Here is a 52,952-nt window from a genome sequence, read left to right as displayed (position 1 = left end):
CTCGCTCAGGGGGCTCAGTAACAGCGTCGACAGGCGCACCTCGCGCGCGCGCAGCTTGTCGCGCAGCGCGATGAGTGGATGCGCGGCGCCCACTTCGTTGTCGCGGTACGCGCCGATGAACAGCAGGCAGCACTTGTCGCAGGAGAGCATGAGCAGTTCGATCATCCGCAGCGTGGCCGTATCGGCCCATTGCAGGTCGTCCAGGAACAGTACCAGCGGATGCCCGGCGCAGGCGAAGACTTCGACGAAGCGGGGGAAAAGCCGGTCCAGGCGGCGCTGGGCCTGTACCGGCGACGACGCGGGCATCGCCTCGGTGGGGCCGACGATCAAGGCCAGTTGGGGAATCAGTTCGACCAGCACGCCGATGCCGCTGCCCAGGGCGGCGTGCAGTTTTCCGGACCACCGCCGCAGCGTTTCTTCGGGCTGGCCCAGCAACTGCTGCACCAGCCCCTGGAAGGCCTGGATCAGCGAGGCATAGGGTATGTCGCGCTGGAGCAGGTCAAACTTGCCAGACAGGAAACAGCCGCGCCGGGCAATGATCGGCTTCTGTACCTCGTTGACGACCGCCGACTTGCCGATGCCCGAGTGGCCGGCCACCAGCAGCATTTCGCAGGTGCCGGTCGCACTGCGCTCAAACGCCGCCAGCAGCACGGCGATGGCATCCTCTCGCCCATGCAGCGTTTGTGGCACAAGGAAGCGGCCGTTGTGGTCGGACAGCTTGAGCGCCTGCGCCGGCTTTTTCGCGCGGCAGGCTTCGAGGTCGCTGCGCAAGCCTTGCAGGCTCTGATAGCGCTGATCGGCATTTTTTTCCAGCAGGCGCTGGATGATAGCCAGCAGCTGGCCAGGCAAGCCTGCGAGCGCCGGATGCGACCAGTCGGGACTGCGGGCAATGTGGCAATGCACGAGTTCCATCTCGTCGCCCGCCTCGAATGGCGCCTGGCCGGCCAGCAGTTCGTACAGGGTGGCGCCGAGCGCATAGAAATCGGCGCGCCAGTCGACCCGCCGATTCATGCGCCCGGTCTGTTCCGGCGCCATGTAGCGTAGCGTACCTTCCAGTGACTGGAGATTGACGATGCCATGGCTTTCGTATGGCAGTTCACAGGCAATGCCGAAATCGATCAGCTGCAGCACACGCCGGTCGGCATTCCACACCAGATTGGAGGGATTGATATCCTTGTGGATCACGCCATGACGATGGACTTCCTCCAGCGCCGCACACAGCTGCAGCGCGATGTCGAAAAAATCGTCCAACGCCAACGCGGGCTGCGCCGGCGTGCTGCGCGCCGCCACCTGCGCGCGCACAATCTGGTCGAGCGCCTGGCCACCGGTATCTTCCTGGAGCATCGTCCAGCGCCCGCCGTGCAGCTGCAGTGCAAGCGGATGCACCACGCCAGGATGGCGGCAGCGGCGCGCGATCGCATACTCGCGCTTGAATTGTGCCAGTTGCTGAAAGGAAGGGAACTGCTGATTAGGCTTCTTGACGATCAGTGCGGTGCCATCGGCAGCCCTGGCGCGATACACCTGCGAGCGGCCACCGCTGTGCAGCTGTTTGATGATCTCGTGGTCGAAAAGGGAGCTCATGGGCTAGGCTAGCGGTACACAGACGGTTGCGGGAGCCTTGAGGCGCACATTTCGAAGTCTTACTTCATTGTAAGTATTATATCAGTAGGAAGTCGCGGCGAAGCGAGAGGCGCGATGGGTGTTGTTGCAAAAATGTCGGCGGTGCCGGGCACGGAGGGGGAGCGATGAGTGGATGCGGCAATGGCGCAACCTGGAAACGCGATAACGAGCATAACGGCGCACTAGGTACGCCATCCCCCGGTATCTGAAGCCTATGCAAATCCCTGTGGCCGACCATGCGCGCCAGGTCCAGCACGTTAAATTTTTTTGGCCAATCGCATGATGGCCGCATGCCGCATGCCGCATGCCGCATGCCTGCTGTCGTGGAAGGTCAGTCCCCGCTCGCCACCAACCCGTTTCCTGAGTGACGCCATGCATCTCCCTTGCTGAGGCGTAATCATGACGTCAGTCTGGTGTAATCGTTTCTGGTTTTTGTCGGGTTTATTATGGATTAATAGAAATATCAAGGCGTAAAAAAAGCCATTAACCCGTTGATTATATTGGGTTTAATGGCTTTTCCGATGTTTCTGAATTCTGTGCGCTGGTGCCCGGAGCCGGAATCGAACCGGCACGCCCTTACAAGCGGGAGATTTTAAGTCAGTAGTGAAAGTTATATAAATCAAAGACTTACCCGCACTTTTCGTTCCGCAAAATTATTTACGCACGCCTCTGGAAGCCGCATGAATGCTGGACCTCAATCCTGTTTGCGGAACGATTACGGCATGAATAGGTGGAGGCGCCTCATCTCTCACTACTTTGTTGGTTTTACCAATTTGCCGCGGCGATGGCGCACGTAGTGTGCTGTCATCGTGGATGTCGAATGCCCTAGCTGGGCCTGAGCAGCTTCGATCCCGCGCTCTTGCTCGATGTCCGTGCCTGCCTTGGCGCGTAAGTCGCGAAACTGGAAATTGCGAATGGCGGCCTCGATCTTGGGATGCGCTGCTGCTGCACTCGCCCTTGCGCTTTCGAATGCGTAGCGTAGCATGTAGGGGGTCATTTTCTGACCTTGTTCATTGTTTATGAGCGCCACACCCATTGCCGGGCGCTGGTCGATGCGTGCCATTACGGTGGCAAGCTCGCCGATGATTTCGATACGCAGTTTCTTCTTCGTTTTGTTCTGGCTAATCTCCAGCGCGCCGTCCTTTACGTGCGCGCGGGTCAGTTTCAAGGCGTCAGCCGGCCGCTGGCCAGTTAGATACGCCAAATCCAGGGCATCGCGTAGCCCAGGGCCCGCAGCGGCGTAAACAGCCTCGAAAATCTCATCATCGACGTACACATCACGACCATCTTCCTTGTATCCCATAATGCCGGCGCAGGGGTTTGCCAGGTTTGTCAGGCCGGCGCCTCGGGCAAAATTCCAAATGTGCGACAGCAATGCCTTGTCGCGGTTCGCGGCAACCTGGCCTTCTTTACCGGTCATTTCCTTGACCGGCAAGCCTTCCGCTGCGCGCGCAGCATTCTTTAGCTTTACTTCTTCTACAATGCCAGCGGTCCGCCATTGCAGATATTGGCGCACCATGACCGGGCGTATGGATTCCATAGGCTCCCGAGGGTCATCGAAGAATTTGCGCAAGTTCGCCAGTTCGTTCATATTCTTGCGTTGCGTTTCCTTCCCCTTTTTATGCATGACCTCGCAGATGTAGCGCTGCGCCACCATGCGAAAAGTCGGGCGAGAAACGGATGGTACGGAGCTTGCCGTCAGCTGACCCCATTTGCGCACTGCCTCTACATAATCCTTTCCCAGAGCAAGTTCTCTTCTCGGCTTTTCGCCCGTGTCTAAAAAGTAGTACGTCACCTTTCCGCGATGACGGGCTCGCATGCCTGTAGGCAAGTTCTTATTCTTTGTTGGTACTCTGCCCATCGTCTATTTCTTTCGCAATCCTGGCGGCTGCCAGGCGGGTTTCTCTTGGGGCGCTGCCGCTGCCTTGCCTTCCACCACCGTGCGCGCTACCACTGGGCGGCCTATGGCATTGACAAAAAAGGGAATGCCCATATTACGCAGCGCCTCAACCTGGAGGCGCTTGATCTTCCTGCCCGTGAGCGTCACAACGTCATCAGCTCCCAAGAATGCTGGTAAAGGTTTATGCTTCCTCGATTCCAGCTCCTCGACGAGTCGAACAACCTCCTCAGCATCGCTCATGTTCATGGTGCGCTCCTGGCCGCTACGTCTCCGGCATGCCCGCTGCCGCCGCAAGCAGGGCAATCCAGTTCGCTAGTGCCAGGCTCGGCGCCATCATTCATGAAGACCAGGCCGGCCGGTGTCGCCGTGATGGTTTGGCCAGCGGCGCGCGCGACCGCGATGGCCTGCTGCGTCTCAGGGGAGAGCGGGGCGCGGCGGCGCACGAGCTGGGCTTCCAACTCCGCAATGCGAGCGTTGCGCTCCCGCACCAGGCTTTGGAATGCCGGCGCTTCGCAGTTGCGCGCGCATGGCGCTGGGTGTGCGCCCAGGGCTTGCAGTTCTTGTCGTTGGCGCGGGGCATGCACGCAAGTGCATTCGCCCAGCCATTCACCATCAGCACGATGCACGTCGCCTGTGCCACCGCAGGCGCTGCACAGCGCGCGAATTTCGGCGCAGACGTCCACGTTCTCCATCGCTACTGGCACGGCCACGGGCTGCACCGGGGCGGCGTCGGCCAACGGCAACCAGCCCTGGCCTTTCATCTTCTCAGTCGGTGGACTGGTGCGATACTCCCAAGCATGCTTGGCCATCCTGCGCCACGCCACCGGCTCTTGCCTCTGTACTGGGGCGGCCTGCCTGACCTCGCCAGCCAACAAGCGGTCAAATGATCGATCAAACGCGGCCAGTTCATGCTGCCAATATGCGGCCTGATTGGCATTGCCGGCAACTTGCTCCACATTGATGCATTCGCTGATGGCATCGCGCCAGGCGCTGCGGTGCGTGGTGAAATTCGAAGGGATATACTGCACCAGAACGGCTTCTTGGCTAGCTTGCTCGCGGCCAGCAGCAACCAGTACGCGGAACACGTCGCTGTTGCGCAGCAGCGCGCCTGGCTCATTCAAGCCCCACAGGACAGGCAGCGCCGAGATTTGATCCATCAGCCGCCCGATGATCGGCTGAGGCGCAGCAGCCGGCAGCGGTGAATGTTTCGGCTTTGCCGCTTGCTTGGCGCGGATCGCCTCGACCTTCGTCCAGATCCTGGCCAGTTCCGTCTCGCCAGCGGCGTGCATGTCCAGGCCTTGGGCCAGGCACAGCGCGGCCAGCGTGACCATAACGCCACCGACTTCCTGCGCGCGCTCGCCGACCGGGCGGCCGTACACATAGTCGACCAGTTGGTGCGCTTCGCTGGCCGTGCAGCCGCACGCCTGCACCAGTTCCAGCGATTCCTCCAGGAAGCGGTGATTGCGCTCAGCGCCGTCGGCGGAGATTGCGGCACCGAAGCACTCCATCATCCAAGGCTGCACGCGGCTCTGGAATGAATCGTCGGGAGCCGCCAGCTGCTCTTGTGCTGGAGCCGCCGGCGCTGCCGCCAGCATGGCGCGATATGCCGGCGCCATCGTAGCCAGCATGCCAGCCAACGCATCGACGGTCGTGCCCGGTGCCATGTCCATCTGCATCAAGACGAGCGGCGCAGCCTGGCGTGCCAGGTCGATATCGGCAAGCGTTGCGGTTGGCCAGGATGCGATTGCGGCGCCAGCGATGATCTCAGGCGTCGGTTCAACCGGCACCAGCTTCCAGCCGTCCGGCACGGCCAGATGCTGCGGCGTTACGGCGACCGAAAGGGGGCCACCTTGCTCCAGCGCGTCAATACTAGCGTTGTTGTTCATTCTGCATGCTCCAAAAAGGTTATCTCACTTGGCTCGCGCGGTGTCGCGTCGCCCATCAGGTAAATCACGGACGACACGCCGCCGCCCAGCACCTGGGTGCTCATGCCGTGCAAGTGGTGCTGCTTGCCCTCGAAAAGCACGGGCTGGCAGGTGTGGATCGCGCGCAGCACGGCCCGGTCCAGCTTGTAGGCTGCCTCGGCCGGGGTTTCCGGCGCGGGCGTTGGGCTGCGGCCGCTCATTACGCCGCCGGCATGCGACGGCCCCATACCCAGTACGGGCCATCATCGGAGTCGTGAATAGATAGCGTGAACCAGCCATCACCTGCCGGTTCTTCCGGATGCCAGTTGGAGACGTCCGTTCCAGCCTGGTCGAAGTAAACGATATAGGCCGGATGCTTATCATCCTCGCCGCACAAAGTGGCATAAGCAGTTTCCAGGCCTTGCGCAGCCAGCCAGGCGCGATACTCCGCTTTTTGATCCTCGTTGAACTCTGGCATATCTGGATGCGAGTACCAGCCCTCGGCATCGCGCATGACAGGCGCCCATTCAATAAGCTTGCTCATATTTACCTTTCAGGTTGTCGCGGCCAGGATGCCCGCCAGGGTCGCCGCCACGTAAATCAGGATCAGGGCCGCCGCCACGCGCGCGGCGCCGGGGCTGCGCTCGCTGTTCGGCACTTCGTCGTTGTCGGTCATACTGCCTCCGTGGTGGGCATCTTGATGCCGCGCCAGGCGTAGAAAGCTGGCCTGTCATCAGGCGAGATGCGCATGCAGTCTTCGCCGAACGTAAAGGTGGCGTCGTGCTGCGCCCCTGGAAACCTGAAGTAGAGGAGCGCCTGGGCATGTCCGAGCCTGTCCGGCCCCTGCAGCGGCGCGCGGCTTACCCAGATGCTGCCGATCTTGCAGTCCGGATATGTGACCGCAAAGAACTCGATCAGGGCCGCCTGTGCGGCCTTGCGGGCGCGCTGCTCGACAAACTCCCCCATCACGCAGCTGTAGCTGCAGTAGACGGCATTACCATTCGTGACAACTTCCAGGTGTTCGTGCTCTTCACATTCGTCCTCGGCTTCCTGCTGCATGGTTTCGGTGACGCGCCGGCTGCAGTGGTTGCACTCGAACCACCAGCCATGTTCGATTAGGACCGCGTGCGGCACAGGGCCGGGCGCGTACTGATCGAACTGCGGGCGGCGGTTGCAGGATTCGACTTCGTTGAAGGAGCAGTCCAGCTCATTCCCACCTTCGCGCCGTGCTGTAGCGCTGTTGGTTGCAAAGGTGATGACGCAATGGCCCTCGCCGGGTTCGCGGACTTCATAGGCAAGCAGGCGCTTCATCGCGTAACCCGCTTGAAGGTGATGGCCCAGCACCACGGATTCGAATCCCAGCAGCCGCCGGTCGATTCCCACAGGTCGCGCCAGGCCGAGCGCTCGGTTGCGCGACCGCTGGTGTCAGTCCCTTTGCACACGATGTCGTAGCGATCCTGCGATTCGGCCAGCGCTTCCATATCAATGCCCTCGGCAACAATGTCGGCGTCGCTGATGTCCTGCAGGCGCTCGACGCGCACCGACACGATCTCCAGCAGGATGCGGCTTGTCCAGCGCGGCATGTGGATGCTGGGCGTCCAGCGCGCTGGTTTTCGTGTCGGCTGCCGTTGTGGAAGCTCAGCGCCATCGGCGCGGAAGATCGGCCATTCCTCATGTCCGTTATCGTCCATGCAAAACGTCTCGCGCACCCAAATGCGGTCGCCAGCCTGGCCGTATGGGCATTTTCGGCCCGATTCCGCCAGCAGGGAAAGGAGTGCGGCCGGATCGCCCTGCCACGGCTCGATATGCCTGTCGGTGACCTTTTGCGGCTGCGGCTTGATGACCCGGCGCGTCTGCGTCTTGCTGCCGTCGAGCACGGCGCGCACCATGGCACCGTTCATGAGGATGGGGCGCTCTTTCATGATTTTTCTCCAGCGGCCAGCGTGGCAGCAAACATATCGACGGTTTTCGTATCGCGCACCACCAGCGGCGGCAGCACGTCCAGGAAATCGCCGATGGTCAGCTCATTCCCGCGTGGGCCGTACGGCAGGCAATCGACGGTCCAGTCTTCCGGCAGGTCATCCTCGGAGCGAACTTCATCGTCGACATAGCCGTTGTGCTGGCTGTCTGCGATGATTTCGGCGAAGCCTGCTTGAAACAATTTCTCAGCTTCGCTCACGCTGGGCGCGACAACGACTGCCGTTACGGTGGCGCTTACGGTGTAGAGGCGGTTGATCATGTGGCGCCTCCTGCGCGCTTCCGGCGTTCCCACGCCGCTATTTCGCCCTGCGTCATGTGGTAGTACCCATGCGTGCCGCAGACCGGGCAAACCTTGGCCGTCACGCCTGGGCCGAACTTCTTGCTTTGCACGCTGGTCATCTCGCCCTCGTAGCCGCGCCACTTGCATTTCATCCTGCCGCAACGGATCGGCGCCGTGTTGTAGGCTGGCCGTTCAGCCGACTTTGGTGCCGCCATGTAGCCGCCTGGGCCGATCATGTTGCCGCTCCCATCACGGCCGCCACCGTATAGTTGCCCTGCGTAACCTTGACCACGCTGGCGGCTTCCATCGCCTCGATCAGCCGGGCCGCACGGTTGTAGCCAATGCCCAAATACCGTTGCACTAGGGATATCGATGCGCGCTGCCGGCTGCGCACCAACTCGACGGCCTGGTCGTATAGCGGATCGGTCGCACTGCCGTCGCCGGGCAGCACGGCGCCTGCCGCTTCGCCATTCAGGTGCGGCACCGGTCGCTGCTGGCGGACAGGGGCATCGCCCGCTGCTGGCCGTGGGCTCGGTTCCATGATCTCAACGGCGGCTACCAGCAGCAGGTCGGCGGATTGAGAGCCGCCAGGAAGCTCCTTAGCCAGCGTCAGCGCGGATTTAATCGCGCTCTCGGCGGTTTCCGCCATGTGCTCGCGCACGCGGGCAACGGCCGGCTGCACGGTGCTGTCATACAACTCGTTGAGCACATCGCGGTAACGGGCGCGAAGCTTGTACAGATCGGCAGTCAAGTTCACGGCGCGCTCGATCTTCTGCTGGCCGGCAGCAGCCGGGCCCGGCGCCTGCATCTCCACGTAGGCCTCGCCACCCAGCGCCTCAACCAGATCGGCCAGCATCTTGGCCAGCTCGCCCGACATCAGCGCAAAATCGCTGTCGAAGCGCTCGTCGTCATTGCGCGTGGCGCTTTCCTTGATGATCTCCAGCGCCTTCACCGATTTGATGGCCAGGCTCTCGTCCAGCACGAAGCTGATCTTGTCGCTCCAGGTCATGGCCAGGCGCGTGCACTGCTTGCCGGCGGCGATATGGCGGCGGATATCGTCCGCTTCCAAGGTGTGGCGCTTGTATGCCACTTGGGCCTTGCTCTCGCCCGTGGCGCGCATCGTCGCATCCTGGTCGATGGTGAAGCCGGCCGGCGCATCGTCCGCCTGCAGCCATTCAGTCATTGCCGCCACGGGCGAGCGCTGCACGCGCAGGCTTTCCAGCGGTAGCTTGCTGACGGACTTGAGCAGCAGTTTGACCACTTCGTCTGCTTTGCTCGGGCTGGCCGCATCAATGACAAGCCAGCCGTTGATCGGGTCGATCCATACGGCCGTGGTGCTGGCCAGCGGGAAGGCGCGCGGCAGCAGCTCGTCGGTGACGCGCTCCTTTAGCTCCTTCATGGCCTTTTTGCCGGGCGCGAAGCCTTGGGCTTCTTCCATTTCCGTCGCCCGGGCTTTCGTGAACTGGTTGATGACGCTGGACGGCAGCAATTTCTTCTCGGTTTTCAGCTGCAGCAGGAACTGGCCGGCGACGGCGTGTACGAGGTCGCCATTCGGGCGCGGCGCGGCCCAGCCTTGGCTGACGAGATCCATGCTGGTGGCATCGGTGAATTTCTGCGGCACCAGCGCTGCGGCGAGGGCGTCGGCCGTCATTGCGCAGTTTTTCGGGAGGCGATAAATTTGAAGATTCTTGAACCACATATCTTGTCCTTCAGCGGTCGAACCGCAGTAGTTGCTCAACGACCGCATCCAGGTCGTCGCGTGTGTATTTGGTCAAAACGCGCTGCAAGATGACGTTGATCGTCTCGTTGTAGAGCGCTTCGAACTCGATCTCGTCCATCTGTGCAAACGAAACGCTTTTGGCTTCCAGTCGTACCTCGCCCTTGAGGTTCACCGTCGATTCAAAGAACCCGGCCAGGATCGCCACGTCTTTCCGGAACCGCTCTTTGTTCTTCGCCACTGGCTGGCCCTGGTAGGTCAGGCCGGCACGCGGCTCCCACTGGTCGAAGGCGAAGGACACCAGGGCGAAGTACTTCTTATGAAACTTGTAATTCCGCACCTTCTTGAAATCGGCGTGCATCAGCGCGCCAACCTTCATTTTCTGAATGAAGTCGGCCGCTGCCTCGTCGTGTGGGACGAGGACGTTTGCCGTTTTCATGAGCACGATTTCTGTCAAGGCGGTGCTCCCGCAGCGCCGCGCGCCGTCATGCTTTTGCCGCCTTCAAAGCCGTCACGCGTTCCAGGTCATAGCAGCCGCTGATGCCATCCAGCCAGATGACTGCGGTGTGGCTGCCCATGACCTGCGCTTCGCTATTCGTGACCGTCTCGCGGACCTCGCCACTGTCCAGCTTGACGCTGACGGCGGCGCCGACCGGGTGCGCCGCGTTGAACTTGTCGCATTCCGCCTGCAGCTGTGCGGCAGACTTGCGGGCCGGACGGCCTGTCACGCTGCACCGCCCAAGTCGGCCACGTCGATCACGATGCCGCGGCAGTACGGCTCGCCGTCTTCCACGATTTCAAAGGTGGCGTGCGACACGTCGGTACGGTAAGTCCAGCTGTAGCCGTCCTCCTTAGCCCACAGGGCATCCACGGCGCGCACCTGCGGCGCCCGGGCGAAATAGTCTTTGAGCGCTTCGTCGTCGTGCTCGATATCCTCGCGGAACGGGAGCAGGCCCTTGGCGTCGATCAGCGCAATGGTCGGCGCGCCGCGCTCGTCGTCCACGAAGCCACGGAATTCCATCAGGTCATCGCTGGCGCCGAAGATCACGATCAGGCCGGCCGCTTTGGCCTGCATTTCCTCTTCCTTCAGCATTTCCTTGCCGTATTCGCGGCCCGTCAGCAGGCCGGCCAGCAGCTCCTTGCTCAGCTTGACCGGCGGGGCTTCGGCCAGGCTGGCCGGTTTGACGGCCGGCTGCGGCGCCGCGTGGCTGAACTCCGTCTGGTCGACCTTCGAATATGGGAACTGGTCAGCGCATTTCTTGATGCGCTGGATGAAAAACGAGCCGTGCGACTCGGCGCCCAGGAATTCGGCGAACAGTTCGGCGTTGAAATTTTGGTAGTGGTAAATGCCGCTCTGGCCGGTCGATTTCTTCGGGTGGAACTGGATGGCCAGCAGGTTCAGTTCTGGCGCGTGGCCGATGGCTGCGAACTGACTGGATTCGACCTGGTGCATGACGATTTTAGGGATGGCGCTCATAGTGATCTCCTGGTGGGTGGCAATGGTTTAAGCGGCGTGCTTGGCTTGTACGGCGCTGATATGGCGAGTCAGTGCTGCGCACATCGATGGGAACGAGCTTTCGTGATACAGCTTGGCGGCGCGGTCGGTGGCTGCATGGCCAAATCCCAGTGAAGCCAGAAACTCGGCGGTAAGGGCAAAGCCAAGGCGCTCGCCGATCTGGCCGAGGCGCAACGTGGGCTGGCCTACAGGCGCCGTTTCGCGCACTTCAAGGCGCACTGGCTGGCAGACAGCAGGAGTTGCTGCCGCAGCTACATCGGCCAGATCAGCCAGGCGGCCTTGTTCGGCTACGGCAGCGGCCTGCTGTTCAGCAGCTACGCGGTCACGCTCGGCTTGGTCGGCAGCGGCCTGGCGGTCAGCCGCTGCCTGCGCTTCTGCGGCAACGCGCGCTTGCTCGACGGCGGCACGGTTAGCATCGGCCTGGCGCGCTGCGGCCAGTTCAGCCAGCTGGCGGTCAATCTCTGCTTGGGCAAGACGGTTCTTCTCGGCCTGGGCATCGGCTTCCGCCTTAAGCTGAGCTGCGGCGGCTTCGCGTTCGCGCAGGGCGGCAGCTTCCTGTTCGGCTGCAAGCGCAGCCAGGCGGTTCGCCTCAGCCTTCTGTGCTGCGGCGACGCGCTCGGCCTCTTCCAGTGCCAGACGCTGACGTTCGGCAGCCGCTTCGCGCAACTGGGCCAGCTCGGCGCGCTCGGCAGCGATGCGGGCCGCTTCTTCTTCACTGGCTACAGCAGCAGCGTGCACGCCGGCCAACTTCACCAGCACATCCGCGCGCGCCGTCACGGCCGCATCTTGGAGCTTGCCGAACGATTCGTCGGGCAGGTCAGTTTCCAGCACTGCGATCATCTCGGCGATCGCAGCCGCTGACTTGCCGACGGTCGCCAGTGGCAGTTCGCGAATGTTGATGATGCGCTGGCGCGTCTTCTCCTCGCGCTCGGCCTCGGCTTTTTTCAGGTCATCCTTGCGCTTCTCCTCGGCTTTGATGGCCGCGTCGAACTTGGCTTCGTAAGGAATGACTGCGTTTTTCAAATCGGCGTACTTCGAGTCCAGCAACTTGCCGATGGTCAGGATGGGAGCCTTGCGCTCGACGCGCGCTTTCTCGCCGGCCACTCGCACATCGTCGCGGAACGCGGCGCGGTACTTGATACAGATTTCCATGCCGGCCGTCGTGCTGGCGTCCGGGGTGATCGTGTCGGCTTCAGCCTTCAAGATGGCGAATATATCGTTGTATGGCTTGAAAACCTCGGCGACGTACGCGGCTGGGTCCAGGGTGATCAGTTGGCTGCCGGCAGCCGCCGCGATTGCTTGAGCAGTGGTGGCGCCAACTGCTGCGATTTCGTTAGGTTGGTTGTTCATGCTGCCTCCTTCATCCGTAATAGTTTTTCGTTATGGGAAACCAGTTTTTCAAACTCGGTCAGCTCCTCGACCATCTGATCGATGTATTCGTCGTCGCGCTGGAAGGTACGCATCCACAAGTGCTTGTCGATAATCTCCAGGGCAGGACAGTACAGGCAGAAGTCCCACCACTTGCGCGCCGTGATCCACATGCAGCCCTGCACCTGGTCCATGAACTCGCTGGCGTCGTTCTCGATGTAGATGCGCTGTAGGCGCTCCGGCGAGATCAGGCATTTGTATTCGCTGCCACCGTCGCGACCGATCAGCCCGTCGGCGCTAGCGCCGAACAGTCGGTCGCCGGTCAGCACGAAGCCCGCGCGCTCCACCATATGACCGCTGACGATCTCGTGCTCGCGACGTGCCGCCGGCTCCAACTCGTGACCGCGCCGCATGGCGTACGTCTCGAAGCTCTCGTCCAATGGCTTGCCGCTGATTCGCTCAATGGCCAGGCGGAAGGCATAGGCCTTGGCCGCCTCTGAGAAGTCGCCTACTGGCAGCCCCTCAATAGCACGCTGAACAGATTCAGCTTTTGGCGCCGCGCGGTAGCCGGCCAAGTCGCGCGCATAACCTTCGCTGTAGCCATGACGGATTGCATCGACATAAATTTGCTGCTTCTCGTCCAGGCCGCCGGTACGCGAGCGTGCAACCACGAACATGCTGGCGGTGATCACGCCGGCGCGCGCCTGATGCCATGAATCGCTGCCTTGTTCGCAGTTGAGGACGATCATTGCGCAGCTCCGGCAGCCTCGGCGCGGGCCATCAGCTTGGGATATTCGCCGGCCAGCGCGCCCTGTGTCGCTGGCGATAGGCGGCTCCACACGTCGTTAAAGAATTCGACGCCAGTATCAGCATCCTGCGTGAGGTCAGCCAACAGCGCCTGCATGTCGTCCGACAGCGGCTTGGCGGTGCCTGCGACCGGCCCTGCGTCGATGGTGCGACCCTGATCGGCGGCAGTGGCGTCGGCCTTCCAGCCGTCGTGATAGATGGCCAGCGCCTTGCGATTCGGCGCGCCGGCCTCGCTCCAGAATTTTTGATAAGCGGCGACACCCTTGGCTGCGGCGGCCTTGGCCTGCTGGATCAGTTGAGGCGCTGCTTCCGGTGCTGGCGCGGCGGCTGCAGCCTGTTCGCCGGTCGGCGTGATATCGCGCATTTCGCGGTTCACTTCCTCCAGTTCGTCGGGGGTATAGACGCCCAAGATCACGTCCGGTGCATACAGGCGTGTCCAGCGCTTGACTGCGAGGTAGGCCAGCTGTTGCTTCGGATCGGTCGCCCAAAGCGGCGAATTGCGTACGCTGGCCTGGACTAGCAGGAGATCCAGCACGCGCGGCTCGGTTTCGCCCCGGAGAGTGCACCAGACGCGGACGCCCAAGCCATCCTCGTCGGCCATGCTGTAATCGGGTATCCGATATTCGGAAGCCTTCTTATAGTCCTTATCTCCGTACTTGCCCACTGCAGCCTTTTGCTGCACCTTCGACTTGCCAATGATCTTTTCCCAAGGGCCATACCAGTCGTAGCTGAAGCGGTCCAGCGTGACGCCGCTCGACTGGATCACGGCATTGACCAGCTGCGCCTCGTAGCCGAGCGTGCCGTTCACCAGGTGCGTTTTCTGCGCCACCGCGAACGGGTTCATGCGCCACTGGATGGCCTGCATGATGACGGCAGCGCAGTCGGCCGGGCTGCCGCGCAGGTGCTCCGGGATGGTGGCGCGGCCCTTGGCCATGATGTCGGCCAGGCGCATCATGCTGTCCATGCTCGCGCTGTCGAGGATCAGCGAGGCGCTGCTGGTGGCCACGACGGGCATGTCGCCCTGTTCGTATTGCGTCGCCTGCATGGCGGTGCGGCTTTCTTGCGTAACTGCGTTCATGACGTTTTCCTTGTGATTTTTGTAATTTCTGCCTTCAACAGCGCCAGGCGGACGGCATAGACGATGGCGTGGCCGGAATGCCAGTTGCGCAGGGCCTGGCTGGCCACGTCGATCACGGCTTGGCTGACGACGTCCACTGCGCCTCCCGGTGGGCGCGACCCAGGCGCTGCACGCGCTCGGCGGATGCGTCCAGGTCGATCAGCGCTTCGATCTGGGCGGTGATCAGCTCCTTGCGCATTTCTTCCAGTCCGGCCAGCTCGCGGCGCACGCCGGCCAGGCGCATCTTGTTCATGCGGTGCTGGTGCTGCGCCTGGTAGAAGCGGTGGGCGGCCAACAGGCGGCGGAAGAGGGCGATCACGGCGACACCAGCACGGTGATGCTCATCGGCTCGTCGTCTGGTAGCGCGGCGAGGGTGGCGTCAGGGCTGCCGGTGCCGGCGTACGTGTGCTGGCTGCCGGTGGCCGTGCAAGTGGTGATGATGTAGCTCACGATGCACTCCCTTCACGGTCAGCCAGCAGCACGCGGATACCGTTGCGTGCGGTCGTGGCCTCCTTGCCGTAGCAGGCACCGGCCGGCATATGGTCGGTCGCATCCAGGCAGCCGCTGTTCAGCGCCGATTCGACGCCAGCGTCCTGGTGGGCGAAGGCGAGGGCGGCAGACACGGCCAAGCGGGACTGGCGGCCGGCGGTGACGTTGCGGGCGGCAATCATGCTGCGCCGCCTTGCGCCGCCAGCCACACGCCATCAGAATCAGGGACGAAGGCCAGCGCCACGCGCCAGTCGTAGCCGGTTGTGATGTATTCGTTCTTGTCGTTGCCGATGTGAGCGCATTCCAGTATTTCGCGCACCAGCCAGCCGGTCGGGACGCGAAGGCGCTGCACGAAGCCAGTCTCGGCCAGTACTTTTTCCCACTTCGCACCGATATGCGCGGAGGCGGCCGGCGGCGCGGCGAACTGGATCATGTCGGCAGTGACCTGCTGGACACTGCCGTCGGCGCGCTCGATGATGGCGATCGCGTAATTGCCAGCGCCATTCTCGAACTCTTCATAGGCGGCGCCGAACTGATGGAATGTGGCCATGCCATCCTGGGTGCGGACGTTTTGCAATTTGCCGTCGCCGTCTCTTTCTTGAAGCCACTTGAAAACTTGAACTTGGCGCATGGCCACTCTCCTGGTTATGATCTGGCGCCCCTGCCGAGAATCGAACTCGGCCAGTTCCGGCCCTTGCTGTCCGGCCCTGAGCCACTCCGGGGCATTCGTTCGGCTTTATCCATGTCCGACATGGGCCTATGCGCACTCAGGCTGGCGTGTGGCGGCCGGTGCTGACTTCCTCCGGCATGTTCCAATTCTCGATACGTCAGCTCAAACAAGCGCCCGGGATAATCTCCGCTCGCGCATCAGCCTGCGCATTCACCACACAGAAGCCCCATCCAACGGCCTCCAATCCAAGCGCCTCTGCTTTTCAGCCGGCTTACCTGCGTCTGCGTCAACGGGCAATTGACCAGCGCTTAATTGCATCGAATGGTGCTTCTGTGTGGTTCCTGCGCTCACCTGGCGCAGGTCAGGGGCCGGATCAGTCCAGACCGGTTGCCTTGGGCGCCGTGCGGAAGATTGCGGCGATCTCTTCGAAAGCCTTTGCCATTTCCTCGCGACGATGATCGGATTTCGGCAGCCAGAACGTCACGGCACTGCGGTCATCATCTTCCGGCGGGTGATGCAGCTTTTCGCTGCTGTGCAGGATGAGTTGCGCCGCGTGGTAGACGACTTCGGTATTGCTGGCCTTTTCGACCAGGATCACTTCGGACGTCAATTCTTGGCTGTAAATATTGATGCGCATAATTTCCCCTGTGTGGTTGGCGGTCCTGCGCTTGCCCTTTCGGGTCGCCTGCGCAGGGAGGCGGGGCATGCTGATCCCACAGCCCGGCCGTTCATGCCGGGGAACATAGCCAGGTGGTTGCGGCACCTGGCGACCGCAACCGGCGCAATCACACCTGCAATTTCTCCAGCGCCACGGCCTGCGCGCGGCTCTTGGCCTGGCAGTTCGCCGGATCGTCGCGCGCCAACTTCGCGGCGCCGTCGATTTCTCTTGTGGCGACCGCCAGCGCATCCGAATAAATAGCGTCGGCGACAATTTCCCGCAGCGCGTTGCCAGCGGTGGTCGCGTCACAGGCCAGGGCAGTGCGGGCCAAAACACACATCACGCCGCGCTCGGCCAGCTTGTCGAGCAGCATGTTGGCGATCCCGCTGGCGCCAGAGCCGCCGGTCAGCACGCTGGTGCGAGCGGCTGCATTTTTCTCAGCTGCGAGGCTGGTGATCATTTCCTCGCGCAGTTCGGCAGCGTTGTGGTCGCGGGCGCTCATACCGTCTCCGGGGCGCTTGCCGCCAGTTGGCGCAGCGCCGCTTGCATGGCGACCACGATGCGGGTCAGGTACTTCGTCTGCTTGCGCGTCTTCGGCAACGCCCATTCCAGGTTGCCAGCGATGTAGTCCGGGTCGCAGTCGGCCAAAAATTGCACCAGCGTGCGGTCAGACATCGCGCCCCAGTAGCCGGTGAAGGCCATGGCCCATGCGTTGTGAAAGCAGCAAAGCGTCAGCAAGCCTTTGCCCGGTGCCAGGTCTTCGATCAGGACGCGGATCGGGTCGAGGCCTGTCACGTCGGTGATCAGCAGCTGCTGAACGGTGGAAGCGGTGACCTTCATGGCGATCAGCCGCGCGCTGGGATGACGATTGCCGGGATCACTTCGCCGTGGGCGACGAGGACCGCTTCGAGTGCTGCAAGTTCGGCTGGGGACATGTCGTACTCCTGTGTTTGCTTTCGATGGAGCGAACTATAGCAATTTGCTTTTGGCATAGCAAGAGCAATTTGCTTTTATTTTCCTCTTTTCATGTAAAATGTTTTCGTCGCCAGAGATTCGGGCGACCGGATGCCCGGATAAAATCACGCCGGGCGGCGCGAGTCCAGATAGATGGAGCGGGCGAACGCTACAAAGTACCCAGGGTATTAATGCGAAACGGGCGTAGTGGAAGTGCCGCAAGAAGGACGACGAGCGGCGACGATGGGTGATAGCGGGATGAGAGAGTCGAGTCGGGGGCCGGAGACGGTCAAAGGCCCCCCCTTTTTTATGCGCAGTGGCCGAAGTCGAAGAGGTGCATTCGGCGTTCTCGCGGAGCCAGGCTATATTGCTTGGCTGCTGGGAGAGTGTTGCTCAGGAACCGAGCCTCCAAGGGCATAGACTTCAAAACAGCAGCTTTAGAACTTGGAACTGCAAGATCAAAAGCTTACTTCGAGAGCAAGATAATGATTTTTGAGTACCCTTTACAGAGGAGAACATAGTGGAAAATAATTCGGCCCCGCTGGGGCAAAAAAAATCCCCGGCTGGCGAGGAAAAAGAAGTTGCTGGCAAAGTTGGCGACTCGATGCAGCCGACTGCGCTGATGACTATGTCCAACCGCGCTTTCCTTGGTTCGACCGAATCGTATCTGGCGATGAAAACCGATCTGGCCGAGTTCTGGCTCGCGCTGGGCCGCCAGGGCACTGCCGAGCCAATCGGCTACGCGCGGTATGTTCGCTGCGCCGATGCCGACCAGACGATCGTAGACGTGATTACAGGGACGTTTGAATTATCTGAATTAATTTCGGCAGATTCTCCGCGCCCGCATCCAATAGTTTCATTGTCAGGTGTTTTATGGACTCGCCGCGCAGCTCTCGAAGCTGATGCAACAATCCATTTTTTTCTTCTGGCGGCAGGTTTGAATCCTGAATACGTGTTGCAATCAAGTCGCGGATCGTCTCATCGTGAAGCTTGACCGTTACCACGCCTAGGATTGCGGTAAGGCCTCCATCGTCAGCCAGAAAATCCAAGCCGGCCGATGTGATCTTGGCCTGGAAGAAAGTTTTTGATCCGCCCGTTTCTTGGGAGTATGCGCCATCGATTAGTCCGTGCTCATACAGGTAATGCAGATTTGGTGAGACGTCCGGATTCCTTCCGACAAATTCTGCCATGAGTGTCATCTTCGGGTACGTCCCGGAGAGGTGCGTCAGAAGTTCGTTTTGCAATGCGCGATTTATGGGCATAAATTTCTGCTTGTAGTTAATGGACGCGCCAGCAGTCCTGGAATCACCTCGGACTCTTGGGCCGCCCATTGCAATGTGCGACCTTATTACGCAATCTTATGTTGGCTTAGGGGCGTGTTGATCAACCCGTCTGCGCATTGACTTTTTCACCTCTCGTATTGATGCCGCATAACGTGCAGCTGCTCCAGCGATGTCGCCGCCTAGCTTGGCATTGGTATTTGCCAAAGTGGCTCGGAATGAGGCGCCTGTTAGGTCTGATTCCCATGGGGTATTTTCTGGCAACTTCTCCAACTCCTCCAGTAGGCCAGCAGAAAGGCACGCAATAGTTGGAATATCAGTTAGTTTATTAAAAAATTTATCTGATGCTAAATCCCATGCAATAAGTGCATCAGTTGACGAATTGAATTGTTTCAATGAAATCGGGCTAGTAGGAAGTTTTGACTGACCAACTTTTTCATGAACATCGTCAAGCTTTCTAATTAAATCTTCAACTCTTCCAAAAATTCCTTTTCGGCGCTCAGAACTTACGCGATCACAATATGCTGCTTTTGTTCTGAATATGACCTCCAAGTTTGCACTCTGCGCCAACGTGGTTGCATCTTGAGATATTTGTACAACACTTTCTCGAAAACTTCCGTAGGAAGCGAGGGCGGTGGCCATAACTGCCACCGCACCACCAACTACCTTTAATTTTGTGATTAAACTGCCTTCTTCAAAGTCGACTTTTATTTCAACATCTTGCCCAAGATAAAATCGAGCACGCTCACCGAAAAAATCTTTGAGACTTTTTTCTAAAACTGCTAACTTTTCTTTGTCATTGAAAATATTGATGTTGAGTCGGGTGTAAGCCTCGCACAAGATTTCTTCGTTTATATAACTCGTCATGTTAATTTTAATGTAATATTTCTTTTGGTAAATATCGATGGTCAATAATTTTTGGTATTATATAAAAATTACCAACGGGAAATCTATCGAATTGTTACGTTACTTTACCAGTCGCGCACCGCTGTCTGCGAAGTGACGCCATGGGTACCAGGTTTGGTAAATTAGTTTGTGAGCTTGATGCCATAATCTGGTGAGGCAATACCTTCCTGCTTGCCTAACCGGTAAAATCGAATTTCACGCGGGTAGCCCATGATGCAAGCGTCCGCATCGGCAAACGCAGTCATGAGGCGCAATATTCCACTCACCGACTGGCTATCGGTCTTGTGGTTCCAAGTGACTTTGATTTTTCTGGTGTCGCTACCGAGTTCCCATTTTGCGAATTCAGACATCATCTTTCGCACGTCCTGCGCGGCCGCCTTGTTGCATGGCACCGCACTGGCCTGGGATGAGAAGGCTAGGGTGGCCAACACTAAAAGTAAGCGTTTCATATCGCTCCTGATTGCCCGAATGACTTAGAGTCGGTCTTTAAAATTTCTTGGCTCAAAGCGCACGATGCGCCCCACGATGATGCAATCACCGCCACGGCAAAGCCTTCTCGCGAATTGCGGATCGCCATTCTCGGAGGTCATGTACCACTCGCGCCCTTCATATTTGAGGCGCTTAATGACGGGCTCGCCATTGAAATTGATGGCGTAGACGCCTCCACTTACTTTTTTATTATCTGCGATATTGACCACGGCGATATCGCCCTGGTACAGCAGGGGCTGCATGCTATCGCCTCGCACTTTGATAGCAATCAAACAGTGCGGGACATAATCATTTTCCTCGACCCATCGCAATGGCACATCTAATGTGCCGCCATCTTCAAAGTTTTGCTCCACTTCAAATCCCATGATCCCGGCCTGCAGGTGCATTGTGACCAGTTTGATGGGGATCGTTGCAGGGCTGGATTCGCCTACGGTGACACGGCGGGCGCCGGGCAACAGAGGGTGGGCAGGGGAGGTAGAAACGGGATCGCCGTGATCTTGAGGAATATCCTCAATCTGGTCGTCGCTGTGGTCGGCATCCATCCAACCTTCCGGCTTACCGCAACCGGCCTCCAGCTTGCGAGCCAACTTATCGCCCACGCCACGCGCGGTACCGGTAGATGACTTCGCACTATTCAATATTTGACTGAGATACATGGGGGCCGTGGCTGCGCGTTGAGCCACGGCGTCCGCCGTCCTGAATTCGTTGACGAGTGTTCGGAGATTTTCGATGCGGATTTCTTTAGATGTAGCCATATGGTCATTTAATAGCAAAACGCTTTATATGGGAATATGCAAATTGCTATTGCAAGAGCAAAAGCAAATTGCTATAGTGAGGTTATGAAACTCATCGAATACGTCAAAGGTCGCGGATCCCAGCGCGACTTAGCCGACAAGATCGGCATCACTCCAGTGCTTATTAGCCAATGGGCGAATGCGTTGCGGCCAGTTCCTCCTGAGCGCTGCGTCGAGATCGAGCGCGCTACGGGAGGCGAGGTTTCCCGCAAAGACCTGCGCCCGGAAGACTGGTACAAGATCTGGCCCGAACTGATCGTTGTCTCTCCCTGCCACGCCGGCCGCCAGCCGCCCACCGCTAACGCCATCTTCGACACCGTGCCTGTGCGGGCCGCCGTCTGCATCGACGTGGGCGCCAAGCCATGATCAGCCTGATCCCAATTCCCCCGCCGCGCCCGGCGGATGACTTCGTGCGCATCCCTCTGCTCGAACCGGGCCAGCTTCCTTGCGGCGAGCCGCTTGAGGAGTACGCATCGCCCGTAAGCGAGCGTCCGCCTTAAAACAGCACAAACGTACGACCTGCATTTTCGCTGCGCCCAAACCCTGTAACACCGACCACCAGGAGAAAACCATGAAACAGAAGCAAAAACGCACCGCGCTCGTCAAGGGCTATATCACGGACGACAACAAGGATGCCCTGCAAGCCGCGTGCACTGCGATGCGCAAGACCGTCAGCGATGTGCTGAACGAATGCACGATCGTAATCATCCGCAATCACCTGGACGCCAGGCCGAAACGGAATGATACGCCGCCGTTTTCCAGCGGAGCTAGGCCCAAATCAATAAATAACAGGGCCCAGATTGTGCCGGCACCGCGCCCGTGCTTCGGCGTCGTCCCGCGCGTCGTGCGGATGCGGGTTTAACGGCATGGAGGCAGCTATTGAATAAACAAGCCGAGGTCACAGCCGAGGAGAAGGAGCTGATCTTCCAGCGTTCGATGATTTACCGGCAGGCCGAGAAAGACCTGCAGGTCGCAAGGGACGGGGAGGGCGAGGTTGCCGCGAAGGCGGCGCACAAGGAAGCGCGCCAGAAATGGCGCGATGCCACCGACAGGGTGGCGAAGAAATACGAGGTGCCGCGGCGCGAGCCACCGTAACGAACCCGCACCCGACAGCTACAGCATCACACGGCCGCCTGGCGGCCGATTTATCCACCATCAAACTGGAACATGACATGACGCAAACACCTATCCATTCCCCGAGCCAGGCGCTGAACAGCCACGTGGGCAACAACGATCTGCTCGACGCGGTGATGGCGAAACTGGGCCTGAAAAACGATGCTGCGCTGTCGCGCGCGCTCGAAGTGGCGCCGCCGGTGATCAGCAAGATCCGCCACGGCCGCTTGCCCATCGGCGCCACGATCTTGATCCGCATGCACGAAGTGACCGATATCGCGATCCGCGAACTGAAGGCCATCGCATTGCCAGCCACGTGCGAGGTGGCGGTTTGACCTGGACGGCCATGCGGCCGGAAGGCGGCGCGCCGGCGCAGGCAGAGCAGGGAGCCCAGCAGCAAGGGCACGTCGAGCACGAATTGCCGGTCGACCCGGGCCATGTGCGGACGCGCCAGCACTACGAAGCAATGCTGCAGGAACTGCAAGGCCAGAAATGAAAAAAGCCCGCTGGCAGGCGGGCTTCCTTGAAACAACAAAAATTCGCGAAAGAATTTATGACCGAAATTGTACAACACAAAGGCATCAAGATAGCGAATACGCTGATCGCAGTCGATAAAGAAGGCCGCTTTTGCCTCAACGACCTGCACAAGGCCGCTGGTGCAGAAAGCCGCCACCAGCCTGCATTCTTTTTCCGTCGCCCGGAAATCCAGGAACTTGAAGCTGAATTAAACTCTGCGCCGGCGCAGAGTTTGCCTACCATCACTACCCAAGGCCGCAATGGCGGCACCTACGTGTGCAAGGAGCTGGTGTACGCCTACGCCATGTGGGTCAGCCCTAAGTTCCACCTGGAAGTGATCCGCACCTTCGACGCCGTGGCCACCGGTCAGGCGCCGGCCGCCGCACCTACCCGCAGCGCTATTTCGCCTGCCAAGGAATTCCGCGCCATCTTCGGCATCGCGCGTCTGATCGGCCTCGACAAGAACGCCGCTGCCATCAGCGCAAACCAGGGCACAGCCGCGCTGACCGGCGTCAACATGTTGCAGCTGATGGAGCGCACGCACATGGCCACGCCAAGCCAGGAGATTTACTACACGCCTACGGAACTGGGCAGCCGCTTCGTCAAGAGCGCCAAGGCCTTCAATCAGCTGCTGGTGCAGGCCGGCCTGCAAGAGAACATCGCCGGGCACTGGGTGCCGACGGAGAAGGGCCGCGAGCACGCCTTCGTGATGGATACCGGCAAGGCTCACTCCAGTGGAACGCCTATCCAGCAAGTGAAGTGGCGCGATTCCGTACTGGCGGAGGTGGCATTGTGACTGGCCAAGTTGACCATAGCTCGCGCCAGACTACTGGCGTGAGCGCTACCCGCCTTTCCATTCACGCCGAACGCGCTGCCGATATCCTTGCCGCCGTCAAGCGCTTTGGGGCCGCCACTATCCACGACCTCTCGGCCGAACTGAAGTTGCATCACGAAACCATCCGCAAGAGCCTGATCAGCCTGGTCGAGACTGGCGAGGTGGCGATCATCGAGCAGGCCACCACAAACTCTCGCGCCCTGTACGGCATGCCCGACCTGGACGATCAGGCCGAATTCGACCTGTACCGCACCCGAAGCAGCAACTGGACGCGTGGCCAGCATAGCCGTGATTGCATGGTTGCAGCTCTGTTCGGCGCGTCGGCTGCGGAGGTGCGCCCATGAAGCGCGACCACTTCACTATGCCCATCACTTTCGGATCGGTCTGTAGCGGCCTTGAAGCCGCCAGCGTGGCCTGGCATCCACTCGGCTGGGGCGCCGCCTGGCTTGCCGAGATTGAGGCGTTTCCTTGCGCCGTGCTGGCGCACCACTATCCTGACGTGCCGAACCTGGGCGACATGACCAAGGTTGCCGCTCTGGTCCGTGACGGTTTTGTGCCGGCACCCGACGTTTTTTGCGGCGGCACTCCGTGCCAAGCGTTCTCGATTGCGGGTCTGCGCAATTCGCTGGATGACGAGCGCGGCAACCTTTCCCTTGTTTTTTGCGAGATTGCAGATGAAATTGACGCACGACGCGCTGCAGCTGGACTTCTTCCAGCCGTTGTCTTCTGGGAAAACGTCCCTGGCGTACTCTCCACAAAAGACAATGCCTTCGGCTGCTTCCTTGCTGGCCTTGCCGGCGAAGATGATCCAATCGAGCCGCCAGGGGGTAAGTGGGCGTACGCTGGTTGTGTGTATGGCCCCGCGCGAACAGTCGCGTGGCGGACCCTCGACGCCCAATATTTCGGAGTGGCCCAACGACGCCGTCGTGTGTTCGTTATCGCAAGTGCTGGAGAAGGGTTCGATCCCGCACAGGTACTTTTTGAGTTCGACGGCGTGCGCCGGGATTCTCCGCCGAGCCGAAAGTCGCCGCAAGACATTGCCGGCACAGTTAGAGCGAGCGCTGCGCGCCGTGGCGGAGTGCAAGACGAATGTGGCCTCGGGTTGCAGCCAGTCAGTACCGAGGATACTGGCGGAGCACGACAGAGCGACGGGGACGACCTTGCTTTCAGTGCTTCCGTAGCTGCTCCGGTGGTGCGCAGCGTCGAGCGTCCGCGCGGAGATAGCCTCGACATACTGATCGCTGGCACGCTCCAGGCGAACGGCAAGGCCGCTGGCAGCGCCACGCAGCAGGACGCAGAGTCCGGCATGCTGATCTCCATGGCATTTGGCGGCAACAATCTTGCCGGTGAAATCCACGTTGCCACCCCTTGTCTCGCGCATGCTGGCCCGCATCTGGATTTTGAAAGCGAGACGTTCCTGGTGCTGCAGGCAGCCTACCCGATCCAAAACGCTACGCGCGGCAAGGATCAGAACGGCCTGGGTATCGGCGATGCCGACGCGCCAATGTATACGCTGGACAACGGGTCGCAGCATGGTGTGGCTGTAGCGCCCATCGCCTTCAGCAGCAAGGACTACGGCGGCGACGCCTGCTACGACCTGTCACCGACGCTACGCGCTGGAAACAGCGCCGGCAGTCATGCCAACGCCGGCAGTCCGCCGGCTATTGCCTTCGACGCGCGCCAGGACTGCGTGAGCAGTACCAGCGTATTCGGCGCTCTGGGCACGTCCAGCCCGCAAGCGCAGGCAGTCTGCATCACCGGCGACATCACCCGCACTCTTAAGGCCGAAGGCTTCGATGCCAGCGAGGATGGCACTGGGCGCGGGCAGCCAATTGTGGCTGCATTCGCCGAGAATAGCCGCGCCGAAATCCGCCTGGAAGGTGGCGACGGCAGCCGCACTGGTGCGCTGTCGACCGGCGGCGGCAAGCCCGGCCAAGGCACGCCAATGGTGCTGGCGGGCATGGCAGTCCGCCGCCTCACGCCCCGCGAATGTGAGCGCCTGCAGGACTTGCCCGACGACTACACCCTTATACCCTTCGGTCGCACGATCCGCCCCGAAAAGCTCGACCAGGACTGGATCAAATACCTGATGCGCGGCGGGGTGATGTCACGCGACCAGGTTGCGCGCGCTGCGGCTGACGGCCCGCGATACAAGGCCATCGGCAACAGCTGGGCAGTATCGAATGTGGCTTGGCTTGGCCGCCGTATTGATGCTGCTATGCGAGCCAACTTCGCGCATGAGCGCGAGATTGCGAGGGTTGCGTGAATCTATCAGGCCTCCGGGCCCAACCATCGATTTATCCAGCGCTTGCCCGTCTCTTGGCCGCAAGTGAGAGCCTCTTCACGAGTTGGCGAAGGAAGCGCCCCGGGAATACGAATAATTCCACCACCATAGTTCGGCTGCACGCCTACGACGCTCAAAAACATCGGCTTGCCGTCAGTTTTGACTTCGTGAACATCGGACAGGATTACAAAAGATCGATGCGGGATGCTATCAATCATTTCGACCTCGAATTATTAAAAGGACATCGTAACATGATCGCCAATTCAGCTCAGATTACCCGTCATCACTTGGCAAACCAAGCCGGGCCCGCCTTCTCGCTGATCCGCAAGGTCTGCGCCTGCGGCAAGGCCAGCACCGCCAAGCAGCTAGTCCAGCACGGCAAATGCGCCGCATGCGCGCAGGCCGCCGTCCGCGACGCGATCATGCCTGGCGACTTCGCCAAGCTGCAGCACATGCTGGGCGCCGTGCAGGGCAAGCCGAAGAATCGCTGGGGCTATCGCAACTACTATTGCGCGAACATTTCCGGCGCTGCGCGGGAGGCGATGCAGCGCCTGGTCGATGCAGGCCTGGTCACTGCCGGCCACGAAAGCGAGACGCAGGCCTACTTCCACGCGACCCGCCTGGGTTGCAAGGCTGCTGGCCTCGACGCCGCAGGCATCAAGCGCGCGATGGAGGATTGACGATGCCCATCAAAACTTCAATTTCGACAGTTTTCCACGACGACCGGCGCTGCTGGCTGTCGCTCACCATCATCCAGGAGTGCAAGGTTGAATGCAAGCGACTGGGCAGGGCGCGCCGCGCGGTGACGATGATCGGGAGGACGCGATGAATACCGGTTCAATACGCGACAGCCAGCCCCCATACCACGGAAGAGGCTCCAGCAATAAAACAAAGCATGCTCAAAAAAAGGAAGATCGGAATAATGGCCAAGGAATTATCGCGAGGGGGACTAGTGGCAACACTACCAGCTATACGATACATCAGGAAGAAAAACACAACCGACGCCAAAACTGCACCCGCCAGAAAGATACCCAGGCCACTCAACGCATAGTTCTTCACCAGCACAAACACATCTTTACCAATAAGGGCCTGCGTCATGGCAAGCATTGCAGCTACCGCGCCCATGTTCAACAGGGTAAGGCCCTTGCACGCCTCCGTGTAAGTGGCCTGAAGTTTTACTTCTTGCGCTCTTATGAACTCAAGTTGTTCCTTCAACTCAGTAACAGTGTAATTCTTAAAGTCGGGGGAGTCTTCGGATTGAGCCATTATCTGTCCAAGGGTTTGAATCTGAGGATCGTAGCATGATGCGCCGCTCACCCATGAAACCCGGCAAGCCCCTGGCGCGCACACCATTCAAGCGTACCTCGCCCATGCCCAGCACCGGCATGCTCTCCGTACAGTCGCACCAGCGCACTGCGCCGAAGCGCAAGGCCGGCTTGAAGTCAAAAGGTCCGGTCTCGACGCCGATCCGGCGCGCCGCGCGCGGACAGGACTGCACGCTGCGCCTGGCCGTTTGCAACTTCGACCCTGACACCACCGTGCTCTGCCATTCGAACTTTCTGGCGGACGGGAAGGGCATGGGCTTAAAGGCGCCAGACACGGCCGCCGCGTTCGGCTGCAGCGCATGCCACGACGTGCTCGACGGCCGGCACCCGCGCCCGGCTGATCTGTCACTGGCTGGCCTGGAGGCTGCATTTCGCGCAGCCGTGCCCCGCACCCATGAAATTTTACGGTCGATGGGCCTGCTCGATACAGCGCCCGCCGCCATTCAACCTACATTGGAACACCCATGAGCGCCTTTAGCCCGCAAGAGCAAAAACACCTGAAAGAAGTCGAGTACAGCGAATTCCTGCGCGCCAAGATCAAGCTGGCGCAGCGCAAGGGCTTCGACGTGCCGCTGGCCGATATCCACCCCGGCCTCAAGCCACACACCCGCGACATCGTGCGCTGGGCCCTGGCTGGGGGCCAGCGCGCCATCTTCGCCTCGTTCGGCCTGCACAAGACCAGCACCAACCTGGAGGTCATGCGCCAGATCGGAATGCGGCGGCCGGAAATATTCCGCCTGATCGTACTGCCGCTGGGCGTGCGCCAAGAGTTCATCCGCGAGGCGGCGCGCCGCTTCACCGGCGAGCAGGCCATCACGGTCCAGTTCGTCAGGACCGATGCCGAGATTGTCGATCCGACAGTGATCTACATGACGAACTACGAATCGGTGCGCGAGGGCAAGATCAACGTCAGCCGTATCGGCGCCGTGGGCCTGGACGAGGCGAGCGTGCTGCGCAGCTACGGCAGCAAGACCTATCAGGAGTTCCTGCCACTGTTCGAGCAGGTCGAGTTCAAGTTCGTCTACACGGCCACGCCGAGCCCGAACCGTTTCAAAGAACTGATCCACTATGCCGGCTTCCTGGGAGTGATGGATACGGGCCAGGCCCTGACGCGCTTTTTCCAGCGCGACAGCGAGAAGGCTGGCAACTTGACCCTGTACCCGCACAAGGAGCATGAATTTTGGCTGTGGGTCGCCAGTTGGGCGGTCTTCATTCAGCGCCCGAGCGACCTGGGCCATTCCGACGAAGGCTACGACCTGCCGCCGATGGAAGTTAGGTACCACGAAGTCCCGAGTGACTACGACACGGCCGGTGCCGAGAAGAACGGCCAGGGCCTGCTGATTCCGAACGTGGCCATGGGCCTGTCGGCCGCCGCCGGCGAGAAGCGTGACAGCATGGCCGCGCGCGTCGCCAAGGTCGGTGAAATCATGGCTGCGGATCCTGATGATCACTTCCTGATCTGGCACGACCTGGAGGACGAGCGTCACGCCCTGCAGGCGGCGCTGCCCGATATCGTCAGCGTTTGGGGCTCGCAGCAGCTGGACGAACGGGAGCAACGCATTGCTGACTTCTGCGACGGCCAGATCAAGGTGCTTTCGACCAAGCCGAGCATCGCCGGATCCGGTACCAACGCGCAGTCGCATTGCCACCGAGAGATTTTCACGGGCATCGGTTTCAAATTTAATGATTTTATACAAAGTATTCACCGTGTAAAACGCTTCGGCCAGACCAAGCCGGTGATCATCGACATCATCCACACCGAGGTCGAGCGCGAGGTGCTGAAAACGCTGCTGGAGAAGTGGGCGCGGCACGATGAAATGCAGGCGAAGATGGGCCAGATCATCCGCACTTACGGCCTGGACCAGCTGTCGATGCAGGATTCGCTGGCGCGCACCATCGGCGTCGAGCGCGCCGTCGTGGCCGGTGAGCGGTTCTCGGTGGCTAATAACGACTGCGTGCTCGAAGCAATGCAGCAGCCTAGTAACTCGGTCGGCATGATCATCACCAGCGTTCCGTTCGCCAACCATTATGAATACACGCCGAGCTATAACGACTTCGGCCACACTCAGGACAACGATCACTTTTGGGCGCAGATGGACTTCCTGACGCCCGAGCTGCTGCGCATCCTTCAGCCGGGCCGCATCTACGCCTGCCACGTCAAGGACCGTATCAACTTCGGCAACGTGACCGGCGCCGGCATCCCGACGGTCAGCCCGTTCCACGCCGAGGCGCTGTTCCACGGCATCAAGCACGGTTTCGACTACATGGGCATGATCACCGTCGTGACCGATGTGGTGCGCGAGAACAACCAGACCTACCGCTTGGGCTATTCCGAGGTATGCAAGGACGGCACGAAGATGGGCGTCGGCTCGCCGGAATACATCCTGCTGTTCCACAAGCCGCAGACGGACCGCTCGCGCGGTTATGCCGATACGCCAGTCATCAAGACCAAGCCGATGTGCCTGGACGATGCCGGCGACCGGATCCCGTTCGACCGCAAGGCCGCGCCGATTCCCGGTACCGGCTACAGCGTAGCGCGCTGGCAGGTCGACGCGCATGCTTTCTGGCGCTCGAGCGGTGATCGCCTGCTGGGCGCGGCCGAGCTGGCCAGCTTCGGCCCGGGCAAGCTGGCGAAGCTGTTCACCAGCATGTCGCTGGAGAACGTCTATAACTACGAATACCACGTCGAGGTGGGCGAGGCGCTGCTGGCCGGCAAGGCGCTGCCTGCCGACTACCTCAGCCTGGCGCCCGGCAGCGCCGACCCAACCGTGTGGCACGACATCGTGCGCATGCGCACCTTGAACGGTGAGCAGTCGGCGCGCGCAGTCGAAAAGCACGTTTGCCCGTTCCAGATCGACATCGTGGACCGCCTGATCGGCCGTTACAGCAATCCGGGCGAGGTAATCTATGACCCGTTCTGCGGCCTGGGTACCGTGCCCGTGCGCGCCATGAAGCTGGGCCGTCACGGCGCCGGCAGCGAGTTGAACCCAGCATATTTCACCGACCAGGTGCACTACTGCCAGGCGATGGAACGCGAGGTCAGCATGCCTACGCTGTTCGATATGGAACTGATGGACGAGGAGAATGCAAAGTGACGCGCGCAAATTTCAGTGAATTCGTGCTGGGCGCCATGCCCGGCACAAAGGCCGAGATCGTCATCAAGTCGGGCGTCAGCCGGGCAGCCGTGCTGCGGTGGGTGCGCCCGCTGCACGCTGGGCGCAAGATTTACATCGCCAGCTGGAAGCCGCACCCGCGCGCCGGCGCCGCTATGGCGGTGTATGCCGTGGGTGATCTGCCGGACGCGCCATGCAAACTGCAGCACCTGACCAAGCGCCAGGTTCGCCTGCGCTTCGAGGCCAAGGCCAAGCAGGATGGCCGCTGGGACTCAATGAAGGCGCACTGGCGCAGCAAGTACTGGATCCGCAAGGCGAGCGCCGTGGGCGATCCGCTGGTGGCTGCGCTGTTCGGCGCGGCGCGTGCGCAGGAGGCTCGGCCTTGAATTATTACCCCTTCCACATCGGCGACTTCCGCTCCGGGACGGTGAACATGTCCCGCCAGGCGCGCTGGATTTACCGCGACATGATGGACGTCTACTACGACGTCGAGGCGCAACTGCCGCTCGATATCGATGTGCTGTGCGACGCCTTGGGCGTCGAGACGGCGGATGAGCGCGCGATTGTCGAGCGACTACTGCGCTTCAAGTTCATAAAAACTGATGACGGCTACCGCCACGAGGTCTGTGAGCAGGTGATTGCGGACTATCGCATCAAGGCGGAAACAGCGAAAGCAAATGGAAAGCTGGGTGGTCGCCCCCGCAAGCAAGCTGCAACCAATCAAGAACCCAGCGGGTTTCCATCTGGTTCTGATTCGGATGCTACTGGCAACCCAGCTGAAACCGGATCAAAAACTAACCAAGAACCAAGAACCAATAACCATAAACCAGTAAACCTAAAACCTTCGTCGGCTTCGCCTCCCGAGCCTTACCCCGAAGAATTCGAAGCCGCCTGGCAAGCGTACCCGCCGCGCCCCGGTGCAAGCAAAAAGGATTCGTACAAGGGCTGGACGGCCCGCCGGAAGGAGGGCGTACCGGCCGAAGCGCTCCTTGCTGGCGTTCAACGGTATGCGAACTACGTGCTGCTCTCGCGCACCGAGCCGCAATTCACGAAACAACCGGCCACGTTCTTCGGGCCAGGCGAGCACTACAAGGCCGACTGGGCAGTCGGCGCAACGCAAACACAGAAAGGCGTCACCCATGGAAACTTTGGCAAGCAGGATTACCACAAGGGCGTTGGGGCAGATGGCACCTTTTGAGGGCAAGAAGCGCTTCGCCAGCGCGCAGATCGAGCGCTGCCCAATGCACGGCGAGTACACGGCCATGCTGATTCGCGGCGCCTGGTCCGGCTGCCCGGATTGCATGAACGTCGAGGACCAGGTGCGCGAGGCCGAGCAGCGCGCCGCATGGCGCCAGGAGCTCAAGGCGCGCGAATGGAGCGCCAAGCTCGGCCGTGCCGCCATTCCCGAGCGCTTCACTGATCGCCGCCTCGAATCGTACCGGCCGGATTGCCCTGGCGCCGAGCGTGCGCTGGCCGTGGCCACCCGGTACGCCGAGAACTTCGAAGACGCCCGGGTCACTGGCGCATGCCTGATCTTCGCTGGCGATGTCGGCACCGGCAAGACCCACCTGGCCGTGGGCATTGCCCACCACATCATGGCGCAAGGGCGCCAGGCGGTCTTCACGTCGGTGATGCGCGCGGTGCGCTCCGTCAAGGAAACCTACGCCAAAGGCGCCGGCCGCACCGAGGCGCAGGCTATCCGCGACTTGGTCGAGCCGGACCTGCTGATCCTCGACGAGGTGGGCGTGCAGCATGGCAGTGACACGGAAAAGTTGATCCTCTTCGAGATCATCAACGGTCGCTACGAGGCGGCGCGCCCAACCATCGTCATCAGCAACCTGGACGCCGCCGGCCTGGAGCAGTTCCTGGGGGCGCGGGCGTTTGACCGATTGCGCGAAGGCGGCGGCAGGCTGGTGGTCTTCGATTGGGAGTCGCACAGGGGGAAACGCCCGAGCATCCAGGCTGCGAATGCCGATCAGGATTTGCCAGAGGCACCGCCGCACTGCGCAAGGGCCACCCAAGCGAACGGAGAAGCAATGCGAGGTATGTCTAGCCCCGTTCTCAGTGCCTACCTGTCACGCGAAGCGACATCATTGCTGCTCCAAGACGTGCTCGTTTGCACGTCGATCAGCGATGTCGAAGGGCGAGGACAACCCCAGCTGGTCCGGTGGGATGTCGCGCTTTCCCTATCCGTGGAATTTCCGTGAGATCAGCAAGGGAATCATCGAGCGAGACGGGGCTGTTTGCAGAAATCCGACTTGCGCCGGCGTAGATTCCAGATTAACTACGCACCACATCAACTATGACAAGCAAGATTGCAGGTCTGATAATTTAATCTGCCTGTGTTCAGCGTGCAATTCAAAAGCGAATTTTGGCCGAGAGGCCTGGAAGGTCTTTTATCAAAAGATGATGTCCGATAGAAAAGTCGCTGGCGAATTGAAAACGGAGGAATTCTGATGGGCGCCAACAAGAAGCCGCGCAAGCGGTACATCCCGAAGCCAGCCGTGCTGCCGGCCGGCCTGCGCCAAGACGTGGCCTTCGAAATGCCTGGGTTCCAGGCCAGCGAAGCAATGGGGAAGGGGCACTTCCAGGAACAGCACGTCTACGATCTGCTGAGCAACGCCGATATGGCGCGCCGCATTGCGCCAACTGGCCATGCCATTCTGGCAGTGGCCCAGGCCATGGTCGAGGCGATTGCCGAAATCCAGGCACGCGCCCAGCGCACGGGCACCTTCGGCGTCAACGGCGATGAAATGCGCGTGCTGCGCGAGGGCGTCGGCAAGACGATGGTCTTCCTGCGCGGCGTGTCGAACGTCGAGATTGCGCGCGCGTCGCTGGCGGCCGTGCGCGAATTCAACCGGACCGGCGTGCTGCGGGTATGAGTGGCGCCGACGAGTGGCAGGGCTGTCGCAGCGCAAAAATGGATGCTAAGATTGATTTACAGAACGAGGGACAACACATGGGCTTTACAGACCGCTACATCGCATCGATAGGTTCGAGCAACCTGATGGACGACGCTCTGCACCACCAGACGGACCCGCTGGCCGCCGCTGCGCTGGCCGGTGATATCGGCGCGCTGCTGTGCCGCGTGAAGTACGCCGACGGCACGCTCAACCGCATGTTCGAGGGCAACCAGCAGAACCTGGCGCAGCTGTTGCGTATCTGGACTGTCGAGGTGATCAAGCGCGGCCGGGCGCGCCGCTGGCTGCCGGAAAACACGGCCTGGGATGCCCAGTCGGCGCAGGCGCTGTACCGCCGAGTAGCCGAGAAGTCGCTGGCGCACTGGCTCGATGGCAAATGCAAAGGCTGCAGCGGGACCGGCGTCAAGGTGTTGCTGGGGAACGGGCAGTGCACGTCGTGCAAAGGAACCGGAGTGGCACCCGTGTATGGCGTGGCGGGCTTGGAGCTGGAGCGCGTCAAGGACATGGTCAGCGAGCTGAGTTCCATTCACGGCAGCCATTCCGGCCGGGCAGGCGGTTTGTTACGAGGCGCAGACATGTAGCGCAGGTTTTCTTTAAGCCTGTGTTTACAAACAGTATTTCTGCGGTATACTTCAGGCTCTAGTTCAAGAAAATTCTTCCGGAAATCGTAATGTGCGCATAGCGCCACCGATAGCTGGAACTCGCGACAGTACCCGGACCCAGCGCCGTACCTGCACGCCTTGAATTTGCTGCTCACTACGCACTATTGCCGTGGGAGCAAACCCCGAAGCCCGCACATGCGGGCTTTTTCTTTGTCTATTTGGATTTACTCAACATTGACAAAATGTTTCCTTGATGTAATAGTTAATTCTCATAGTTAACTTTGAGGTTCGTAGAATGGGGTTTTTTGACGCGGTAAACTTTTTGCCAATGATGGCGGCTAAGGGATTTTTTGCAGGCTTTATTATTTGTCTATGTGCTAATTTAATTTGTAAAATTCTTAATTGGCCCGTGCTTGCTAATGTTGCCATCGTTGCTCTCACGTTGCTTTTGTTATTGAGTCCTCAAATTAAGGCACTCTATTTCGACGTTCGGCCTGAATATGGAGGCGATAGCATGACTACCGCCGGGGCATTGTGGACGATAGTGAAAGTTAAATTTTGGGCGGCGGTAGTGGGCTACGGCTTTGGAGCCTTTTTATACGCGAAGTACGTCGACTAGTTGTAAGGTTCCTATGTGAAAGCCACCCTTGGGTGGCTTTTTCTATTGCGCGTCCACTTTCGAGGCGGTCATGGCTGCAGTCGAATTCCTCAAGCGCCCTCGCTGGCGCCGTACGCCACAGGAAACGGCCGCCATCGTCAATGACGTGGCGCCGCCCGACCCGCCCACGCAACAGGAGGTAATCGACCAGCTCGACTCCGATGTGGTGCGTCAGTTCCAGCGCATGCTGGATGCCGATACCGATTTTTAGTAGGAAGCTCATATGCAAAACCAAGAAATGAAGACCGGCAGTACACGCCATCGATTATTGTGGCGTTGGCGGCTGCGCTCGCGTTGCATTGCACCGGAGTTGCGCGCGGATGCTGGGCAGTGCACATCGCACGCGTTTCACATTTCTTGGTGGGCTTGGCTTTTGAAACTGGTCCATGGCGCTGCTTTTTCCCATCTCCGCGCGTCCTGCTTGGCGCCAAATTCGCCTCAGACTATGCGCGAAGAGGTTGTTGATCGAACTATGGCTGATGCGCTACGAAAAGCTCTGCAGTTAAATGCACCGTATGGTCGTCGTTTGCAAAAAAACCATGAACAACACTAACCACGCGGAACATGGCCCATTCGCCCGTCGCGTATCGCAATCCATCAATCCGAAAAAACTCGTCCCTCCTTGGAATGGCTCCGCTGCGCATAGGGAGAGTCATTTTTTCCTTTAACGCCATACCTACAAGCGTAAGTTGACTGACGTCGTAGAACGTAATTTCTACCGGTATGAAGTCTGTGTGCATTTTGTTCCTTCGAAAACTAGCGGGAATGATGAAAAGCGTATTTTGCACGCTAGTGTATCAAATTGATAATTTTCGTGCCTGTAGATAAGGTCCCCCTCCAGTTCACCTCACTGTCTAGTATTTTTTCAGAGTCAATTTCCCCACTACGAAGGAGGTGATCCTATCTCAAGCGGCTCCAAGCCGTGGTTATAGATTCCCCATTCGTTTTGCCCGCCGCGAGCGGGCTTTTTTATTCGCGGTATGCATGTTTGATTTCGACATCGGTCGCATGGTCGTCGGCCTGCTGGTATTCGGCGGTCTGGTCGGCGGCGCCATCGTGGCGTTGATCTTGCAGGCTTGGCCATTGGCCAATCCTGCGCAGCACGCCTGGACCACCTGAAACTTGCGACTGCCAGCGCGCTCCAGTGGCAGGGCTTTGAAAAACGGGCGCAGTCACCGACGCATCATGGCCAAGAGGCTCCACCGCAATTCATCGCGGCCCTGCTTGGCACGGGCGGTGACACAACGAAAGCCGATATGCAAAAAATCCAACACCCGTCGAACAACAGCGTGCTCGGCGCGCCTGCCGGCTGGGACCAGGGCGAACTCCCATGCAGCACGCTGCCGATCACGCGCACGCACGTCGGCGATCTGCCTGCCGTGGTGTCGTACTGGCGCCCGAACGCCGAGGAACTTGCCGTGCTGAGCGCTGGCGGTTCTATCGCGCTGTGGGTGCTGGGCGCGAGCATGCCGCCAGTCAATTTAAGCATCGAAGGCGCGTGAGACACTACATTTAGTAGGTCGCGAGCGAAAGTATCAAAAATCACCGGGCTGAGACGGACAGAATTGCTGTCAAACACTACATCTAGTAGGTCGGAATGAAGAAAAACCGAAATTCCGCAGCGTCCACGTCAGCGCGCCCGATGCCATCGCCTGAGTTCGCCGACCCGCTGAACAACCGTTACGTGCCCGCGCCCGAGGTGCTCAAGTGGGCGCGCGCAACCATCCTCACCGAAGGCGGCGCGCTTTACAACGAAGACCACGCGCACCTGGAGTCTTGCAATATTCAGTTCATGTGGGCGCCGGAAGGCTTCGTGAAGGCCGGCCGCACCGTGCTTGGCCAATGCGAAGAAGTGACGTTCCGCTGTGGGCCGTGGCAAAAGGGCCGCCAGCAACAGCAGATGGCCGACTGGTTCGGCGCGGTCCCGGAATACCTGATCACCTTGGACGCCAGTTACTGCCTAACCTGCAGCGACGTCGAGTTCTGCGCCTTGGTCGAGCACGAGCTGATGCACATCGGTCAGGAGCGTGACGAGTACGGCTCGCCAGCCTTCACCAAGGATGGCTTTCCGAAGCTGGCGATTCGAGGACACGATGTGGAAGAGTTTGTGGGCATCGTGCGACGTTACGGCGTAGGCCATCCCGACGGCACGCTGGCCGCCCTTGTCGCGGCAGCAAATAACACGCCAGAAGTGGCAAAGATCAATATTGCGAGGGCGTGCGGGACCTGTCTGCTGAAGGCGGCTTGACATTGACGGCCCCTTGACGGAAGGCAACCCCCATGGCGGCACTCAAGGATGACGTGAAAGCCTTCATCGTGCAGGCGCTGGCGTGCTTCGACAAACCGTCTCAGGTCGTCGCATCGGTCAAGGAGCAATTTAAGCTCGATGTGACGCGCCAGCAGTGCGAGACATACGACCCTACGAAGTACGCCGGCCGGTCGCTCAACATCAAATGGCGCACGCTCTTCGAAGACACGCGCAAGCGCTTCCGCGAGGAGACTGCCGACATCGGGATTGCCAGCCGCGCCGGCCGATTGCGAGCGCTTGACCGAATGGCCGGCAAGGCTGAGGACAAGGGCAATATTCCCTTGGCCATCCAGATCATCAAGCTGGCAGCCGAGGAAGTCGGCGACGTCTACGTGAACCGTCGCCTCGACGCACCGAAAGCACCAGGTGATACCAGCGAAGGCATGCCGTCCGCACCTGAATACATATTGAAGCCCGATGAAGACCTCCCCGACAGCCCGATTCTCTGAAGGGCCCGTCGCGCTGACGCCGAAACAGGCGAACATTTACTGCTGGGGGTGGCAAAAGAAGGCTCGCTTCCGTGATGCGGTGTGCGGTCGGCGCTTCGGCAAGACTTTCCTGGGCAAGGCCGAGATTCGCCGTGCTGCGCGACTGGCTGCCGAGTGGGGCGTCAGCACCGAGGATGAGATCTGGTATTGCGCGCCGACGTTCAAGCAGGCGAAGCGGGTATTCTGGAAACGCCTCAAGCAGGCTATCCCGCCCAGCTGGCGCGCCGGGAAGCCGAACGAGACGGAATGCTCGATCACCACCAAGGCTGGCCACGTCATCCGCATCGTCGGCCTGGACGCCTACGACAACTTGCGCGGCTCCGGCCTGTTCTTCGCGCTGGTTGATGAATGGGCCGACTGCGTGTACGCGGCGTGGGAAGAGGTGCTGCGGCCGATGCTGTCGACCTGCCGCTTCGTCATCAACGGCGAGGAGCGGGTCGGCGGCCACGCGCTGCGCATCGGCACGCCGAAAGGCTTCAACCATTGCTATGACAGCTACCTTGATGGCCAGGGCCGTGAGCCTGACCACAAGAGCTGGCTGTACACGTCGGTCGACGGCGGCAACGTGCCGGCCGAAGAGATCGAAGCCGCGCGGCGCAAGATGGACCCCCGCACGTTCCGCCAAGAGTACCTGGCCAGCTTCGAGAACTACCAGGGCGTCATCTATTACTGCTTCGACCGTCGGCGCAACCATACCGACGACACAGTCAAACCTGGCGATGCGCTGCACATCGGCATGGACTTCAACGTTGGCAAAGGCGCGGCGGTGGTTTTCGTGATCCGCGACGACCTTCCGCGCGCTGTCGATGAGTTCATGGAAGTGTTCGACACGCCGGCCATGATTGAAAAGATCAAGGGCCGGTACAAGCAAACTGGCCAGCAGCATCTGATAACGATTTATCCGGATGCGTCCGGCCAGAACCGCAAGAGCAGTGGCGCCAGCGAGTCGGACCTGTCGCTGCTGCGCGCCGCCGGCTTCACGGTGGTGGTCGACCATGCCAATCCGGCCGTGAAAGACCGCATCAACAGCGTTAACGCCATGCTGTGTAACACCTACGACCAGCGCCGCATGCTGGTCAACACGAATAAGTGTCAGAAGTACACGCTAAGTCTGGAGCGCCAAATCTACGACGATAAGGGCGAACCGGACAAGAAAGGTGGCTTTGACCACGCCAATGATGCCGGCGGCTACTTCATCACCAAGCGCTGGCCAGTGACGAGTCGCACGACGACCACGGCGCCGCTGCGCATGTAACAACAAGGATTTCCATGACCGATGTACGCAAACAATCAGCCGAAGCCGCGAAGCTGAATGAGGATTGTGGCCTGGTTGCCGCGCTGCTGGGCGGCACCAAGGCTATGCGCGCCGCTGGCAAGAAGTATTTGCCGCAGTGGCCAGGCGAGGACAGCGAAAGCTACGATCTGCGCCTGGCCGTCGCTACGTTGTTCCCGGCCTACGCCCGCACCATCGATGTGCTGTCGGCCAAGCCGTTCAGCAAGCCGGTGACGCTGGGCGAGGACGTGCCGGAACGGCTCAAGCCTTGGTTGCAAAATGTCGACCTGTCCGGCCGCGATTTGCATAGCTTCCTGTCGGAGATCACCCAGGAGGCCATGGGCTACGGCTTCTCGGGCATCCTGGTCGACTTCCCCAAGGCTGGCAACCTGGTCACGAAGGCAGACGAGCATGCCGCTGGCGTGCGTCCGTACTTCGTTCAGGTGCATGTGCAAAACGTCCTGGGCTGGCTGCCGAAGAATGCGACCAGCCTTGATGGGCTGACCCAGTTGCGGCTACTGGAAAGCGTGTCCGAGCCGAATGGCGACTTCGACACCAAGGAAATCGAGCAGGTGCGCGTCCTCGGGCGCGGCACATGGCAGACCTGGCGCCAAAGTGAAACCGGCAGCAAGAAGGAGTGGGCGTTGTACGAAGAGGGCGTCACCAGCCTGAAAATCATCCCCTTCGTGCCCGTCTACGGCAAACGCCTGGGCTACATGCAGGCCACGCCGCCGCTACTCGAGCTGGCGCACAGCAACGTCGAACACTGGCAGAGCAAGAGCGACCAGCAGAACATTTTGCATGTCGCGCGCGTGCCGATCCTGTTTGCCAAGATGCTGGGCGAGGGCGGCATCACCGTCGGCGCCGGTAGCGCGGTCAAGACCGAATCGCCAGAGGGCGACCTGAAATTCGTAGAGCACGGCGGCAAGGCCATCGAGGCTGGCCGCTTGTCCATCCTCGACCTGGAAGACCGGATGCGCCAGGCCGGCGCTGAGCTGCTGGTAATCAAACCGGGCAACGTGACGGAATCGCAAACCCTGGCAGATAACGAGCAGGGCGCATGCGCGCTGCAGAAGATCGCGGGCAACGTCGAGGACGCAGGCGACCAGGCTCTTCAGTTCATGGCTGAATGGGTGGGTGAAGCCGAAGGCGGCCACATCACCATTTTTAAGGATTTCGGCGCCGCATCGCTCGCCGAGGCCAGTGCCGAACTGCTGTTCAAGAGTGCCACCGGCGGCAAAATCTCTGCCGAAACCTACTTCAATGAACTGCAACGCCGCGGCATCGTGTCGCCAGACCTGAAGTGGGAGGATGAGCAGGAGCGCATCCAATCGGCACCGCCTGACCTGCCGGGGGGATAGATGGGCGCGCTCGAAGAGTGGATCGCCGAGATGTTTCTCGTGCACTCCCTGAATCTGCTGCGTTTCTCTGCGGACGTGCAGGGCAAGATTGTGGCGCTGATGGGCGCCATGTCGAAGGAACTGGCCGCCAAGCTGGGCGAGGGTGAGGTTTCGAGCTACGGCAAGCAGCGCATGGCCGCGCTGCTGCGTGAGTCGAACGCTGTCATTGCTTCCCATTACAGCGGCGTGGAAGCGGAAGCCATGCGCAACCTATTGGGCATGACCCGCATCGAGGCGGACTACACGGCCAAGGTGCTGACGCAGGGCCTCAAGATTGAGTTAGGCGCCAAGTTGCCGCCGGCCACCTACCTCGAAAAGCTGGTCGGCGACACCCTGATCAAGGGCGCCTCGTCAGCCAGTTGGTGGAAGCGTCAGGCACTCGACACGCAATTTCGATTCGCCAACCAGGTGCGGCTCGGTGCCGCGCAGGGGGAAACGACTTCGCAGATCGTTGCGCGCGTCGTCGGTACCAGTGCCAAGGCCACCGGCGGCGATGCGGAGGCCATGCCCGGCATCCTGAAGACGTCCGAAGCAAACGCCCGCGCGCTGGTGCACAGTTCGGTTCAGGCCGTGGCCAACGCAGCGCGCCTGGCTTCGTTCCAGCAGAATGCCGACCTGATCGAGTGCCTGGTGTGGCTGTCGACGCTGGACTCTCACACCTGCCTGCTGTGCGCCATGCGCGACCTGCACGAATACTCGTTGCACGATCAGGAGCCGATTAACCACACCCACGAGTGGGCGGGCGGACCTGGCGCCATTCATTTCAGTTGCCGCTGCACGCTCAGCACGCGCACCAAGACCTTCGCCGAACTGGGCATTGAGCTGGACGAGCCGGGCGACAGCATGCGCCCCAGCGACGGCGGCGCGGTCAGCAGCAAGATGAACTTTGCCAGCTTCCTGGCCAGCAAGGACAAGGCCTGGCGGGCTGAGTACCTGGGCCCGGGCCGCGCCGAGATGTACGAGGCGGGCAAGATCACGCTGAATGACCTGATGAATCTCAAGGGGCGCAAGTTGACCCTGGAAGAACTGCAGGCGAAGTACAAGTAAACGTTTTATTACCAAGGAAGGCCGCACGGGCAACCATGTGGCCTTTTTTCATTGCTGCAAGCGGACGCGACGCGGCGCACGGCCGGAAGGCCATCGATAGGGCGGATGCCCGGAAAGAACGACCATGCCATTCAAATACAACGCAGACGGAACCATTGCAATCGACGGCGAGAAGAAGCTGCCGATCTTTATTCATCCCAACGGTACGGAAGCGCCATTCGACGCGGATACCACGCTGGGCACAATCACCCGCCTGAACGGCGAGGCCAAGACGCACCGCGAGGCGAAGGAGGCTGCCGAGCAGCGCCTGAAGTCGTTCGACGGCATCGAAGACGGCGTTGCCGCTCTGGCCGCACTGAACACCGTGAAGAGCCTGAGTTCCGGTGAGCTGAAGACGGCCGCCCAGGTCAAGGAAATCCAAGACGCGGCTGCCAAGACCGCGCAAGAGCAGGTCGCCGCGCAGGCCAAGGCGAGCGCTACTCAGTTGCAGGAATTGACCGCACAGCTGGATAAACGCACCAACGAATTGAACACCCACATGATCGGCGGCGGCTTCGCCAGCTCGAAGCTGCTGACCGACGACAAGCACCCGAGCCGCCTGGCGATCCCGACCGAGATGGCAAAAGCCTATTTCGGCAGCCATTTCAAGGTCGAGGACGGCAAGATGGTGCCGTACGACGCTACGGGAAATAAGATTTTCTCTCCGACCCGTCCAGGCGAAGTCGCTGATTTCGATGAAGGCTTAGCGCAACTGGTGCAGGCTTGCCCGTTCAAGGACCAGATCCTGAAAGGTTCTGGCGCCTCGGGCGGCGGCGCCCACGGCGGTAATGGCGGCGGCGCAGGTGCCAAGCAAATCTCCCGCGCTCAATTCGAGGCGATGGGCGTCCAGGATCGCGCAGCAGCGATGAAAAGTGGCGTAACGGTCGCCGGTTAAAGTTCGCAATTCAGGGCGTCGCCTTGACGCCCTACACGTGCCTTTTCGATGGATGTCGGAAGGGTGCTTTGGGCTGGATGGCCTCTCAGTTCTAAAACTCAAATCACCCCTCAATGGCTCGCTTTCGCGGGCCTTCTTCATTTTTGAAAGGCTTTACGACAATGGGCACTCTTACCCTGAACGGCTTGCTGCCGACTATCTACAACGCGATGGAGGTAATCTCGCGCGAGCAGATCGGCATGATTCCAGCAGTGTCGCGCGACTCCAATGCTGAGCGTGCGGCAATCAATGAAACCGTGCGTTCGCCATCCGTCGGCCCTATGGTCGCCGAAGATTTGACGCCAGGCGCTTATGCTCCCGATACGCCGAATCAGACCATCAACTACGTTGACATGACAATCCAGAAGGCGCGCTCGGTGCCATTTGGCATCACGGGCGAAGAAAATCGCGGCTTGAACAACGCCGGCACGCTGGGCGATATCAACGCGCAGCGCATTACCCAGGCGCTGCGCACGCTGGGCAATGAAGTCGAGGCCGATCTGGCTGCGTTGCACATCTATGCCTCGCGCGCCTACGGTACTGCCAACGTGACCCCGTTCGGCACGGCGGCCGACTTCACCGATTTCTCGAATCCGCTGCGCATCCTGGACGACAATGGCGCGCCACTGACCGACCGCCAAATGGTTCTGGGCTCGTCCGCGATCTCGAACATCCGCGGCAAGCAGTCCGGCCTGTTCAAGGCGAACGAAGCGAATAGCGATGAATTGCTGCGTCGCGGCATCATCGGCCAGGTTGAAGGCTGGGACATCCACAATTCGGGCCAGATCCGCTCGCTGGTCCCTGCCGGCACTGCGGCTGCATCGACCACCAATGCTGCCGGCTATGCCGTTGGTGCCACGGTGATCAACCTGGCTGCTGCTGGTACCGGCGCCTACATCACGGGTGACATCGTGACATTCGCTGGCGATGCCGACAACAAGTACCTGTTGGCGGCTGGCGATGCTGATACCTCGAACGGCGGCACCATCGTGCTGGCCGAGCCGGGCCTGCGCAAGGCAATCCCTGCCGCAGCCACTGCAATCACCGTGATTGCAGCCACCACCCGCAACATGTTCTTCCACCGCTCGGCCATCCAGCTGGCCTGCCGCGCGCCGGCCATGCCGGATGAAGGCGACTCGGCCGATGACGTGATGATGGTGACCGACCCGGTTTCCGGCATCACCTACGAGTTCTGCATCTACAAGCAGAAGCGCCAGGTCCGCTACGAGGTCAACTTGGCCTGGGGTGTGAAAGCAGTGGCGCCACGCCACATGGGCATTCTGATCGGCGCGTAAGCGCTGCTGGGCTAATCATCAACCTGGCCCGGCCAGCACTGAGGTGCTGCCGGGCCTCACCTGGACTTCACCATGGATACCCTCAAAATCGTATCGACGGACCCGCACACGCAGGGCCCGTTCGTCGTCATCAATAAATCCGACTTCAACCCCGACGTGCACGAGCTGTTCGGCGACGACCAGGCGCTGGGCGCGCACATCGAGCGCGCGCCGACCGTGGCCGAGTTGTTGGGTGTCCGCGAACAACTGGCGGAACGCGGGCGCGAGCTGAATGAGCGCGAACAAAGCCTGATCGCTGAAATGGACCGCGTCGCCGAGCAGGCCCAGGCCAACGCGACCGAAGCGCAGCGCCTGCGCGATGAAGCGGCAAGCCTCCAGTCCGCCAAGGACGCTGCCGTCGCACAACCGCAAGTTGCACCGGCCACGGCCACAGCCGAAAAGCCCGCAAAAGTCGCCAAAGCGTAATCCCTGGCCAGCACCGCCCCGCACATCGGGGCATTCCATACACCGCACTCCCGAAAGCCAATATGCCCACTATCACCGCCGGCGGCACGCCGCAAACCATCGCTTTGCCCGAGGGCCAAGTATTGAACGTCAGCGGCGGCGCCGGCACTGCTGGCGTAGTGTATCGCCTCGATCCAGTCCTGGGTGGCACGAATTCACTGCAATCGTGGACCATCGGCGCTGGCGCGCTGGCGCCCATCGGGCCGTATGCCGGTGAGCAGCGCTTTCTGGTGACTTGTTCGGCGGGGAGTGTGGATGCGTCGGTGATGGCAGCGGTGTTGGGCGCGCCGCGCGTTGTAAAAAATGTGGCAGGGCTTGCTGACAGTGCTGGCACGCTGCTGCCAGCAACGGGCCCGGCCGGTGTCTTGAATTTCAATCCCGCTCGAATGCGGAAATGGTGCGCTGCTAAAGCGCGCGTGCTGTCGAAGTCCGGCCGTGGCGTCGTCGCCCTGATGGGGGATTCTCGTACTACAGGATTTGGCGCGGCAGGCACCGCCAATTTTGTCGGGGCCCGGGCAAAGAACAGGGCTGCTCAACTTGCAGCGATTTTGAATGCGCAAGGCCTGCCCGCTCATACAGACAGTTTTTTCTGCGATGGCAATATCAATTCGGTAGGCGCTACCGTGCCCCAATACGATCCACGCATCACCATGGGGGCGGGCTGGATCAACAGCGGCGCTTTCAACGTCGTCCAGTGGACGGGTTTTGGCATCGCGTTCTCGAACCTGACAACGTTGAATGCAATGACGTTCACTCCTGACAACCCGACCGACACGGCGGACGTCTATTACTTGACGCGCCCAGGCTTCGGCTCATTCACGATCAGCGTGGGCGGCAATGTCATTAAGACCGTAGATGCCAACGTGGCGCAGAGCATCAAGAAGGAGACCGTGACGTTTCCGCGCGGCGCGAATACCATCACGTTTATGCCCGTGGCGCTGGGCTCTGGGGTGTTCGTTTATGGCTGCGATTGCTATGACTCGACGATGCCAAAGATTTCGGTGTGGACGCTTGGAAATTCCGGTGGCGGCGTGGCCAACCTGATCTACAACACCTATCCATGGGAGGGCACGCAGCCCTTCAAGCTTGGCGTGATGACACCCGATGTCGTCATTCTGGATATCGGCGTCAACGATGCAAACAGTGCGATGGCCCTTGCCACGTACTCGCAGCGTCTCACTACCATTGTGGACAACGTGCACACAGGCGGGAGCAATTGCATTCTCAGCACATTTTTACCAGCGAGTCTGACTTCCTGGCCAAGAGCGGCACCGCCTCTGGTCCAACCGTACTGGGATGCGATCACTAGCGTTGCGCTGGCAAAGGGCCTGCCGCTTATTGATCACGCATCACGTTTCGGCTCGTATGAGCTTGCCAATCCACTAGGCTTATATGCAGACACCCTGCATCAGAATGGTGTGGCGATGGCAGATCAGGCCCAGGTTGATGGCGCAGTATTGCTTGCGGCATAAGAAAAAGCCTGCTTCTGAAAACTTCTGTGCAGCAAGTGGCTGTTATTAATAAGGGTATCCATGCTCATCACTGAAACCGGCGCCGGCCTGTCCGACGCCGAATCCTACGCCAGCATCGCTGCTGCAGACGCGCGTTGCGCCAGCCTGGGCCTGACAGCCTGGGCGGCGCTGGCCGAGGCCGATAAAGAGATCGCCTTGCGCAAAGCTGCGCTCTTCATGGCCACTTACCGCACGCGCTGGGCCGGCCGCCGCGTCTATCAGCACCAGGCGCTGGACTGGCCACGTTACAACGTGGTGGTCGACGGCTTTATCGTGCCCGGTACCATCGTGCCGCCGGACGTGGTCAATGCCTGCATCGACCTGGCCGTGCGCGCTGGCAGCGGCGAGGATCTGCTGCCCGACCTCGACACCGGCTCGAACGCCATCAAGAAAGACAAGACGGGGCCGCTGGAAACGGAGTACTTCCAGAACACCACGGACGCGCGCGAGCGCTTCGTGGCCGTGGACGCACTCCTGGCGCCGTATTTCGGCTCGGCCGGTGGCGGCAATTCGATCAAGGTGACACGAGCATGAGCGCATATCCAGCAGTGAAGATCGACGGCGGCTTCGTTGCCGACAACGCCTACCGCGATGGCGACAAGGTATGGATCGTTACCAATCTGATCGCGCGCGCCAAGGATCTCGTTCCGTTCGACTTGCCGCTGGCCGCAATCTACAGTGGATCGGAAGTCTGGCCGGCAGTCGGATCGGCCTACGGCATCGCGCATCACGTGCGGCGCGCGCTGGACGTCGACACCAGCCACCCGATCATCATGTGCCAGCAGGGCTTCATCATGGACGGCTGGCATCGCGTGTTGCGTGCCCTGATCGATGGCAAGACCACGATCAAGGCCGTGCGCTTCGTGGAGACGCCGCCGTATGACTACTTGAAAGCGCCATAGGCTATGCCCGATTATGCCAAAACCGCCGCGCGCGCCGACCAATCGCTGCGCCGCAAGGGCGGCATCGTGGTGCTGCGCCAGGTCGTGACAGGCGTGTACGATCCTGACCTGGGCGCTGCGCCGGTCACCACCACCGACTACCAGGGAACGGGCGTGAAGATCGCCTACGAGGCCGAGTACATCGACGGCACGCTGATCCAGGCGGGCGACCAGAAGCTGCTGCTGTCGCCGCTGCAGCGCAACGGCGCGCGAATGCCGGCGCCAACGGCGTCCGACTTAGTGCTGTTCGGGGGCGCGGCCTACACCATTGCCAATGTCGGCGACCTGCAGCCGGTTGATATTAGTCTGTTATTTACTTTGCAATTGCGGGGTGTGTGATGGCTGTATTAACGTACAGTATTTGAGGGTAAAATAGACGAGCCGAACAGGTGCGCTAACACCGGTCCGGCTCTAACCAAACAACTCGATCAGGGAGTCATCATGGCTGACGCTATTTTAGCGCAATCCGGCATTTATAAAATTACCAATACCGCCAATGGCAAGATATATGTGGGCAGCGCTGTCAAATTCAAAACTCGCTGGAACGCCCACCTGACCACCTTACGCCGCAAATGTCACGAAAATAAAAAGCTTCAAGCGGCATGGTTGAAATATGGAGAAGGCAGCCTTGTCTTCTCCGTCATTGAAGTCGTGACCGATTTGTCAAATTTAGTGCAGCGCGAACAACACTGGATTGATTTACTGAACACATTCAAGGCGGGCTACAACATGTGCCCGACCGCAGGAAATTGCATCGGGCGCAGATTTTCAGATGAGTCTCGCGCAAAGATGTCAGCATCAGCCATGGGGCGGGAAATGTCGCCTGAGACTAGGGTGAAACTATCTGCGAGCGGTAGAGCTGTATCTCGCGAGGTGCGCGATCGGATTGCAAAACTTAACTCGGGGCAGAAGCGAACACTGGAAACGAGAGCGAGGCAGTCGGCAGCTCAAATCGGGAAGACTCACAGCGCCGAAACCAAGGCCAAACTAGCAGCGCTTGCGGTAAATATGTCATTGGAGCAGCGCGAGAAAATTGCAGCATCTTTGCGTGGCCGGCCGGGAAGGCCGCACACAGCGGAGTCAATTGCAAAAATGTCAGCGTCAAAAAAAGAGGGCTGGGGCAGAAGGAAAGCTGCCCAAGCCAATATATCAAACACTTTACCGGGAGCACCAAATGTCCAGTAGCTTCTCCCTGCAAATTGCTGAATTTATTGCAAAAACCAAGGCCAATGCTGACTTGGTGGTGCGTGCAACGGTAATGAAAATCGACGAAAAGATTGTCCAGAGATCGCCAGTTGGTGATGCCAAATATTGGCAGCGCCCAGCTCCTCCTGGCTATGCTGGCGGCAGGTTTCGTGGTGCATGGGCTATTTCTATCGGCTCGCCATCTGCTGGCGTGCGCGACCTGATCGACAAAGACGGTAGCGCCACTATCGCCGCGCACGGCAGCACGATCAGCGCGGCGAAGGCGGGCGACGTGATCTACCTCGTGAACAATCTTCCTTATGCGAAGCGCATCGAGGAGGGCTGGTCCCGCCAAGCGCCCGTCGGCGTCGTTGCCCTGACGGTCGTGGAATTCCATACTATCGTGGACAACGCGGTGAATGGGGTGCGCGACGGGACCACCGCAAACGAGTTTTCACAAGGCTATTCGACCTATAAATTATGAGTCAACCAACAATACGCGCTGCGCTGGAGGCGGCCCTGGCCAGCCTCGCGCCGGCCATCGACACCGCATGGCAGAACGTACCGTACACGCCGGTCACCGGCCGGCCGTATCAAGCGGCCTATTTGCTGCCAGCGGCGCCAGACAATCATTCTATGGGCGATGGCTCGCGCCAAGAGCGGGGCATCTTCCAGGTCAGCTTGATGTATCCACCTGGGCAGGGTAGTGCTGCCGCCGGCGCGCGTGCTGAAATGATCGCGGCGCTTTTCCGGCGCGGCGCCAGTTTCACCAAGGGCGGCATTGACGTCCAGATCGAGCGCACGCCTGAAATCGCCGACGGCCGCGAGGACGGCGACCGCTGGATGGTTCCTGTGAAGATCCGGTATTTCTGCAACCTGTAACACCCCACACAGATCGCCTCGGCGGTCTTTTTTTTCGACCAAAGAAAGGCAATCCCATCATGACCACTGCAAACGGCATTGACAGCCTGCTCGTTATCGGCAAGCAAACAGCGGAAGGCACGAAGGCGCTGGCCGCCGCCGGCCGCCTCTATCCGCGCGTGACCGCGACGTTCGACACGGACGCTGACAAGTACAGTTCAGCCGAGATCGACCCAAGCCAGCAGCAAAGCGATACGCGCCTAGGCAACTTCCGTACCTCGGGCGCCATTAAAGGTGAAGCCAGCTGCGGCACCTACGCTGTGCTGCTGGCTGCGCTGCTGCGCCGCGACTTCACGGCAGGCGGTACCACCGCGGCGCAAAATACCATCGCATCGGGCGCAACTGGCCTGACGCGCAGCGCCGGTTCGTTCCTGGCTGACGGCCACCGCGCCGGTACCGTCGTGCGCATTGGTGGCTTCCTGACCACGGGCGCCGCCAACAACGGCAAGAACTTCTTTATCACTTCGGCCACCGCGCTGAAGCTGACGGGCCAGTTCATGGATGGCAGCGCCATGGCGGTGAAGGTCGAAGGCGACCCGGTGTCCGTGACCGCAACCGGCAAGCGCAGCTTCACGCCGCTGTCCGGGCACACCACGGACTGGTTCACCGCGGAAGTGCAGGATCCGGGCATCGCTGTGAATCGCTGCTTCATCGACCAGTTGGTCAGCAAGGTCGATATCGCCGTGCAGCCGAACGGCATCACGAGCATGGACTTCACCCTGATGGGCAAGCTGGAAGGCGCGACCACGCCAGCGGCGTACTTCGCGGCGCCCGCCGCCACGCCCGGTACCGGCAAGTTCTCCGGCGCCACCGCGATGCTGTCGGTTGCCGGCATCCCGTCGCAGATTTGCACCGGCATGTCGCTGTCCCTCGATGGCCAGGTCAAGATCGATCCGGTCATTGGTTCGAAATTCGCCACGGCCGCCTCGCGCGGCAAGGTGCTGGGCAGCGGCCAGTTCACGGTGCTGATGCAGGATTCGGCATATATCGACTACTTTAAGCAGGAAGTCGAACTGTCGCTGGCCTACGCCATGGCGGCTAGCACGGCGCCGCTGGCCGAGGTCATGACGATTGCCATGGGCCGCATCAAGATCACGTCGGCCAAGGTAGACGACGGCGAGAAAAACAAGATCGTCACCTGTGCGTTCGATGTTCTGCGCTATCAAGGCACCGATGCGCAGTACGAATCCACCACGATCGCTTTCCAGGACACGAGCCTGGTGTAACCCTTTGCCCGGCCACGCGCCGGGTTTTCTTTTGGCGCAAGCGCCACCCCAGCACCGGCCCGCCCGCCGTCTCCATTCGCGTGGAGCGGTGGGTGCGCACGGGCATTTTCTACCACGCGAAAGGCACTACCCATGAATACCAATAACGCATCCCTGAACATCGCTCAAACCCTGGCCGTCGCCGGCTTCGATATCGCCAACCTGTCTGCGCCGGCCGCGCGCGTGACCTTCGACGTGCCCGTCATCTTCGACGCCGACGGCGAGCCCGTGGCTGGTATCAAGATCGTCGGCAAGAATTCCGACGAGTACCGCAAGGAAAGCCATGCTGTGCGCGCTGAAGGTTACAAGAAGTCCGCCAAGCGCAAGACGGCCATCGACGCTTCCACCGACGAAGGCGCAGATCAGCTGGTGTATGTGATCGATGACAACCAGAAGCGTCTGGCGCTGGCCGTGGCTGTCGACTGGTACGGCTTCACCAGCAATGGCGCACCGGCCGCATTCGACAAGGAAATGATCGCCGCGGCGTTCGACAAGTACCCGACCTGGCAGGATCGCGTTACGACCGCCCTGGAAAACGACGCCAATTTTTTGAAGGTCTGACCCAGGCCCTGCTGCTGTACGCCGATCATCTGTTTGATCGAGCGGCAGCGGCAGGCGATGGCAACGCCAAGGGCGATCACCTGGACACCGCCCGGCAGAACCCGCTTTATCGGGCGCCCGAGGCGCCGGCGGTGCCACAGTTGCCGCCCGAGCTGGCCTATATCTGGACCTGGTTCACCCAGCTGAACCAGAAGCGCCAGTGCGGCATGGCCGTGAACGCGCTGACCAGCGCAGAGATATTGGCCTGGCAGGTGCGCCACGGCGTCCGCTTCGATCCGTTCGAAGAGGGCGTGATCGATCGCCTTGACGTGCTCTTCATGCACCATCAAAACAAGAAGGAACAATAAATGCCTGATATCGCCCAACTTGGTCTTTCCATCGATACTCGCCAAGTAGTCGAGGGCAGCAAAGCCTTGGATTCCCTCGGTGAGGCGGCGGTGCGTGTCGAGCAGAAGACTGCTGGTGCCACGGCTGCCGTCGACAAGTTGGGCGAGGCCAGCGCTGGGGCCAAGGCCAAGGCAACTGAAGGTGCGGCGGCTGTCGATGCGCTGGGTGATGCTGGTGCGCGCGTAGCGCCAAAGGTTGTTGGTGCGACCACGTCCGTTGATTCGCTGAGCGCGGCGACGGCGCGCGTGCGCACGACATCGACTGAGGGCGTCAGTGCGCTGGACAACTTCACCAATTCGTCGGCCGGTGTGTGGCGCCGCGGCGGTGAGGCCGCTAAAAGTGTTGAAGCTCTTGGCGATGCCACGCAGCGCACCGGTCAACGTGCAGCTGTAAGCAATGGTCAAATGGACGACACGTCCAAAATCATGCGCGCTCAAGCTGAGCAGGCGCGTCAGACTGCTCAGGCCACGACGGCGCTGGGCGGCTCGACCACGCAATTGACGCTTGGCCAGCAGCAACTGATTGAGCGTATGCGCGAGCAGGCGGCGACGATTGGTATGAGCCGCACACAGCTGCTTGCCTACCAGGCAGCGCAGATGGGGGTTACCCAGGAAACGCAGCGGGCAATTGCAACAATCAAGGCGCATGAGGATGCCCTTAAGGCGGCAGCTAAGGCTAAGGAGGATGCATCCGCAGCTTCTGGTCGACTGACCGGTGCGCTGCAATTACTGGCTGCCGGCTTTGCGCTTCTCAAGATTGTCGACTACATCAAAGATTCCACTTTGTTGGCCGCCCGATATGAAACATTGGGCGTAGTGATGGAGGTGGTTGGACGTAATGCCGGTTATACAAAAACGCAAATGATAAGCGCGACAGACGCGATCGCTCGGCAGGGCATCACAATGGTCGAGTCACGAGAGTCTGCTGTCAAACTTGTTCAGGCCCACGTCGACTTAAAAAACGCCACCGCGTTGGCGCGCATCGCGCAAGACGCAGCTGTTATCGGCCACCTGAACTCATCCGATGCATTCGACCGCCTGGTGAACGGGATTTCTCGCGGCAATGTGTTGATTCTGAGAAACATTGGCATTAATGTGAATTTGCAAACAGCATATCGGCAAATGGCAGATGAGCTTGGCAAGACCACGAAGGAGCTTTCGGAAAACGAACGCGTGCAAGCCCGGCTGAACGCCGTTATCGAGCGAGGTTCCGACATTGCCGGGACCTACGAGGCTGCGATGGGTACGGCTGGAAAACAGCTGACATCGATGCAACGTTATACGCAAGACCTGAAAACCACGATTGGAGAAACCTTTACAGAGGCTTTGACCGTAGTGGTAATGGGCTGGACTGCACACCTCAAAGACGCAAATGGTCAGGTAAGCGAACTTGCGCGCAATGGCGAACTTCATGATTGGGGGGTGTCACTGACTAAGGTTTTGGTCGGAGTGGCAGACACAATCGATACGATTATGACCGGCGCCCGGATGGCGGGCGCTTGGCTGGCACACCAATCTGCAGGGGCAGAGATCAATAAGCGCTATGACCGTGCGCCAATGAAACTTGAGCAGGGTCAGTCCGTTTCAAATTGGGTGGCAAAACGAGATTCTCGACGTGCAACTGAGCTGGCAGAAGAAAATGTGTCTTATGAAGCTGCTCAGGCTGCCTTGGCAGGAACTGTCGGACGTTTCGAGAGGGCGTATGAGGAACGGCAAGCAGTGCAGACCGTTAAGCGGAAGCAAGAGGCCGATGCGAAGCTGAATGTTGATATGGATTACGCAGCTAAATCTCAGGCCTTGATGATCGCGAACGCTGGGAAAAGTTTGAAAATTCAACAAGACGCACAACTTGCGCTTGCGAATTCGATCTATGTAGGAACACCCACTTACCGCGATACCGAAGGCCGGGAGCCGAAGCCAAAGGTCGACCAAGTCGAAAACACAGCAATGGCGGATCGGCTAGCCCGCATCCAGGATGATGTGAATCTCGAAAAAGAGAGAATTGGGCAACTTTCCAAGATTAACGAGATGTTCCATAAAGCAGGACGACTTGGCGATGAAGAGTATTTTAAGAATAAACGTGACAATGCTCGTGCCGTTGAACAAGAGGAGATTAACGGCTATACCAGGCAGATTGCGATCCTCAAAGATCATCATAACGCTACTGGTGTTGAGGCGGAAAAAAACAATAAAAAGGCAAATGATTTAGATGCCAAACGTGCAGCCGCAATTTTGCGGGCTGCGGATGCCGTTGAACTTACGGAAATGGAGGAAATGCTGCGCAAGGACGCGCTTAGTGAAGCGGCGGTGCTGGCAACCAATAAAGAGATCGGAGCGATTAATGCGCAGATCGCTGCCACAGAGGAGCAAATTCGCATATACGGCTTGTTACCAGCGCAAAAGACCGCTTTGGCTGTGGCCGACCTTGAAGAGCAAAAAGCTGCTCTTGCAAGTTTCGAGGGCAATGAAAAGGTCATTGATGGCATCAATCGCAAGATTGAAGCGCTGAACCGCCTTGGCATTGTGCAGGGTAAGGCTTCGACGCAAGAGCAGGGCGACGACGTGGCCAAGGCCAAAGAGCTGCTGGACATTCTGACGGCTGTCGACACCGCAACGAAGTCGGCAGCGCAAGGCATGGCCGCGTCGTTCGGCGCGGTCGGCACTGCCATCGGTGGACTGACGACGGCCTTGTCTGGCTATGCTGTGCAGCAGCAGGCTATAGCTGCACAGTTGGCAGTCTCTACTAAAGATGCACATGGCGATCCTACCAAGATCGCCAAGGCTCAAGCCATAGCAGCCCAGCAGGGTGCGCAGGCACACGTCAAATCGTATGGCGATATGGCAAGCGCCGCCAAGGGCTTTTTCAAGGAAAACAGCACCGGTTACAAGGTGATGGAAACTGCTGAAAAAGCATTTCGCGCCTACGAAATGGCGATGGCTGTCGAATCGATGGTCAAAAAGATATTCTTCAAAGAAACTGAAGTTACAGCCAACTTGGCCTTGAACGGCGCCAAGTTGACCGGCGAGGCGGCCACCACGGCGGCGTCGACCGGCCTGGCCGCAACCGAGGCCAGTGCC

71 protein-coding genes and 1 pseudogene (1 of these 72 running past the window's edge) are annotated in these 52,952 nt (G+C 60.1%); 40 read left to right on the top strand and 32 right to left on the bottom strand.

What is annotated here, in order from left to right:
* The 26 genes and pseudogenes from ACQ4W7_RS18250 to ACQ4W7_RS18125 form a co-directional block, all read right to left on the bottom strand.
* Positions 1 to 1,581, bottom strand: partial view of a diguanylate cyclase domain-containing protein gene (locus ACQ4W7_RS18250; RefSeq protein ID WP_436532290.1) — the 5' end (the start) only. Its footprint begins 3,462 nt before the window's first position; 1,581 of the gene's 5,043 nt are visible here — the first part of the coding sequence; its start codon is at positions 1,579 to 1,581; its stop codon lies beyond the left edge, outside the window.
* 790 nt (positions 1,582 to 2,371) lie between these two features.
* Positions 2,372 to 3,451 carry a tyrosine-type recombinase/integrase gene (locus ACQ4W7_RS18245; RefSeq protein ID WP_436532288.1) on the bottom strand — a complete coding sequence of 360 codons (1,080 nt, stop codon included), beginning with the start codon at positions 3,449 to 3,451 and terminating at the stop codon, positions 2,372 to 2,374.
* A gap of 33 nt (positions 3,452 to 3,484) precedes the next feature.
* Positions 3,485 to 3,766, bottom strand: coding sequence for a DUF4224 domain-containing protein (locus tag ACQ4W7_RS18240; protein ID WP_426070235.1), 282 nt, complete (start codon positions 3,764 to 3,766; stop codon positions 3,485 to 3,487).
* Complete coding sequence (locus ACQ4W7_RS18235) at positions 3,763 to 5,406, bottom strand: hypothetical protein (RefSeq protein WP_436532286.1); 1,644 nt, start codon at positions 5,404 to 5,406, stop codon at positions 3,763 to 3,765. The genes ACQ4W7_RS18240 and ACQ4W7_RS18235 overlap by 4 nt, the downstream gene beginning before the upstream one ends.
* On the bottom strand, positions 5,403 to 5,645 hold the full coding sequence (locus ACQ4W7_RS18230) for a hypothetical protein (RefSeq protein ID WP_436532284.1): 243 nt from the start codon (positions 5,643 to 5,645) through the stop codon (positions 5,403 to 5,405). Before ACQ4W7_RS18230 ends, ACQ4W7_RS18235 begins: the two co-directional genes overlap by 4 nt.
* Positions 5,645 to 5,968, bottom strand: a complete 324-nt coding sequence (locus tag ACQ4W7_RS18225; RefSeq protein WP_436532282.1) for a hypothetical protein — start codon at positions 5,966 to 5,968, stop codon at positions 5,645 to 5,647. Before ACQ4W7_RS18225 ends, ACQ4W7_RS18230 begins: the two co-directional genes overlap by 1 nt.
* Before the next feature lie 9 nt (positions 5,969 to 5,977).
* Positions 5,978 to 6,100 (bottom strand): hypothetical protein, encoded by a 123-nt coding sequence (locus ACQ4W7_RS18220; protein ID WP_426070231.1) that lies wholly within the window; start codon positions 6,098 to 6,100, stop codon positions 5,978 to 5,980.
* Positions 6,097 to 6,807 carry a hypothetical protein gene (locus tag ACQ4W7_RS18215; RefSeq protein WP_426070230.1) on the bottom strand — a complete coding sequence of 237 codons (711 nt, stop codon included), beginning with the start codon at positions 6,805 to 6,807 and terminating at the stop codon, positions 6,097 to 6,099. The genes ACQ4W7_RS18220 and ACQ4W7_RS18215 overlap by 4 nt, the downstream gene beginning before the upstream one ends.
* Positions 6,732 to 7,346, bottom strand: coding sequence for a hypothetical protein (locus tag ACQ4W7_RS18210; RefSeq protein ID WP_436532279.1), 615 nt, complete (start codon positions 7,344 to 7,346; stop codon positions 6,732 to 6,734). Before ACQ4W7_RS18210 ends, ACQ4W7_RS18215 begins: the two co-directional genes overlap by 76 nt.
* Positions 7,343 to 7,663, bottom strand: a complete 321-nt coding sequence (locus tag ACQ4W7_RS18205; RefSeq protein WP_426070228.1) for a hypothetical protein — start codon at positions 7,661 to 7,663, stop codon at positions 7,343 to 7,345. The genes ACQ4W7_RS18210 and ACQ4W7_RS18205 overlap by 4 nt, the downstream gene beginning before the upstream one ends.
* Positions 7,660 to 7,920, bottom strand: a complete 261-nt coding sequence (locus ACQ4W7_RS18200; protein WP_426070227.1) for a hypothetical protein — start codon at positions 7,918 to 7,920, stop codon at positions 7,660 to 7,662. The genes ACQ4W7_RS18205 and ACQ4W7_RS18200 overlap by 4 nt, the downstream gene beginning before the upstream one ends.
* Complete coding sequence (locus ACQ4W7_RS18195) at positions 7,917 to 8,225, bottom strand: DNA translocase FtsK (RefSeq protein WP_426070857.1); 309 nt, start codon at positions 8,223 to 8,225, stop codon at positions 7,917 to 7,919. Before ACQ4W7_RS18195 ends, ACQ4W7_RS18200 begins: the two co-directional genes overlap by 4 nt.
* A gap of 270 nt (positions 8,226 to 8,495) precedes the next feature.
* Positions 8,496 to 9,383: pseudogene (locus ACQ4W7_RS18190) on the bottom strand (recombination-associated protein RdgC); the annotation flags it as partial.
* A 10-nt stretch (positions 9,384 to 9,393) separates the two neighbouring features.
* A complete protein-coding gene (locus ACQ4W7_RS18185; protein WP_436532472.1) occupies positions 9,394 to 9,846 on the bottom strand; it encodes a DUF1367 family protein in 453 nt (150 codons plus the stop codon).
* Positions 9,847 to 9,886: 40 nt separating this feature from the next.
* Positions 9,887 to 10,129 carry a hypothetical protein gene (locus ACQ4W7_RS18180; RefSeq protein WP_436532276.1) on the bottom strand — a complete coding sequence of 81 codons (243 nt, stop codon included), beginning with the start codon at positions 10,127 to 10,129 and terminating at the stop codon, positions 9,887 to 9,889.
* The gene (locus ACQ4W7_RS18175; protein WP_436532272.1) at positions 10,126 to 10,878 is read right to left on the bottom strand and encodes a KTSC domain-containing protein; all 753 of its coding nucleotides are present in this window, start codon (positions 10,876 to 10,878) and stop codon (positions 10,126 to 10,128) included. Before ACQ4W7_RS18175 ends, ACQ4W7_RS18180 begins: the two co-directional genes overlap by 4 nt.
* 27 nt (positions 10,879 to 10,905) lie before the next feature.
* On the bottom strand, positions 10,906 to 12,267 hold the full coding sequence (locus tag ACQ4W7_RS18170; RefSeq protein ID WP_436532270.1) for a coiled-coil domain-containing protein: 1,362 nt from the start codon (positions 12,265 to 12,267) through the stop codon (positions 10,906 to 10,908).
* Positions 12,264 to 13,034 carry a lambda exonuclease family protein gene (locus ACQ4W7_RS18165; RefSeq protein WP_436532268.1) on the bottom strand — a complete coding sequence of 257 codons (771 nt, stop codon included), beginning with the start codon at positions 13,032 to 13,034 and terminating at the stop codon, positions 12,264 to 12,266. Before ACQ4W7_RS18165 ends, ACQ4W7_RS18170 begins: the two co-directional genes overlap by 4 nt.
* Positions 13,031 to 14,170 carry a RecT family recombinase gene (locus ACQ4W7_RS18160; RefSeq protein ID WP_436532266.1) on the bottom strand — a complete coding sequence of 380 codons (1,140 nt, stop codon included), beginning with the start codon at positions 14,168 to 14,170 and terminating at the stop codon, positions 13,031 to 13,033. Before ACQ4W7_RS18160 ends, ACQ4W7_RS18165 begins: the two co-directional genes overlap by 4 nt.
* A gap of 112 nt (positions 14,171 to 14,282) precedes the next feature.
* Positions 14,283 to 14,528 (bottom strand): hypothetical protein, encoded by a 246-nt coding sequence (locus ACQ4W7_RS18155; protein WP_436532264.1) that lies wholly within the window; start codon positions 14,526 to 14,528, stop codon positions 14,283 to 14,285.
* Positions 14,525 to 14,659, bottom strand: coding sequence for a hypothetical protein (locus ACQ4W7_RS18150; protein ID WP_436532262.1), 135 nt, complete (start codon positions 14,657 to 14,659; stop codon positions 14,525 to 14,527). The genes ACQ4W7_RS18155 and ACQ4W7_RS18150 overlap by 4 nt, the downstream gene beginning before the upstream one ends.
* The gene (locus tag ACQ4W7_RS18145; protein ID WP_436532260.1) at positions 14,656 to 14,880 is read right to left on the bottom strand and encodes a hypothetical protein; all 225 of its coding nucleotides are present in this window, start codon (positions 14,878 to 14,880) and stop codon (positions 14,656 to 14,658) included. The genes ACQ4W7_RS18150 and ACQ4W7_RS18145 overlap by 4 nt, the downstream gene beginning before the upstream one ends.
* Positions 14,877 to 15,329: a hypothetical protein gene (locus tag ACQ4W7_RS18140; RefSeq protein ID WP_436532258.1), complete on the bottom strand. Its 453-nt coding sequence runs from the start codon at positions 15,327 to 15,329 to the stop codon at positions 14,877 to 14,879. Before ACQ4W7_RS18140 ends, ACQ4W7_RS18145 begins: the two co-directional genes overlap by 4 nt.
* Before the next feature lie 412 nt (positions 15,330 to 15,741).
* Entirely contained in the window at positions 15,742 to 16,074 is a 333-nt protein-coding gene (locus ACQ4W7_RS18135) for a hypothetical protein (protein ID WP_436532256.1), read from the bottom strand.
* A 79-nt stretch (positions 16,075 to 16,153) separates the two neighbouring features.
* Positions 16,154 to 16,528: a hypothetical protein gene (locus tag ACQ4W7_RS18130; RefSeq protein ID WP_436532254.1), complete on the bottom strand. Its 375-nt coding sequence runs from the start codon at positions 16,526 to 16,528 to the stop codon at positions 16,154 to 16,156.
* Positions 16,525 to 16,866, bottom strand: a complete 342-nt coding sequence (locus ACQ4W7_RS18125; RefSeq protein WP_436532252.1) for a phiTE_072 family protein — start codon at positions 16,864 to 16,866, stop codon at positions 16,525 to 16,527. Before ACQ4W7_RS18125 ends, ACQ4W7_RS18130 begins: the two co-directional genes overlap by 4 nt.
* Before the next feature lie 634 nt (positions 16,867 to 17,500).
* Between ACQ4W7_RS18125 and ACQ4W7_RS18120 the strand changes: the two genes are divergently transcribed.
* Positions 17,501 to 17,974, top strand: a complete 474-nt coding sequence (locus ACQ4W7_RS18120; RefSeq protein ID WP_436532250.1) for a hypothetical protein — start codon at positions 17,501 to 17,503, stop codon at positions 17,972 to 17,974.
* Between the two features lie 364 nt (positions 17,975 to 18,338).
* Here the strand turns inward: ACQ4W7_RS18120 and ACQ4W7_RS18115 are convergent, their stop codons facing one another.
* From ACQ4W7_RS18115 to ACQ4W7_RS18105, 3 genes are all read right to left on the bottom strand, one after another.
* Complete coding sequence (locus ACQ4W7_RS18115; RefSeq protein ID WP_436532248.1) at positions 18,339 to 19,172, bottom strand: hypothetical protein; 834 nt, start codon at positions 19,170 to 19,172, stop codon at positions 18,339 to 18,341.
* Between the two features lie 116 nt (positions 19,173 to 19,288).
* Positions 19,289 to 19,615, bottom strand: a complete 327-nt coding sequence (locus tag ACQ4W7_RS18110; protein ID WP_436532246.1) for a hypothetical protein — start codon at positions 19,613 to 19,615, stop codon at positions 19,289 to 19,291.
* 24 nt (positions 19,616 to 19,639) lie between these two features.
* On the bottom strand, positions 19,640 to 20,410 hold the full coding sequence (locus ACQ4W7_RS18105) for a S24 family peptidase (protein ID WP_436532244.1): 771 nt from the start codon (positions 20,408 to 20,410) through the stop codon (positions 19,640 to 19,642).
* Between the two features lie 84 nt (positions 20,411 to 20,494).
* Here ACQ4W7_RS18105 and ACQ4W7_RS18100 point away from each other — a divergent pair, with 84 nt between their 5' ends.
* The 8 genes from ACQ4W7_RS18100 (at position 20,495) to ACQ4W7_RS18065 (ending at position 25,179) form a co-directional block, all read left to right on the top strand.
* Positions 20,495 to 20,815: a transcriptional regulator gene (locus tag ACQ4W7_RS18100; protein ID WP_436532242.1), complete on the top strand. Its 321-nt coding sequence runs from the start codon at positions 20,495 to 20,497 to the stop codon at positions 20,813 to 20,815.
* Between the two features lie 205 nt (positions 20,816 to 21,020).
* Positions 21,021 to 21,311, top strand: a complete 291-nt coding sequence (locus ACQ4W7_RS18095) for a hypothetical protein (RefSeq protein WP_071077716.1) — start codon at positions 21,021 to 21,023, stop codon at positions 21,309 to 21,311.
* Between the two features lie 17 nt (positions 21,312 to 21,328).
* Complete coding sequence (locus ACQ4W7_RS18090; protein WP_436532240.1) at positions 21,329 to 21,544, top strand: hypothetical protein; 216 nt, start codon at positions 21,329 to 21,331, stop codon at positions 21,542 to 21,544.
* Positions 21,545 to 21,621: 77 nt separating this feature from the next.
* Positions 21,622 to 21,897, top strand: coding sequence for a hypothetical protein (locus ACQ4W7_RS18085; protein WP_436532238.1), 276 nt, complete (start codon positions 21,622 to 21,624; stop codon positions 21,895 to 21,897).
* Positions 21,894 to 22,058: a hypothetical protein gene (locus ACQ4W7_RS18080; protein ID WP_436532236.1), complete on the top strand. Its 165-nt coding sequence runs from the start codon at positions 21,894 to 21,896 to the stop codon at positions 22,056 to 22,058. The genes ACQ4W7_RS18085 and ACQ4W7_RS18080 overlap by 4 nt, the downstream gene beginning before the upstream one ends.
* 27 nt (positions 22,059 to 22,085) lie before the next feature.
* Positions 22,086 to 22,874, top strand: a complete 789-nt coding sequence (locus ACQ4W7_RS18075; protein ID WP_436532234.1) for a KilA-N domain-containing protein — start codon at positions 22,086 to 22,088, stop codon at positions 22,872 to 22,874.
* Positions 22,875 to 22,912: 38 nt separating this feature from the next.
* Positions 22,913 to 23,257, top strand: coding sequence for a helix-turn-helix domain-containing protein (locus ACQ4W7_RS18070; protein ID WP_436532232.1), 345 nt, complete (start codon positions 22,913 to 22,915; stop codon positions 23,255 to 23,257).
* Entirely contained in the window at positions 23,254 to 25,179 is a 1,926-nt protein-coding gene (locus tag ACQ4W7_RS18065; RefSeq protein ID WP_436532230.1) for a DNA cytosine methyltransferase, read from the top strand. The genes ACQ4W7_RS18070 and ACQ4W7_RS18065 overlap by 4 nt, the downstream gene beginning before the upstream one ends.
* A 5-nt stretch (positions 25,180 to 25,184) precedes the next feature.
* Here the strand turns inward: ACQ4W7_RS18065 and ACQ4W7_RS18060 are convergent, their stop codons facing one another.
* On the bottom strand, positions 25,185 to 25,415 hold the full coding sequence (locus ACQ4W7_RS18060; protein WP_436532228.1) for a hypothetical protein: 231 nt from the start codon (positions 25,413 to 25,415) through the stop codon (positions 25,185 to 25,187).
* A 33-nt stretch (positions 25,416 to 25,448) separates the two neighbouring features.
* Here ACQ4W7_RS18060 and ACQ4W7_RS18055 point away from each other — a divergent pair, with 33 nt between their 5' ends.
* Positions 25,449 to 25,877 (top strand): hypothetical protein, encoded by a 429-nt coding sequence (locus tag ACQ4W7_RS18055; RefSeq protein WP_436532226.1) that lies wholly within the window; start codon positions 25,449 to 25,451, stop codon positions 25,875 to 25,877.
* Positions 25,878 to 26,034: 157 nt separating this feature from the next.
* Here the strand turns inward: ACQ4W7_RS18055 and ACQ4W7_RS18050 are convergent, their stop codons facing one another.
* Positions 26,035 to 26,463: a hypothetical protein gene (locus tag ACQ4W7_RS18050; protein ID WP_436532224.1), complete on the bottom strand. Its 429-nt coding sequence runs from the start codon at positions 26,461 to 26,463 to the stop codon at positions 26,035 to 26,037.
* 35 nt (positions 26,464 to 26,498) lie between these two features.
* On the opposite strand from ACQ4W7_RS18050, the gene ACQ4W7_RS18045 reads away from it, so the two are divergent.
* From ACQ4W7_RS18045 to ACQ4W7_RS18005, 9 genes are all read left to right on the top strand, one after another.
* Positions 26,499 to 26,990 (top strand): nuclease domain-containing protein, encoded by a 492-nt coding sequence (locus ACQ4W7_RS18045; protein ID WP_436532222.1) that lies wholly within the window; start codon positions 26,499 to 26,501, stop codon positions 26,988 to 26,990.
* Positions 26,987 to 29,617: a DNA methyltransferase gene (locus tag ACQ4W7_RS18040; protein ID WP_436532220.1), complete on the top strand. Its 2,631-nt coding sequence runs from the start codon at positions 26,987 to 26,989 to the stop codon at positions 29,615 to 29,617. Before ACQ4W7_RS18045 ends, ACQ4W7_RS18040 begins: the two co-directional genes overlap by 4 nt.
* Positions 29,614 to 30,021 carry a hypothetical protein gene (locus ACQ4W7_RS18035; RefSeq protein WP_436532218.1) on the top strand — a complete coding sequence of 136 codons (408 nt, stop codon included), beginning with the start codon at positions 29,614 to 29,616 and terminating at the stop codon, positions 30,019 to 30,021. The genes ACQ4W7_RS18040 and ACQ4W7_RS18035 overlap by 4 nt, the downstream gene beginning before the upstream one ends.
* The gene (locus ACQ4W7_RS18030) at positions 30,018 to 30,833 is read left to right on the top strand and encodes a YdaU family protein (protein WP_436532216.1); all 816 of its coding nucleotides are present in this window, start codon (positions 30,018 to 30,020) and stop codon (positions 30,831 to 30,833) included. Before ACQ4W7_RS18035 ends, ACQ4W7_RS18030 begins: the two co-directional genes overlap by 4 nt.
* Positions 30,775 to 31,842, top strand: a complete 1,068-nt coding sequence (locus tag ACQ4W7_RS18025; protein ID WP_436532214.1) for an ATP-binding protein — start codon at positions 30,775 to 30,777, stop codon at positions 31,840 to 31,842. The genes ACQ4W7_RS18030 and ACQ4W7_RS18025 overlap by 59 nt, the downstream gene beginning before the upstream one ends.
* 249 nt (positions 31,843 to 32,091) lie before the next feature.
* Positions 32,092 to 32,517 carry a hypothetical protein gene (locus ACQ4W7_RS18020; RefSeq protein ID WP_436532212.1) on the top strand — a complete coding sequence of 142 codons (426 nt, stop codon included), beginning with the start codon at positions 32,092 to 32,094 and terminating at the stop codon, positions 32,515 to 32,517.
* 77 nt (positions 32,518 to 32,594) lie between these two features.
* Entirely contained in the window at positions 32,595 to 33,137 is a 543-nt protein-coding gene (locus ACQ4W7_RS18015) for a DnaJ-like cysteine-rich domain-containing protein (protein WP_436532210.1), read from the top strand.
* A 316-nt stretch (positions 33,138 to 33,453) separates the two neighbouring features.
* Entirely contained in the window at positions 33,454 to 33,777 is a 324-nt protein-coding gene (locus tag ACQ4W7_RS18010) for a hypothetical protein (RefSeq protein ID WP_436532208.1), read from the top strand.
* Positions 33,778 to 33,847: 70 nt separating this feature from the next.
* Complete coding sequence (locus ACQ4W7_RS18005) at positions 33,848 to 34,027, top strand: hypothetical protein (protein WP_436532206.1); 180 nt, start codon at positions 33,848 to 33,850, stop codon at positions 34,025 to 34,027.
* 259 nt (positions 34,028 to 34,286) lie between these two features.
* Here ACQ4W7_RS18005 and ACQ4W7_RS18000 read toward each other — a convergent pair whose 3' ends face one another.
* Positions 34,287 to 34,556 carry a hypothetical protein gene (locus tag ACQ4W7_RS18000; RefSeq protein WP_436532204.1) on the bottom strand — a complete coding sequence of 90 codons (270 nt, stop codon included), beginning with the start codon at positions 34,554 to 34,556 and terminating at the stop codon, positions 34,287 to 34,289.
* A 244-nt stretch (positions 34,557 to 34,800) separates the two neighbouring features.
* On the opposite strand from ACQ4W7_RS18000, the gene ACQ4W7_RS17995 reads away from it, so the two are divergent.
* The 21 genes from ACQ4W7_RS17995 to ACQ4W7_RS17895 all read left to right on the top strand — a co-directional run.
* Positions 34,801 to 34,935 (top strand): hypothetical protein, encoded by a 135-nt coding sequence (locus ACQ4W7_RS17995; protein ID WP_436532202.1) that lies wholly within the window; start codon positions 34,801 to 34,803, stop codon positions 34,933 to 34,935.
* 137 nt (positions 34,936 to 35,072) lie between these two features.
* Positions 35,073 to 35,318 (top strand): hypothetical protein, encoded by a 246-nt coding sequence (locus tag ACQ4W7_RS17990; protein WP_426070186.1) that lies wholly within the window; start codon positions 35,073 to 35,075, stop codon positions 35,316 to 35,318.
* A 95-nt stretch (positions 35,319 to 35,413) separates the two neighbouring features.
* Positions 35,414 to 36,064 (top strand): putative metallopeptidase, encoded by a 651-nt coding sequence (locus ACQ4W7_RS17985; protein WP_436532200.1) that lies wholly within the window; start codon positions 35,414 to 35,416, stop codon positions 36,062 to 36,064.
* A gap of 32 nt (positions 36,065 to 36,096) precedes the next feature.
* Positions 36,097 to 36,573, top strand: coding sequence for a DUF2280 domain-containing protein (locus ACQ4W7_RS17980; RefSeq protein WP_436532198.1), 477 nt, complete (start codon positions 36,097 to 36,099; stop codon positions 36,571 to 36,573).
* Positions 36,542 to 37,867, top strand: a complete 1,326-nt coding sequence (locus ACQ4W7_RS17975) for a phage terminase large subunit family protein (protein WP_426070183.1) — start codon at positions 36,542 to 36,544, stop codon at positions 37,865 to 37,867. Before ACQ4W7_RS17980 ends, ACQ4W7_RS17975 begins: the two co-directional genes overlap by 32 nt.
* A gap of 14 nt (positions 37,868 to 37,881) precedes the next feature.
* Entirely contained in the window at positions 37,882 to 39,246 is a 1,365-nt protein-coding gene (locus ACQ4W7_RS17970) for a DUF4055 domain-containing protein (RefSeq protein WP_436532196.1), read from the top strand.
* Positions 39,247 to 40,332: a hypothetical protein gene (locus ACQ4W7_RS17965; protein ID WP_436532194.1), complete on the top strand. Its 1,086-nt coding sequence runs from the start codon at positions 39,247 to 39,249 to the stop codon at positions 40,330 to 40,332. It abuts the gene before it with no gap.
* 124 nt (positions 40,333 to 40,456) lie between these two features.
* Entirely contained in the window at positions 40,457 to 41,266 is an 810-nt protein-coding gene (locus ACQ4W7_RS17960; RefSeq protein ID WP_436532192.1) for a DUF6651 domain-containing protein, read from the top strand.
* Between the two features lie 161 nt (positions 41,267 to 41,427).
* Positions 41,428 to 42,600 carry a major capsid protein gene (locus ACQ4W7_RS17955; RefSeq protein WP_436532190.1) on the top strand — a complete coding sequence of 391 codons (1,173 nt, stop codon included), beginning with the start codon at positions 41,428 to 41,430 and terminating at the stop codon, positions 42,598 to 42,600.
* A 72-nt stretch (positions 42,601 to 42,672) separates the two neighbouring features.
* Positions 42,673 to 43,065 carry a hypothetical protein gene (locus ACQ4W7_RS17950; protein ID WP_436532188.1) on the top strand — a complete coding sequence of 131 codons (393 nt, stop codon included), beginning with the start codon at positions 42,673 to 42,675 and terminating at the stop codon, positions 43,063 to 43,065.
* Between the two features lie 62 nt (positions 43,066 to 43,127).
* On the top strand, positions 43,128 to 44,576 hold the full coding sequence (locus ACQ4W7_RS17945) for an SGNH/GDSL hydrolase family protein (RefSeq protein ID WP_436532186.1): 1,449 nt from the start codon (positions 43,128 to 43,130) through the stop codon (positions 44,574 to 44,576).
* Between the two features lie 60 nt (positions 44,577 to 44,636).
* Positions 44,637 to 45,149 carry a DnaT-like ssDNA-binding protein gene (locus ACQ4W7_RS17940; RefSeq protein WP_436532184.1) on the top strand — a complete coding sequence of 171 codons (513 nt, stop codon included), beginning with the start codon at positions 44,637 to 44,639 and terminating at the stop codon, positions 45,147 to 45,149.
* Positions 45,146 to 45,517, top strand: a complete 372-nt coding sequence (locus ACQ4W7_RS17935) for a hypothetical protein (RefSeq protein WP_436532182.1) — start codon at positions 45,146 to 45,148, stop codon at positions 45,515 to 45,517. Before ACQ4W7_RS17940 ends, ACQ4W7_RS17935 begins: the two co-directional genes overlap by 4 nt.
* A gap of 3 nt (positions 45,518 to 45,520) precedes the next feature.
* Entirely contained in the window at positions 45,521 to 45,895 is a 375-nt protein-coding gene (locus tag ACQ4W7_RS17930; protein WP_426070174.1) for a hypothetical protein, read from the top strand.
* A gap of 102 nt (positions 45,896 to 45,997) precedes the next feature.
* Positions 45,998 to 46,741 (top strand): NUMOD3 domain-containing DNA-binding protein, encoded by a 744-nt coding sequence (locus ACQ4W7_RS17925; RefSeq protein WP_436532180.1) that lies wholly within the window; start codon positions 45,998 to 46,000, stop codon positions 46,739 to 46,741.
* Positions 46,731 to 47,225: a hypothetical protein gene (locus ACQ4W7_RS17920; RefSeq protein WP_426070172.1), complete on the top strand. Its 495-nt coding sequence runs from the start codon at positions 46,731 to 46,733 to the stop codon at positions 47,223 to 47,225. Before ACQ4W7_RS17925 ends, ACQ4W7_RS17920 begins: the two co-directional genes overlap by 11 nt.
* On the top strand, positions 47,222 to 47,623 hold the full coding sequence (locus ACQ4W7_RS17915; RefSeq protein WP_436532177.1) for a DUF4128 domain-containing protein: 402 nt from the start codon (positions 47,222 to 47,224) through the stop codon (positions 47,621 to 47,623). The genes ACQ4W7_RS17920 and ACQ4W7_RS17915 overlap by 4 nt, the downstream gene beginning before the upstream one ends.
* 59 nt (positions 47,624 to 47,682) lie before the next feature.
* Positions 47,683 to 48,888 (top strand): phage tail tube protein, encoded by a 1,206-nt coding sequence (locus ACQ4W7_RS17910; protein ID WP_436532174.1) that lies wholly within the window; start codon positions 47,683 to 47,685, stop codon positions 48,886 to 48,888.
* A gap of 132 nt (positions 48,889 to 49,020) precedes the next feature.
* Entirely contained in the window at positions 49,021 to 49,488 is a 468-nt protein-coding gene (locus ACQ4W7_RS17905; protein ID WP_436532172.1) for a hypothetical protein, read from the top strand.
* Positions 49,386 to 49,835 (top strand): phage tail assembly chaperone, encoded by a 450-nt coding sequence (locus ACQ4W7_RS17900; RefSeq protein WP_436532470.1) that lies wholly within the window; start codon positions 49,386 to 49,388, stop codon positions 49,833 to 49,835. Before ACQ4W7_RS17905 ends, ACQ4W7_RS17900 begins: the two co-directional genes overlap by 103 nt.
* A partial coding sequence (locus ACQ4W7_RS17895; protein WP_436532170.1) for a hypothetical protein occupies positions 49,836 to 52,952 on the top strand: 3,117 nt, incomplete at its 3' end.

The organism is Janthinobacterium algoris, assembly GCF_051380935.1.
Taxonomy (GTDB): Bacteria; Pseudomonadota; Gammaproteobacteria; order Burkholderiales; family Burkholderiaceae_D; genus Janthinobacterium.
This window is presented reverse-complemented; position numbering and strand designations above follow the sequence as displayed.

Excerpts from the sequence above, each read along its gene's own strand:
- ACQ4W7_RS18240 (WP_426070235.1), bottom strand. The coding sequence starts at position 3,766 with ATGAACATGAGCGATGCTGAGGAGGTTGTTCGACTCGTCGAGGAGCTG.
- ACQ4W7_RS18235 (WP_436532286.1), bottom strand. The coding sequence starts at position 5,406 with ATGAACAACAACGCTAGTATTGACGCGCTGGAGCAAGGTGGCCCCCTT.
- ACQ4W7_RS18230 (WP_436532284.1), bottom strand. The coding sequence starts at position 5,645 with ATGAGCGGCCGCAGCCCAACGCCCGCGCCGGAAACCCCGGCCGAGGCA.
- ACQ4W7_RS18225 (WP_436532282.1), bottom strand. The coding sequence starts at position 5,968 with ATGAGCAAGCTTATTGAATGGGCGCCTGTCATGCGCGATGCCGAGGGC.
- ACQ4W7_RS18220 (WP_426070231.1), bottom strand. The coding sequence starts at position 6,100 with ATGACCGACAACGACGAAGTGCCGAACAGCGAGCGCAGCCCCGGCGCC.
- ACQ4W7_RS18210 (WP_436532279.1), bottom strand. The coding sequence starts at position 7,346 with ATGAAAGAGCGCCCCATCCTCATGAACGGTGCCATGGTGCGCGCCGTG.
- ACQ4W7_RS18205 (WP_426070228.1), bottom strand. The coding sequence starts at position 7,663 with ATGATCAACCGCCTCTACACCGTAAGCGCCACCGTAACGGCAGTCGTT.
- ACQ4W7_RS18200 (WP_426070227.1), bottom strand. The coding sequence starts at position 7,920 with ATGATCGGCCCAGGCGGCTACATGGCGGCACCAAAGTCGGCTGAACGG.
- ACQ4W7_RS18195 (WP_426070857.1), bottom strand. The coding sequence starts at position 8,225 with ATGGAACCGAGCCCACGGCCAGCAGCGGGCGATGCCCCTGTCCGCCAG.
- ACQ4W7_RS18175 (WP_436532272.1), bottom strand. The coding sequence starts at position 10,878 with ATGAGCGCCATCCCTAAAATCGTCATGCACCAGGTCGAATCCAGTCAG.
- ACQ4W7_RS18170 (WP_436532270.1), bottom strand. The coding sequence starts at position 12,267 with ATGAACAACCAACCTAACGAAATCGCAGCAGTTGGCGCCACCACTGCT.
- ACQ4W7_RS18165 (WP_436532268.1), bottom strand. The coding sequence starts at position 13,034 with ATGATCGTCCTCAACTGCGAACAAGGCAGCGATTCATGGCATCAGGCG.
- ACQ4W7_RS18160 (WP_436532266.1), bottom strand. The coding sequence starts at position 14,170 with ATGAACGCAGTTACGCAAGAAAGCCGCACCGCCATGCAGGCGACGCAA.
- ACQ4W7_RS18145 (WP_436532260.1), bottom strand. The coding sequence starts at position 14,880 with ATGATTGCCGCCCGCAACGTCACCGCCGGCCGCCAGTCCCGCTTGGCC.
- ACQ4W7_RS18140 (WP_436532258.1), bottom strand. The coding sequence starts at position 15,329 with ATGCGCCAAGTTCAAGTTTTCAAGTGGCTTCAAGAAAGAGACGGCGAC.
- ACQ4W7_RS18135 (WP_436532256.1), bottom strand. The coding sequence starts at position 16,074 with ATGCCCCGCCTCCCTGCGCAGGCGACCCGAAAGGGCAAGCGCAGGACC.
- ACQ4W7_RS18130 (WP_436532254.1), bottom strand. The coding sequence starts at position 16,528 with ATGAGCGCCCGCGACCACAACGCTGCCGAACTGCGCGAGGAAATGATC.
- ACQ4W7_RS18125 (WP_436532252.1), bottom strand. The coding sequence starts at position 16,866 with ATGAAGGTCACCGCTTCCACCGTTCAGCAGCTGCTGATCACCGACGTG.
- ACQ4W7_RS18110 (WP_436532246.1), bottom strand. The coding sequence starts at position 19,615 with ATGAAACGCTTACTTTTAGTGTTGGCCACCCTAGCCTTCTCATCCCAG.
- ACQ4W7_RS18105 (WP_436532244.1), bottom strand. The coding sequence starts at position 20,410 with ATGGCTACATCTAAAGAAATCCGCATCGAAAATCTCCGAACACTCGTC.
- ACQ4W7_RS18100 (WP_436532242.1), top strand. The coding sequence starts at position 20,495 with ATGAAACTCATCGAATACGTCAAAGGTCGCGGATCCCAGCGCGACTTA.
- ACQ4W7_RS18095 (WP_071077716.1), top strand. The coding sequence starts at position 21,021 with ATGAAACAGAAGCAAAAACGCACCGCGCTCGTCAAGGGCTATATCACG.
- ACQ4W7_RS18085 (WP_436532238.1), top strand. The coding sequence starts at position 21,622 with ATGACGCAAACACCTATCCATTCCCCGAGCCAGGCGCTGAACAGCCAC.
- ACQ4W7_RS18065 (WP_436532230.1), top strand. The coding sequence starts at position 23,254 with ATGAAGCGCGACCACTTCACTATGCCCATCACTTTCGGATCGGTCTGT.
- ACQ4W7_RS18060 (WP_436532228.1), bottom strand. The coding sequence starts at position 25,415 with ATGATTGATAGCATCCCGCATCGATCTTTTGTAATCCTGTCCGATGTT.
- ACQ4W7_RS18055 (WP_436532226.1), top strand. The coding sequence starts at position 25,449 with ATGATCGCCAATTCAGCTCAGATTACCCGTCATCACTTGGCAAACCAA.
- ACQ4W7_RS18050 (WP_436532224.1), bottom strand. The coding sequence starts at position 26,463 with ATGGCTCAATCCGAAGACTCCCCCGACTTTAAGAATTACACTGTTACT.
- ACQ4W7_RS18045 (WP_436532222.1), top strand. The coding sequence starts at position 26,499 with ATGATGCGCCGCTCACCCATGAAACCCGGCAAGCCCCTGGCGCGCACA.
- ACQ4W7_RS18040 (WP_436532220.1), top strand. The coding sequence starts at position 26,987 with ATGAGCGCCTTTAGCCCGCAAGAGCAAAAACACCTGAAAGAAGTCGAG.
- ACQ4W7_RS18025 (WP_436532214.1), top strand. The coding sequence starts at position 30,775 with ATGGAAACTTTGGCAAGCAGGATTACCACAAGGGCGTTGGGGCAGATG.
- ACQ4W7_RS18020 (WP_436532212.1), top strand. The coding sequence starts at position 32,092 with ATGGGCGCCAACAAGAAGCCGCGCAAGCGGTACATCCCGAAGCCAGCC.
- ACQ4W7_RS18015 (WP_436532210.1), top strand. The coding sequence starts at position 32,595 with ATGGGCTTTACAGACCGCTACATCGCATCGATAGGTTCGAGCAACCTG.
- ACQ4W7_RS18010 (WP_436532208.1), top strand. The coding sequence starts at position 33,454 with ATGGGGTTTTTTGACGCGGTAAACTTTTTGCCAATGATGGCGGCTAAG.
- ACQ4W7_RS18005 (WP_436532206.1), top strand. The coding sequence starts at position 33,848 with ATGGCTGCAGTCGAATTCCTCAAGCGCCCTCGCTGGCGCCGTACGCCA.
- ACQ4W7_RS18000 (WP_436532204.1), bottom strand. The coding sequence starts at position 34,556 with ATGCACACAGACTTCATACCGGTAGAAATTACGTTCTACGACGTCAGT.
- ACQ4W7_RS17995 (WP_436532202.1), top strand. The coding sequence starts at position 34,801 with ATGTTTGATTTCGACATCGGTCGCATGGTCGTCGGCCTGCTGGTATTC.
- ACQ4W7_RS17990 (WP_426070186.1), top strand. The coding sequence starts at position 35,073 with ATGCAAAAAATCCAACACCCGTCGAACAACAGCGTGCTCGGCGCGCCT.
- ACQ4W7_RS17985 (WP_436532200.1), top strand. The coding sequence starts at position 35,414 with ATGAAGAAAAACCGAAATTCCGCAGCGTCCACGTCAGCGCGCCCGATG.
- ACQ4W7_RS17980 (WP_436532198.1), top strand. The coding sequence starts at position 36,097 with ATGGCGGCACTCAAGGATGACGTGAAAGCCTTCATCGTGCAGGCGCTG.
- ACQ4W7_RS17975 (WP_426070183.1), top strand. The coding sequence starts at position 36,542 with ATGAAGACCTCCCCGACAGCCCGATTCTCTGAAGGGCCCGTCGCGCTG.
- ACQ4W7_RS17970 (WP_436532196.1), top strand. The coding sequence starts at position 37,882 with ATGACCGATGTACGCAAACAATCAGCCGAAGCCGCGAAGCTGAATGAG.
- ACQ4W7_RS17965 (WP_436532194.1), top strand. The coding sequence starts at position 39,247 with ATGGGCGCGCTCGAAGAGTGGATCGCCGAGATGTTTCTCGTGCACTCC.
- ACQ4W7_RS17960 (WP_436532192.1), top strand. The coding sequence starts at position 40,457 with ATGCCATTCAAATACAACGCAGACGGAACCATTGCAATCGACGGCGAG.
- ACQ4W7_RS17955 (WP_436532190.1), top strand. The coding sequence starts at position 41,428 with ATGGGCACTCTTACCCTGAACGGCTTGCTGCCGACTATCTACAACGCG.
- ACQ4W7_RS17950 (WP_436532188.1), top strand. The coding sequence starts at position 42,673 with ATGGATACCCTCAAAATCGTATCGACGGACCCGCACACGCAGGGCCCG.
- ACQ4W7_RS17945 (WP_436532186.1), top strand. The coding sequence starts at position 43,128 with ATGCCCACTATCACCGCCGGCGGCACGCCGCAAACCATCGCTTTGCCC.
- ACQ4W7_RS17940 (WP_436532184.1), top strand. The coding sequence starts at position 44,637 with ATGCTCATCACTGAAACCGGCGCCGGCCTGTCCGACGCCGAATCCTAC.
- ACQ4W7_RS17935 (WP_436532182.1), top strand. The coding sequence starts at position 45,146 with ATGAGCGCATATCCAGCAGTGAAGATCGACGGCGGCTTCGTTGCCGAC.
- ACQ4W7_RS17930 (WP_426070174.1), top strand. The coding sequence starts at position 45,521 with ATGCCCGATTATGCCAAAACCGCCGCGCGCGCCGACCAATCGCTGCGC.
- ACQ4W7_RS17925 (WP_436532180.1), top strand. The coding sequence starts at position 45,998 with ATGGCTGACGCTATTTTAGCGCAATCCGGCATTTATAAAATTACCAAT.
- ACQ4W7_RS17920 (WP_426070172.1), top strand. The coding sequence starts at position 46,731 with ATGTCCAGTAGCTTCTCCCTGCAAATTGCTGAATTTATTGCAAAAACC.
- ACQ4W7_RS17915 (WP_436532177.1), top strand. The coding sequence starts at position 47,222 with ATGAGTCAACCAACAATACGCGCTGCGCTGGAGGCGGCCCTGGCCAGC.
- ACQ4W7_RS17910 (WP_436532174.1), top strand. The coding sequence starts at position 47,683 with ATGACCACTGCAAACGGCATTGACAGCCTGCTCGTTATCGGCAAGCAA.
- ACQ4W7_RS17905 (WP_436532172.1), top strand. The coding sequence starts at position 49,021 with ATGAATACCAATAACGCATCCCTGAACATCGCTCAAACCCTGGCCGTC.